Origin of the sequence: Streptomyces sp. NPDC046716 (assembly GCF_040645755.1) — a bacterium.
Lineage (GTDB): Bacteria > Actinomycetota > Actinomycetes > Streptomycetales > Streptomycetaceae > Streptomyces.
This window is the reverse complement of sequence record NZ_JBEYYU010000056.1, coordinates 1-56,382: the sequence shown is the minus strand read 5'-3', so window position 1 is coordinate 56,382 and position 56,382 is coordinate 1. Positions and strand designations below refer to the sequence as shown.

Genomic DNA, 56,382 nt, shown 5'->3' with positions numbered 1-56,382 from the left:
GGGTGGCGTGCTCGCCGTGTCGGCGGCGGCTCCCGCCAGTGCGAACAGCGGTGGCGGGGACGTCGTCTGGGGCACGGTGGTCTCGTCCACGGACCTCAACCTCCGGTCCGGGCCCAGCACTTCGTCGTCCGTCGTCTACCGGATGGCGCCGGGCAGCCAGGACCGCATCGAGTGCGTGACCCACGGTTCGTCCGTGCACGGCACCTCGGACTGGTACTGGTTCACCGGAGCCCACGGCTGGGCGAGTGCCGCCTACGTGTCCATCAGCGCGAACCCGCCGGACTGCTCGGGGACGTCGGTGCCCTGCCCGCCCGACCACCAGAAGCACGACAACAGCCCGAGCACCTTCTACTTCCGCTCGGACTACACCGTGGAGTTCGGGGTCACCAACTACTAGGAGGACGACGAGCGAGAGGGAGCGGGGAGGCCGGCCGGCCTCCCCGCCCTCTCATGTCACACCGGGTCGCCCGCCGTGTAGTAGCGGTAGTACGTCATCACCGTGGTGGCCGCCGCGACGATCAGGCCGAGCACGATCGGCCAGAGCACCATGCCGGAGCCGAGGGAGCGCAGGAAGCCCACGGCGATGCCCGCGAAGGCTCCCCAGGTGACCGCCCGCAGCCCGAGATGACGTCCGGCCTGCTGCCGGGACCACTGGTGGATGCCGAAGGAGAGGGCGGCGACGAGGATGCCGGTGACGAAGCCGAGCGCGACGTTGCCGCCGGTCACGCCCTGCCCGAAGCGCTCGATGTTCGCCGCCCAGAAGCCGTAGAGGATGCCGGCGCTGACCGGCAGCGCCACGGCCGCGCTGCTGAGGGAGAGGCCGGAAGCGGCGCGCCTGGGCGCCGGGGCCGCATGCTGAGCCATGAGGGGCTCCTTTCCGCGGATACCCGGGGGAGCCCGGGGCGTCCGCGCTCGCCTGCGAGGGGTTCCCCCGATCTCCATTGACCTCTGATGGCGTACGTTCCGCAACATGCGCACCACCGGGCGTCGTGCTTCGCTGTGATCATGTCCCTCAACATCGTGCTGTTCGGAGCCACCGGCATGGTCGGCAGCCGCATCGCCGCCGAGGCCGTGGAGCGCGGCCACCGGGTCACGGCCGTCAGCCGCTCCGGCGGCTCCCCCGTGTCGGGGGTGACGGCGGCCGCGGCGGATCTGTCCGACCTGGAGCGGGTGGCGGAGGAGGTGGCGGGGCACGACGTGGTGGCCTCCGCGGTGGCGCCGCCGCGCGACGGCAGCGACCCGAGGGCGCCCTTCCTCCACCTGAACGAGACGCTGGTCGCCGGGGCCCGCAGGGCGGGCGTGGGGCGCCTCGTGGTGGTCGGCGGCGCGGGCAGCCTGGAGGTGGCTCCGGGGCACGCCCTGGCGGACCAGCCGGGCTTCCCCGACGCCTTCATCGGTGAGGCGCTGGCCCACCGGGACGTCCTGGCGTTCCTGCGCACCGTCGAGGACCTGGACTGGACGTACATCTCACCGGCGGCGGAGATCGCCCCGGGAGAGCGCACGGGCGAGTTCCGGATCGGCGGCGACCGGCTGATGGCGGACGCCGACGGCAACAGCCGGATCAGCGCCGAGGACTACGCGATCGCCTTCGTCGACGAGGTCGAGCGGGACGGGCACGCGCGCTCGCGCATGTCGGTCGCGTACTGAGACCCCTCGGGGGACTCCTCGCGGGCGGGCTCGTACAGCGCGGCGTCCGCGTCCGCCGCGTACGGCGGTACGTGCCCGGCCGTCCGCCGGATGACCGTGATGGCGGTGTCGTCGCTGGGCGGCCCGTGCCGGTGTCCGTGCAGGTCGAGGACGAGCCCGCGCAGCAGTTCGCCGGGCGGCGCGTCCGCGGGCAGCCGTTCGGCGAGGCCGGGCAGCCGGTCCCGTACGGGATAGAAGGCGCCGTCGTCGTCCCGGCACTCGGTGACGCCGTCGGTGAACAGCACGAGCGTGTCGCCGACCCCGAACGGCAGCCGCACGGGACCGGGCAGCTCCGCGCCGATCGCGCCCATGCCGAGCGGGACGCCCGGCGGCACCTCGGGGGTGTGCACGCGGCCGTCGGCGCCGACGACGAGCGGCGGCTCGTGGCCGAAGTTCACGATGTCCACGGCGTCGAGGCCGGGCGGGAAGTGCAGCAGCAGCGCCGTGGAGAACGCGTCCGGCAGCTCCTCCTCGCCCATCACCCGGGCCCACGCGCTGTAGCGCTGCATGGCGATCTCCAGGCGGCGGGCCACCTCGCGGACATCGGCCTCGTGGTACCCGGACTCGCGGAACGCGCCGAGCAGGGAAGCCGACGCGGACACCGCGGGCAGGCCCTTGCCGCTGACGTCGCCGAGGACGGCGCGCACGCCGTGCGGGGAGGGCTGGAAGTCGTACCAGTCGCCGCCGACCCGGGCCGCGCGGGCGGCCGGCTGGTAGAAGTCGGCGATGTGCAGATCGCCGACGTGGTCGGGCAGGGCGCGCATCACGGCCCGCTGGGTCGCCTCGGCGATGTCGACGACGGCCTGGATGCGGGCCTGCTGCTCCTCGCGGCGGCGGGCGATCAGCACGCCGAGCAGTCCGCCGGTGCCGATGAGCAGCGGGCCGACCACCGCCCAGCCGCCGGACGGGGTGGGGTCGATGATCTGGAGCGCGATGTAGAGGGCGAGCAGGCTTCCGGTGACGACGGCGGTCGTCATGACGGAGGTCAGGACCGCCACGGCGATCGGCACCAGGCCGAGCAGCGCCCGGACCCGGAAGTCGGCCGGGGTGGCGAGGCCGAGCGAGATGATGCTGACGACCGACACCAGCGAGACCAGCAGCGCGGCACGCCAGCGGCCCGTGGGGCGCACGGTCGTCCGTGCCACACGGGTGGGCGAGGTGAAGCTGCTGGAGCCGGAGAAAGGCATGACGTGTAAAGGGTCCGGGGACTTGGTCGGCCCGGGGTAGGGCCGAAGGTCCGTCCGCTCCTGAGACCCGCGTCTCAGCGCGTCAGAGGTGCGGGACGGTCACGAACCGTGAGGTGACCCGCAGTTCCGCCTCGATCCGGGCGGCTGTCGCGCGAAGCGCCGCCGCCCACGCGACGGCCTCGCCGCGGCCCCGGTGGGCGGTGACGTCGAGGGCGGAGACGATGCGGCCGTCCCGTCCGCGCAGCGGTACGGCGACCGACCACAGCCCGTCCTCGGGCCCGTCGGCCACGGCCTCTTCGCTCTCCCCGGACAGCACCCGGCCGGCGGCGGTCGCCGCGGCCGGCAGGCGGGTGCCGACGCCGATGTCGACGCTCATCACCCGGCGCGGCGCGATCCGCGCGGTGCAGCGCACCGATTCCCCGTCGGCCACCGAGAGGCCCACCGATTCGCCGAGCGTGTCGGACAGCGCGGCGAGATGGGGTTCCGCGATCCGCGGCAGCGTCGTCCGGGACAGGGGCGCGCAGCCCAGGCCGAGCACGCGCGGGGTGAGCCGGTGGACGCGGCCGTCCTGGCGTACGTAGCCCAGGTGCGCGTAGGTGATGAGGGCGCGGCGGGCGGTGGCGCGGGAGAGGCCGGTGGCCTCGGCGATCTCGGTGAGCGTCAGCGCGGGGCGCTCCGCGCCGAACACGGTGAGCAGGGAGAGACCGCGGGCCAGCGCTTGAACGGGGGCGTTCTCGGCCCCTCCGGCCTTGAGGGAAGCGCGGGCATTCTCGGCCTCTCCGGCGTTGAGGGAAACGCGGGCATTCTCGGCCTCTCCGGCGTTGAGGGAAACGCGGGCATTCTCAGTCCCTCCGGCGTTGAGGGAAGCGCGGGCATTCTCAGCCCCTCCGGCGTTTGAGGAGCGGGGTCCGGGGCGGAGCCCCGAGGCGCCCGCGGCATCGCGGAGCACGTCCTCCATCTCCCGCACGCACGCCGACAGCGCCCCCCGTACGGCCTGCGCCAGCCCTTCCGCGGAGTGCCGACTGGTGTGGCTGACCACGCTCACCGCGCACACGGTCTCCCCGGAGGGCCCCCGTACCGGCATCGCCACCGCGATGAGCCCCGGCTCGACGAGCTGGTCGTCGACGGCCGGGGCGGCGCCCCGCCGGAAGACCAGCCCCGGCGCCGAGCCGTCCCCGGGCAGCGGATCGCCCACCCGGAAACTGATCGACAGGGCGCGCCGGCGCAGCACCTGGTGGACGAAGCGGATGTCGTCGCCGTCCGGCACGGCGATCGACACGGACTCGTCGAGCGCGTCGGCGAGCCGGTCGGCGAGCGGGCCGAGCAGCTCCGGCACCCGCAGCGCGTCGAGGCAGGCGTTGGCGACGGCCATGAGCGGCGGGGCGAGGGAGGCGTCCCGTCCGTCGAGGCGGAGGTACCCGAGGTGGGCGAGGGTCGCGCAGATCCGGTCGACCGTGGAGCGGGCGAGTCCGGTGGCCCGGGCCAGTTCGGCGAGGGCGAGGGTGCCGTCCGCGTCCGTGAGGCGCCGCAGGACGTCGAGGCCGCGCAGCAGCGGGGCGACGGCCTCGGCGGGCGGCGGCGCGTGGGTCACGGACGGGGACGGCACTTCGAGCACGGGGCAACGGTAAGGGACTACCGGCTCAGCAGCTCCAGTACGCGGTCCAGCGCGGCCGGGGCGAGATGGCGGCGCAGGGCCTCCACGATCTCGTCCGGCGTCGAGCGGCTGTCGAGCTCGATTACGCCGTAATCGTTCTTCCGGCGCTCCCGCTTCTCCTGGCGGGCCGCGGGGACGGTCGCCCCGGTGACCGGTCCGGGCAGTTCCTGCTCGTCGCGGGGGAGCCGGGCGATGCGCCGGGCGTCCTCGACGGACACCCGGCCGTCGGCCAGCGCCTCCTGGAGGTCCTCGCGCAGCTTCATCAGGGACAGCCGCTGCGAGATGAACCCCTGGGTCTTGCCGATGCGGGCGGCGACCTGCCGCTGCGAGTAGCCGTACGCGGTGATCAGGCCCTGGATCGCCTGGGCCTGCTCCAGCTCGGTGAGGTCGTCGCGCTGGACGTTCTCGATGAGCGCGTCCTCGTCGGAGCGGGTGGCGTCGTCGCGGACCAGGACGGGCACCTCGTCCAGGCCCGCCAGCCGGGCGGCGGCGAGCCGGCGGTGGCCGTGCAGGACCACGTACGGGGAGGTGCCGACGGCCTCCTTGTGGTGCGGGTGGGCGGTGAGGAAGACGGCGGCCGGGACGACGCCCAGGGCCTGGAGGACGCCGCGCTCGCGGACCGTCTCGGCGAGTCCCTCCAGGTCGCGCAGTTCGTGGCGCGGGTTGTCGGGGTTCTCGGCGAGCTCGCCCACCGAGACGGTCAGCGGCTTGGTGTCGGGGCGCCCCCGCACCGCCGTCGCCATGGCCGGCTCGCCGTCCTTGGCCGCCGCCAGCAGGGAGGACAGATCGGTTCTGCGTCCCATCAGGCGGTCACCTTCTTCTTCGCGCGGGTGGTCTTCTTGCGCCGGGCGGGCTTCGGGATGGCGGCGAGGCCGACTTCCAGGGCGAGGCGGAAGAAGTCCTCGCGGGCCTGGAGGGCGACCTTGTTGGCGCCGTACTGGGTGACGACGAGGCCGTCCGCGCTGGCCCGGGTGTGCAGCTTGTAGTGGCGTACGACGGTGCGGGCGAGCGGCCAGCCCTGGCCCTCGACGAAGGCGCGGGTCTGCTCCAGGTCGGCCTTGCCGTCGCGCGGGTCCCAGTTGTTGATGACGACGCGGAACGGCAGCCCGCGCGGCTTCACGACCTTCTCGACCGTGCGCTGGGTCGGCTGGAAGCCGAGCGGCTCGGGCTCGATGGGGACGATGACGTCGGTGGCGTTGGAGAGCACCGCGCGCAGCGCGTCGGCGGCCGCGCCCTTGCCGAGGGGGTCGGCGCCCTCGCCCTCGGCGAGGTCGAGCCAGCCCGGGGTGTCGACGAAGACGTGCTGCGCGGACGGGATGCGGGACAGGGCGGCCAGGCCCGCGAGGTCGTCGTGGGCCTGCACGAAGTCGAAGGGCAGGCCGTCGCCGACGCGCTCGGACCACCACACGGCGGAGCCCTGCGGGTCGATGGAGACGGCGACGACGGGCGGCTGTCCGTCGCCGCCGGAGAGGGGGCCTCCGAGGACGTCGGCCGTCACGGCGGCGAGGTTCACGGCGAGCGTGGACTTACCGACGCCGCCCTTCTGGTTGAGGATCACGTGTACGTGTGCCACGAAAGCTCCCGGATCGGTACGTCACCGATGAAGTGGGGTATAGGGGGTCATTCGTGGTCACTGTGGCAGCGCGGCCGCCGCGAGCCGGGGTGTACACGCCGTCAGGCGCGGGCGGAGATGCCCCAGATGTCCGGCGGGACGACGCGCTCGCGGTGTCCCTCGGGGCCGAGCACATGGGCGCCCAGCTTGTGCGCGCGCAGCGAGACCTCGGTGTCGGCGATGCGCAGTCCGGTGGCGGTGCGCGCCAGTTTCTCGGTGTAGCCGGGCAGTTCCTCGACGCGGTTCAGCCAGGCGCAGACGAAGAGGTTGTGCGGCCCGGTCACGGCGGTGACGGTGCGGGTGCCGCGCAGCCTGGCCACCGCGGCGGCCACCGGGACGAGCTGGTCCGGGGGGACGTCGGCGCAGATCAGGGCCCAGACGGGGCGGCCGGAGTGGCGCGGGGCCACCTCGGTTCTGAACAGCACGGCGTCGGTCGCCGCCAGCCGGGCGAGGCGGCGCCGCGCGGTCGATTCGCTGGCGCCGATCCGCTGGGCGAGGGTGGCGACGCCGGTCCTTGCGTCCTCGGCGAGCGCGAGCAGCAGCCGCTGGTCGACCGGGTCGGGGGTGTCGAGGGGTGCGGCACGCGCGGTGCGGGCCGGGCGGCCGCCGAGGTCCCGCACCGCGCGCGCCTGACGGGGCGTGAGCTGGTCCAGGCGGGTGGGCGCCGCCGGGCTGTACAGGGCGGTGACGACATGGGTGCGGGTGGCGCGGACGCCGGGCAGCCGGTGCAGCCGCTCCACGACGTAGGCGTCGAGGGCGGCCGGGTCGGGCGTGGCGACGTACGCGACGAGGTCGGCGACGCCGGTGACGTGCTGCACGGTCAGGGTGCCGGGGTCCTCGGTGAGGGCGGCCGCGGTGGCCGGCACGGTGCCCGCCGCGCACTCGATCCTGATCCAGGCGGTGGTCACGGCGGGGCTGCCCGCCGTCAGCGCGCCCGGCAGCACCCCCGACCAGGCGTGGCCGCGCTGGGTGAGCCGGGCCCAGCGCCGGGCCAGGGTGTCGGCGGCGGGGCCGAGCACCCCGGCGAGCTGGGCCCAGGTGGCGCGCGGGGCGAGCTGCAGTGCGTGGATCAGGGTGAGATCGGCCTCCGAGACGGCGGATTCCCGTGTGCGCACTGCCCCTCCTCGGTGGTTGTCCCGGTCGGCCCGTCGTGGCGCCGCACGCCGTACGAACATGGACCCCAGGCATATGCATTAAATAGGGCATGCAGGTCCCTCGGAGACTGAACGGGCCTTTGTGGCCGGAACCGGGGGATCGGGCACGATGACGCCGCACCACGCCGAGGACGCGCCGGACACCGCCCAACTGGTGGGCCGGGCCCGTGATCTGGCGGCCCTGCTGTCCCGGCTCGCCACCGCCCGCCTGGTCTCCCTGACGGGGCTGCCCGGGGTGGGCCGCACCCGGCTCGCCCTGGAAGCCGCGGGTCAGCTGGTGCGGCGCGAGGTGGTGTGGGAGTCGGGCGCCGGGTACGAGCCGGAGATGCTCCCCGGGGTCGGGGCGCGGCTGCGGCACCGGTTCGCCGGGGTGCGCGGCCCGCTTCTGGTGCTCGACGACTGGGACCATCTCGGCGGCGCGGGCACCGCCCTCGTGGCGTCGCTGCTCCTGGACGTGCCGGAGCTGACGGTGCTGGTCGTCGCGGAGCGCCCCTGCCATCTGCGCGGCGAGACCGTCATGGTGCTGCGCCCGCTGGCCACTTCGGACGGCGAGAACGGCGAGGAGGGTGCGGACGGCGCGGTCCGGCCGTCCGCGGCGCTGGAGCTGCTGCGGGCCGTGCTCGGCGACGCGGCCGTGGCCCGGGACCCGCGGGGCGCGGCCCGGCTGTGCCGGAGGTTCGGCGGGGTGCCGGGGCCGCTCCTCGAAGCGGCCCGTGCCTGGGCGGCGGCCGGTGGCGATCCGGACGGCATCGGCCCCGGGGAACGGCAGTTGGCGGCCGCCGCGCGGTCCTACGCCCGCTGCTCCCGCGTCGAACGGCTGCTGTGGCGCAGGCTCGCCGTCTTCGAGGACGGTTTCGAGCGGGAGGCGGCGCCCGAGGTGTGCGGGGGCGGTCCGCTGCCCGCCGCCGAGGTGCCGGCCGTCCTCGACCGCATCGCCCCGCACACCCTGCTCCAGGACCCGCACACCGGCCGCTATCACCTGCCGCCGGCCCAACGTGCCGTAGCCATAGGTGAGTTGGAGCTGGCCGGTGAACGCTGGGCGGCCGTCCTCGCGCACCGCCGCTGGGCGCTCGGCGTCGCCCGGCAGGCCGCCGAGTGGTGGACCGCGGGCCGCCAGGACGAGGCCGTGGCGCTCGCCCGGCGCGAACTGCCCGGGCTGCGCGCGGCGATGGACCCGTCGACCTCACCGCTGTCCCCGCACGCCGAGGCGGCCACCGCCGTGGACGTCGTGGTGCACCTGTGGTTCCTGTGGACGGCGTGCGGGCACACCGCCGAGGGCCGCGCCCTGCTGCGCCACGCCCTCGCCCTGCACCAGGACCCGCCGCCCGCGCGGGCGCTGTGGCTCGCGGCCCGCCTCGCACTGGACCTGGGCGGGCCCGAGGCCGCCGACCCACTGCTCACGGCGGGCTGGGCGGCGGCGGTGCGCGAGGGCGACGACCACTGTCTGGGCCTGCTCGCCCACCTGCGCGGCGTCGTGGCGCTCTGGCAGGGCCGCGCCGAGGCGGCTGCCGCGGAGTTCCGTGCGGCGCTCGAACTCATCGGTGACGGACCGGACTTCGGCCCGGGACCGGCCCAGTGCCGGGCCGCGCTGGCCCTGGCTCTGGTCCGCACCGACCCGGAGGCCGCCCTGGAGGCCGCGCAGCCGGGCCCCGCGCACCCCGGAGCGGTGCGCGACGGGTGGGCGGAGGCGTGGACGCGGTATGTGCGGGCGGAGGTGCTGCGCTGGTCCGGGGACGCCGACTCCGCGCGGTGCCTGGCCCGGGCGGCGCTGCGGACGTTCCTCGCGTACGGCTCGCCGGGCGGCGTCCACTGCGCCGGGGAACTCCTCGCCGACGCGACGGCCCTCTCCGGCGACGGCCCGGCCGCGGCCCGGCTGCTCGGCGCCGTCGACGCCCTGCACGGCGCCCGGGCGCCGCACTCCCCCTACCTGGCTCCGGTGCGCCGCCGCGCGGAGGCCCTGCTCGACGGCCTGCTGCCGCCGGGGCGCCGGGCCGAGGAGTACGCGCGCGGGGCGCGGACCGGGCTCACGGGGCTGCTGGCCGACGACGACGGGGAGGACGCGGCGGACGCGGCGGACGGGGGTCCCGCGACGGTGCCACGGGCGGCCTGACGGTCGCTCAGGGGGTGCCCGCCTGGGCCGGGGCCGGTTCGTACGTCACCGCGTTCCCGCCCCCGCCCACCAGGCCCAGCAGGAGGAAAGCGCCGACGAGGACCTGTCCTGCCGTGCCCACCATCAGCGGCCGGGTCGCCGAGGGGCCGCGCACGATCCCGATGACGGCGTCCGCCGACCTCTGGTCGCCGAACAGCCGCTTCGGATAGGCGGAGGTCAGCAGCAGCACGTACGCGGTCACCCGCATCCGGTACCGCAGCACGGCCGCCGTCGCCTCGAACAGGGGCAGCGGCATCCGCCCGAGCACCAGCACCACGATCCAGGACACCACCGAGACCGCCCACCATCCGGCCACCGCGAGGGAGGCCAGGACGGCGGCCGGGATGACGAGCAGCAGCCGGAAGAAGACCGCGAGGCGGTTCAGGGCGGTGGAGCGCAGCCGCACCTGGACCGGGTAGCCGCCGGGCTCCCCGAGCACCTGGAACGGCGGGTAGCGGTCCGTCAGCAGCATCGCCGACGCGTCGAACCGGGTCGCGTAGCCGACGTACCCCGCGAGCCACTGCTCCAGCGAGTCCGGCACCCGCCCGAGGATCAGCGTGGCCACCCACGCCACGACCGCCACGCAGAACGTCACGACGCCGAGGACGGCGAGCAGCACGGCGTGCGGCAGCAGGAGCAGCAGCCGCAGCAGCACGGTCAGCCGATGCTGCCGACCGGGCGGCGGCACATCGAGTTCGGGCAGGGGCTCGGCACCGGGAACCAGGGGGACGGCGCCGTACGAGGAGGAGGGGGCGGCCATGCGGCAACTCTGTACAGGGTCGCGGGGACCGGCATCCGGGGGCGCCTGATCGGGTGGCGCCGGGGGCCACGGCCCGTCGGGATCAGGTTCCGGAGCTCTCCGCACGCGGCGTTCCCTGCGGCAGCGGGTCGCGGGGAGCTGTAGGGAGCAGGGCCGGGGTGAAGAGGAGCAGCACTCCGGCCACCGCGAGGGCCGGGCGGGTGCCGATGAGGGAGGCCAGGGCGCCCCAGGCCAGCGTCAGGGTGGCCGTCACCGCCCGGCCGGTGACCGTCCAGGCCGACAGGACCCGGGCGAGGCGGTCCGTATCGGTGTGCTGGAGGCGTTCCTTCGCCAGGACCGGGCTGTAGACGCCGATGCAGGTGATCAGGCCCAGCTCGACGGCCATCACCGTCAGCAGCCCGCCCGTACCGGTGCCGGTGAAGGCCAGGCCCACCGGCCAGCACACGCGCGCGGTGCCGCTCCAGCGCAGGACGCGCCGTTCCCCGTACCGGCGCACGAGGCGTGACGACAGGCGCGAGCCGATCAGGCCGCCGACGCACGGGATGCCGTAGGCGAGGCCGTACTCCCAGGCGGGGAAGCCGAGTTCGCGCAGCATCAGGACCGCCATCAGCGGGGCGCCGACCATGATCAGGCCGTTGACGAGGGTCGAGTTCAGGAACAGGGCGCGCAGGTGCGGGGTGCGCCAGAGGTGACGCCAGCCCTCCAGGATGTCCGCGCGGGTCAGCCGGTTCGAGGCGGCGACGGGCGGCGCGGGCTCGGGGCGGCGGATGCGGTGGACGCCGAGCGCCGACAGCAGATAGCTGGCCGCGTCCCCGGCGACGGTGGTCAGCGGGCCGAAGAGGCCGATCGCGGCGCCGCCGAGCGGCGGGCCGAGCGCCGTCGTCGTCCACGTCGTCGACTCGAACCGGGCGGAGGCCACCATCAGCCCCTCCTGCGGGACCAGCGCCTTCAGATGGGCGCCGCTCGCGGCCCGGAAGACGATGTCGGCCGTGGCCACGACCACGGACACCAGCACCAACTGCGCATAGCCGAGGGTGTGCAGGGCGTAGGCGAGCGGCAGGGTGAGCAGGGCGGCGCAGCGCACCAGATCCGCCGCGATCATCACCGGCCGCTTGCGGCGGAACTCCACCCACGGCCCCAGCGGCACCGCGAACAGCGCGCCCGCCGCGATCCCGGCCGCCGACAGGAACGACACCCGCGCGGGGCTGCTGTGCAGCACCGTCACCGCGATCAGCGCGAACGCGTCGAAGGCCAGCATCGTGCCCGCCGAACTGACCGCGAACGCCGCCCACAGCCACCCGAAATCCCGCCCGAGCCGCCCCGGCCGCCCCACCCGTACCTCGCTCATGACCTGCGATCCAAGCCGCCGGCCCCGCCCCCGATCAAACAACCGGCACGCCATCCCGGTACAACCCGTGGTTGTATGGCGGAGTGGATCCGGAAGCCGTACGCACCTTCGTCGCCGTCGCCGAGGAGGGGCAGATCCAGCTCGCCGCCGTCGATCTCGGCATCACCCAGCAGGCCGCCTCGAAGCGCATCGCCGCCCTGGAGCGGCAGCTCGGCACACGGCTGCTGCTGCGCACCCCGCGCGGGGCGCGGCTCACCCTCGACGGACAGGCGTTCCTGCCGCACGCGCGGTCCGTCCTCGCGGCCGTCGCGGCGGCGGAGGCGGCGGTGCGGCCCGGCGCGCGGCCGCTGCGCGTGGACGTGCTCGGTACGCGCGTGAGCACGGCCGGGCTGCTCCAGGACTTCCACCGCGCCCACCCGGACGCGGCGCTCGACGTGGTGGTGGTCCGGGCGGCGGGCCGGGCCGCGCTCGAAGCGGTCAGGGACGGGGGCGTGGACGCCGCGTTCTGGGCGCACAGCCTGCCCGCCGGACGGCTGCCCGCGCCGGTGCGCACCGCCCGCGTCCTCGACGAGCCGGTGGTCCTGGCGGTCGGCCCCGCGCACCCGCTGGCCGGTGCGGAGACCGTCTCGCCCGCCGGCCTCGCCGGGCTGCGGATCTGGATGCCGGGGCTCGACACGACGGCCGAATGGGGCGTGTACTACGCGGCGTTCGCGGCCGCGTTCGGCATCCGCCTGGACGCGTCGGGGCCCGCGTTCGGCATGGAGCACATGGCGCGGACGATCACCGCCTCCGACGACCTGGGCACGTTCATCGGCACCCGCACCCCGCTCACCCGCCCCACCGGCCTCGGCCTGCACTTCCTGACCGTCACCCGGCCCACGCCCGTCTACCCGCACTGGCTGCTGTGGCGCGACGACAACCCGCACCCGGCGCTGCGCTCCCTGCGCGCGTACCTGACCGGCCGCTACGGAGACGAGCCGGTCCCCGACGACGAGCTGTGGGTGCCGGACTGGCCCGCGAACCGGGCCTGAGGCGCGGGTCACCCACACGGCCCGCCCCCACATGCCCGAGCGCGGCCCCGGCCGCAGGCTCGGACCATGCGCACGCGAACCCCTCTCGCCTTCTGCCTCGCAGCCGTTCTGCTGCTGACCGCCACCGCCTGCGGGGACGACGACAGCAAGCCCGATCCCATGCGGGACGACCAATGGGCCCTCGACGCGCTCCATCTGCCGGACGCCTGGGACACCTCGAAGGGCGACGACACCGTCATCGCGGTCGTCGACACCGGCGTCGACGAGGACCATCCGGATCTCAAGGGCCGCCTCGTCGACGGCCACGACTTCGTCGACAACGACGACGACCCCAAGGACCTGAACGGCCACGGCACCCACGTCTCCGGCATCGCCGCCGCCCACACCGACAACGGCGTCGGCATCGCGGGCGGCGCCCCCGGCGCGAAGATCATGCCGGTGCGGGTGCTCGGCGCCGACGGCTCGGGCTCCAACGAGAACATCATCAAGGGCATCAAGTGGGCGTCCGACCACGGCGCCGACGTCATCAACCTCTCGCTCGGCGAGTCCGGCCTGATGGCCAAGCTGCTGCGCGGCGGCACCCTCAACGCGGCCATCAAGTACGCCTACGGCAAGGGCGTCACGGTCGTCGCGGCGGCCGGCAACGACGGCGACGACGTCCAGACGTACAAGGTGGGCACCCCGGTCCTCGTCGTCGGCGCCAGCGACACGTCCGGCGCCCCCGCGTCGTTCTCCAACTTCGGTGTGGACGACGCCGTCTCGGCGCCCGGCGTCGACATCCTCTCCACCCTCCCCACGTACCGGACGAAGGAGACCCTGAAGGACACCTCCGGCTACGGGAAGCTCTCCGGCACCTCGATGGCGTCGCCGTACGTGGCCGCCGTCGCCGCCCTCCTGCACCACCAGGGCCTGAAACCCGACGCGATCATGTCGGCGATCCGGTCCACGGCGAAGAACCCGAAGAACCTCACCAAGCTGGGCCTGGGCGTCGTCGACGCCGAGGCGGCCGTCAAGAAGAAGAGTTCATAGCGCGGGTCACGACCTGGTTCGCGGCCAGCTTCTGGAGCATCCCGTACGCGAGGACCGGCAGCAGCACGTGCGGCCGGTCCGGCAGCGCGGCGGAGACCAGGACCGCGCTCGCGCTGCTGTTGTTCATCCCGCAGGCCAGCGTGACCGACGCCCCGGCCGGCCGGTCGAGCCGCAGTACGCGCGCGGTGAGCCGCCCCAGCGCGAACGACAGCGCGCACACGGCCGCCGCCACCCCCAGCGAGGCGCCGAGCAGCAGGAACCGGGGGTGGGCGAGGAACGGGCCGATGGCGCCGCCCGCGTTCGCGTACGTCAGCACCAGCGAGCCGGCCAGCGCGGCCGGCGGCACCACGCCCCGCACCCGTGTCAACGGCCGCTCGGGCAGCAGCAGTCGCACCGCGACGCCCGCCGCGCACGGCAGCAGCACCCCGGTCAGGGCGAGCCCGGATCCGGTGTCGTGGGCGACGGCGGTGAGCGTGCCCGCGTAGGCGTCGCTGAGCAGGGGCGCGAGCGCCGCCACGGTCAGCGGGACCGTCAGCGGGCTCAGCAGCGTCGACAGCAGGACGAGGCCGACCATGGTGGGCTGATCGCCGTTGCCCCGGCCCGTCCACACCGTGGCGCCCGCCGCGACCGGCATCGCGACGGTGAGGAGCACGGCGGCCGTCACCCCGCTGCCCCCGTCCGCGTCCGACGACCGGTGCAGCGCCCAGGCGACGGCCGGGACGATCAGCAGCGGCGCGGTGAGATGGACGGCGAGCCCGGCGGCCAACGCCCGTGGCGCGCGCAGCAGACGGGCCAGTTCGCGCACCGGCACCTGGAGACCCGCGCTGAACATGATCAGGGCGAGCAGGTACGGCAGGAACGGGGCGGCGACGGCGTGGGGGAGCGGGGCGAGCACGGCCGCGGCGTAGGCCACGGCGACGTACCGGCTGAGGTGGCGGCGCACGGCGGGAGCGTAGGGCGCGCGGGTAAGAGCGGGCCGTGACATTTGTACGTGTCGAGTGAGGACGGCTCGCTCTGCCGGGGAACCCCTCCGCTCCGCGAAGCTCGGTGGTGTCGGAAACGGACGGCCACACAGGGGGACACGGACATGAGCACGGCAGCGACGACACAGGCAGCGACGACGCGGGCGCCGAGTACGACGGCGGACTTCACGGGGCTGCCCCTCTGGTACTTCCCGATCGCGGGCTGCTTCGCCGGGATCTTCGACGCCGCCCGCGCCTACCCGGTCGCGTACGCCGTGCTCCCGCTCCTGATCGTCCTCAACCTGGCGCTCTCCCTCACCGTCCTCAGGACGCGGATGCGCCTGATGAAGGCCCTGTGGAAGAACAGGCGCACCCGGCTGATCGCCGTCGGCCTGGTCGCCCTCCGCTTCGCCGTGCACGCGCTGCTCGGCGCGGCCGGGTTCGCGGTCGGCACGGCCGTCGGCGGGGTGACCGTCGGCATCCTGACGGCCGTGCTCGGCACCGCGATGGCGTGGGGCGACCAGTGGCTGATCCTGCGCACCCTGCGCGCTCAGTCCTGACCGTCGGGGGCGTGCGTGTCCTGCGGGGCCTGCTCCCGCGCCCGGCGCCTGCGCACGTTCCGCATCCGGAACGCCGCCGCCAGCACGATCAGCGCGACCCCGGCGCCGACCACGGTGATCGCGCCCGTCGGCACCGAGGCGACGTCCACCTCGAAGGTCATCGGATCGCCCCACGGCCGGCCGTCGCTGGTCGTGTAGAGCCGGGCCGTGAGCTGCGCCTTGCCGTTGGCCTTCGCGGTGACGGAGACCTGGTTGGTGTGGCTGGCCGAACCGGCGGCCTCCACCGCCAGCGTCCCGTCGTTGATCCTCAGCCGCTCCGCGTCGCTGGAGGTGACCCGCAGTTCGAGGCCGGCGACCGGCTGCTGGAGACCGTTGTCGACGGTCACCGGGATCGTCGCGTCGCCCGAGGTCACCGTGACCGTCGACTTCGGCACCATCCGCAGCGACTCCACGGACGTGCTGAGGAACGCGCTCGTGCGCCGCTGGAACGTCTCCTGCCCGGCGTCGTCCTGCGCCCGCCAGGCCGTCGACAGGGCGCGGGCCATCGCCGCGTGCACGGAGGCCGTGGTGACCTTCGGGTCGGCGAGCACCTTCGAGAGGGTGGCCAGACCGTCCAGGTCGGCCGCCGCGGCCTGGAGCTGAGTGGACGTCAGCTCGCTCGCGCGCAGCTTCGACGGGTACGCCGACGACGCGCCCGCCTGCCCGTCGACCGGGTCGTTGTCGGCGGTGCGGATGCCCTCCGGCTCCAGCCAGCCGTCGTCGGTCCCGGAGTCGATCGCGGCGGCCAGCGCGTTCGCCGCGGTGCCGGACAGCTCGCGGGGCGGGACGACGACGGGCCGGGTGTTCGCCTTCAGGAGCGCGGTGACGCGGTCGACGGTCTCGGGATCGGGGGTGTCGGGCTCCTCCGACGCGGAGGCGGAGGGCGACGGGGAGCCGGACGGGGACGCGGTGCCGCCGGCGGACGCCGTGGGCGAGGCGCCGGAGGGCGTACCGGACGCGGACGGGCTCGGTGACGCGCCGGGGCTCGCCGACGAGTCGCCGGGCACCTCCGCGTCCTCGATGCGGGCCAGCGCCGTCGTCACGTCCGTGTCGTACGGCAGCGCCGTGATCGCGTCGTCGCCGTCGCCGAGGGTCACCGGGTCGGCGCCGGCCGGGGTGAGGCCCTGGCCCGAGGCGAGCATCCACGTCAGGCCCAGCTTGCCCGCGACCCCGGTGATCCGGGTGTCGAGGGCGCCGTCCGCGGGCCAGCCCAGGCCGGTCCTGGTCCCGGTGCCGAGGATCGAGTCGACGTCCTTCTTGGCGTCCTCCGCGAGGTTCGCGACGACCTCCGTCAGATCGTCGGTGTCGGCGGACGGATGGTGGGCGAGGGAGGCGAGGTCGGTGTCCGCGTACGGCAGCAGCCACACGTCCCGGCCGCGCACCGCGCTCTTCAGATCGGCCAGCCACGCGCGGGCGGCGCTCTGCCCGGTGCCCTGCGTGCTGTCCTGCGGGTTGGAGGAGTCGGCGCTGTCCGCGACGCGGTAGCCGCGCGCCATGGCCTGCGCGGCGAGCACCAGATCGGGGTCGAGCACCCAGTTCACCTCGCGGCCCCGGCCCGCCTCGACGACCTCGTGCAGCCGCCCGCCGTCCGCGAACAGGGCGGCCAGCTCGTCGGAGTCGAAGACCGCCCGCGCGTCGTCGCCCGCGCCGAGCGCCGCCGCCGTCATGTGCGGGGTCGCCGTCACCGGCCACACCACGGCGGCGTGCCCGGTGTCCGCGCCGTCCCCGTCGGCGGCGTGCGCCGACATCCCCGTCGTCGATGCCCCCAGCACCATGGCGGACACGACCCAGGCCCGCGCCGCCCCGTACCTGGCCATGTGCGTCTCGTTTCCTCCCGCTCGGTGTCCCGGAGGTTCGAGGTAACACCGTGGAAGGGGCGGTTCCGCGGACCGTGACGCCGGGCGGCGCGTCGGTCGGCCCCGGGAACGGCCCCCGCGACGGCCACCGGATCAGCCCTCGGTGGCCTCCAGGACGGAACCGACGCGCAGCAGATTCCCGTCCGGGTCGACGAGCGCGAACTCCCGCATCCCGTACACCGTGTCGTCCGGCTCGACGAGCCGCGGCGTCGCGTACGGGTCGGTGCTCAGCCCGGTCGCGCGCCACTCGTCGAACAGCGCGTCGGCGACGTGCGCCCCGCCGTCGAGCCGCAGGTACGCCCCGTGCGCCGTGGTCAGGGGGTCGGTGCGGGGCGCGTGGAAGAAGTGCAGTTCGGCCTCGTCGCGTACGACGATCAGATAGCCGTCGTCGGGCAGGTGGGTGGTGGCGGCGAAGCCCAGGGCGGCGTAGAAGTCGAGGGTCAGCGGCAGGGCGCGGCTCGGCATGATGGGCGCGGTGCGGCCGGTGAGGGGGGTGCGGGACAAGGGGGGTCTCCCTGGGGCGCTCGGCGGGGGAGCCGATGTCGCCCGATAGAGTGCGGCTCCCGACCTCGACGTTCTTGACGGCGTCGATGTTTTTCGAGCATGACGCACCCGGCACGAGGTACCTGGCAGTGACTCCCGCGCATCCGACACCCGTGACGGTCGTAGGGATCGGCGCCGACGGCTGGCCGGGCCTGCCGGCCGTCTCCCGGGCCGCGCTCACCGACGCCGAGGTGATCGTCGGCGGCCCGCGCCAGCTGGCCCTGCTCCCGGCCGACTGCGCCGGGGAGCGCGTCGCCTGGCCGTCCCCGCTGCGCCCCGCCGTGCCCGCCCTCCTCGACCGCCACCGGGGCTCCCGCCTCGCGGTCCTGGCCAGCGGCGACCCCATGTTCTACGGCATCGGCCGCACCCTCACCGAGATCGCGGGCGCCGACGCCCTCCGCGTCCTCCCGCACCCCTCCTCCGTCTCCTACGCCTGCGCCCGCGTCGGCTGGCCGCTGGAGGGCACCGAGACGGTGTCCTTGGTCGGCCGCCCGGCGGACCGGCTCGCGGCCGTCCTGCACGACGGGCGACGGGTCCTCGTCCTGTCGGCGGGCGCGGACACCCCGGCGACGGTCGCCGCGCTGCTGACCGACCGGGGCTTCGGCCCCAGCCGGATGACGGTCCTGGAGCAGCTCGGCGCGGAGTCCGAGGCGGCGTACGCGGGCGTGGCCGAGGACTGGACGCACCCGCCCGGCGACGCCCTGAACGTCATCGCCGTCGACTGCCTGCGCGCCCCGGACGCCCTCCGCCTGGGCGCGGTGCCGGGGCTGCCCGACGCCGCGTACGAGCACGACGGGCAGCTCACGAAGCGCCATGTCCGGGCCGCGACCCTGGCGGCGCTCGCGCCCGCCCCCGGCGAACTCCTCTGGGACGTGGGCGGCGGCTCCGGCTCGATCGCCGTGGAGTGGATGCGCACGCACCCCTCCTGCCGCGCGTACACGGTGGAGCGCTCGCCCGAGCGGGCCGGGCGGATCACCCGCAACGCGGCCCGGCTCGGCGTCCCCGGCCTGCACGTGGTGACGGGCGCCGCCCCGGCCGCGCTCGCCGAACTCCCGCCGCCCGACGCGGTGTTCATCGGCGGCGGCCTGACCGCGCCGGGCCTGCTCGACGCGTGCTGGGAGGCGCTGGGCGAGGGCGGGCGGCTGGTCGCGAACACGGTGACGCTGGAGTCGGAGGCGCTGCTCGCCGACCGGTACCGGCGCCACGGCGGCGATCTCACCCGCCTCTCCGTCGCGCACGCCGTGCCGGTCGGCGGTTTCACGGGCTGGCGTCAGGCGATGCCGGTCACCCAATGGTCAGCAACGAAAACAGCGGGGGTCGGTCGCTCATGACGGTTCACTTCATCGGAGCGGGCCCCGGGGCCGCCGACCTGATCACCCTGCGCGGCGCGCGCACCCTCGCCGCGTGCCAGGTGTGCCTGTACGCGGGTTCACTGGTCCCGGACGAACTCCTCGCGGAGTGCCCGCCGGACGCGAAGCTCATCGACACGGCCGACCTCGACCTCGACGCCATCGAGCGGGAGTTCGTCGCCGCTCACGAGGCCGGGCTCGACGTGGCCCGCCTGCACTCCGGCGACCCGTCGGTCTTCTCGGCGGTGGCGGAACAGATGCGCCGCCTGGACGCGCACGGCATCCCGTACGAGGTCGTGCCCGGGGTGCCCGCGTTCGCGGCGGCGGCAGCGGCCCTCAAGCGCGAACTGACCGTCCCCACGGTCGGCCAGACGGTGATCCTGACCCGCGTCGCGCAGCAGGCGACGCCCATGCCGCCCGGCGAGGACCTGGCGACGCTGGGCGCGTCCGGCGCCCTCCTGGTCCTGCACCTGGGCGCCCGCTACGCCGACCGCATCGTCGCGGAGCTGCTGCCGCACTACGGCGCCGACTGCCCCGCCGCGGTCGTCGCCTACGCCAGCCGCGACAACGAACTCGTCCTGCGCGGCACCCTCGGCGACATCGCGGACCGGCTGAAGGCGTCCGGCGTCCAGCGCACCGCGGTCATCCTGGTGGGCCGCACCCTCGGCGCCGCCCAGTTCCGCGACAGCCACCTGTACTCGGCCGAGCGCGACCGGCACGTCTGCTGAACCCGAAAACAGGTGGGGGCCCCGCCCGCCCGGGGCCTACCATCGCGCCATGCCACGCCCCTACGGCTTCACCTACGACCAGCGCCCCGACGGCACCGTGACGATCACCCATCAGGGCCGCGCCGCCGGTACGTTGCGCGGTGCGCGGGCCGGGAAGTTCCTCGCGGAGGTCGAGGCGGGGGACGCCCAGCTGGTGATGGCCCGCTGGACCGGCGCGTACAAGCACGGCAACGAGCGCGCGGCGCGCAACCACCCCCGCAACCGCTGAGAGGCCGCCTCCATGGACGAGTTCGACGGGGTGGAGGTCCGCGCGTTCCCGGACGCGGCGGCCTTCGAGGAGTGGCTGGCCGGGCAGCACACGCGGGCCGAGGGCGTGTGGGTGAAGGTCGCGAAGAAGGCGTCGGGGATCGCGTCGGTCACCGACGACGAGCTGGTCGACGTGGGCCTGTGCTGGGGCTGGATCTCCGGTCAGCGGCGCCGCCTCGACGACCACTACTACCTCCAGCGGTACGTGCCGCGGCGCGCGCGGAGCCTGTGGTCGCGGGTGAACGTGGAGAAGGTCGCGGCGCTGGCCGCCGCCGGACGGATGCGCGAGCCCGGCCTCGCCGAGGTGCGCCGCGCCCAGGACGACGGCCGCTGGGACCGCGCCTACCCGTCCCAGGCGACGGCCGCCGTCCCCGACGACCTCACGGCGGCCCTCGACGCGAACCCGGCGGCCCGCGCGACGTTCGACACCCTCGACCGGACCGCCCGCTATCTGGTGCTGCTGCCCCTGCTCCAGTCGACACCGGAGAACCGGCGGACACGCCTGGAACGGGCGGTCAGGGAGCTGGGCGGGGCCGGGCCGACATCGACGGGGGAGCTTTCGTGAGTCTGTCGGGCCAGATCATTCCCTTGGCGGGCGTGGCGCTCGGCGCCGTCACCTCGTATCTGGCGGGCAGCCTGAACGAGCGGGCGCGGTGGCGGCGCGAGCAGTCGGTGCGGTGGGACGCGCGCCGCCTGGACGCCTACGCCGAGTACATGCACACCGTGAAGGAACTGGCGGCACGGTACCGGCGCCTGGCCGCCGGGCGCGGTCTGACGACGGGCCCGGAGCCGCTGGAGCCCACCGCGGACGTGCTGGCCGAACTGGCGGCGCTGGAGGCCCGGCGCTCCGCGCTGTCGGAGACCTGCGCCCTGCTGGGCGACACGGAGACGAACACCGCGGCCAAGGCGCTGGACCACTCCCTGTGGCGTCTGGAACTCCTGGCCCGCGACGTGCCCACCGAGGCCGCACAGAACTGGGAGCAGGCGTCCGTGCAGTTCAGGCAGGCGCAGCAGTCCTACATCGAGCGGGCGCGCACCGGCCTGGGGGTGCCCGGCCCGGCCAGGCGGGACGTCACCTGGCCCGCGGACTGGCGCCCTGCACGCCGGGAACCCTGAGAAGCCGGCCGGGCGGACCCGTGGGCCGGTGTGTTTGAGTGGGCGGGTCCCCTTCGTCCTTTCCCGCTCATGGAGTTCCCCTTGCCGCACGTACTCATCCTCGGCGGGACGACCGAGGGCCGGGAGCTGGCCGGGGTGTTGGGCGGGCGGGTGCGGGTCACCAGTTCGCTGGCCGGGCGGGTCGCCGCGCCTCGGCTGCCCGTGGGGGAGGTGCGGGTCGGGGGGTTCGGCGGGGCCGAGGGGATGGCCGCGTGGGTGCGGGAGCACGAGGTGGATGTCGTGGTCGACGCCACCCATCCGTTCGCGGAGCGGATCAGCTTCAACGCCGCCGGGGCCGCCGCCGCGACCGGGGTTCCGCTGCTTGCGCTGCGGCGGCCGGGATGGGCCGCAGGCGCCGGGGACGACTGGCGGGAGGCCGGGTCGCTTGCGGAGGCGGCGGAGGCCGTCGCCGGGTTCGAGCGGGTCTTCCTCACCACCGGGCGGCAGGGGCTCGCCGCGTTCGCGCACGTCGGGGGCGCCCACTTCCTCGTACGGGCCGTGGACGCGCCCGAGCCGCCGTTCCCGCCGCGCATGGACGTGCTGCTGGAGCGCGGGCCGTTCACGCTGGACGGGGAGCGGGAGATCATCGCGCGGCACCGGATCGACGTGGTCGTGACCAAGGACAGCGGGGGCGCCGCCACCGCGCCCAAGCTGACCGCCGCCCGCGAGGCCGGGATCCCGGTCGTCGTCGTGCGGCGCCCTCCGGTGCCGGAGGGCGTGGAGGCGGCGGCCACCGTGGAGGAGGCCGCCGCCTGGGTTCAGCGGGTCGCGGGAGTCTCCGGGTAGCGGCGGGGCGTCCACGCGAGAGGGGCGCCGGTGCCGCGGGCCGTCGCCCGCGTCTGCGACGAGCCGACGATCAGCAGCGTACGCATGTCGACCTCGGACGGGTCCAGGTCGGTCAGCCGCACCACGCGCACCGACTCCTCCGGGCCGCCGACGTCCCGGGCCACCACGACCGGAGTGTCCGGCGCCCGGTGTTCGAGGAACAGCTCGCGGGCCTTCGCCACCTGCCAGGTGCGGCTCTTCGAACCGGGGTTGTACAGCGCCACCACCAGATCCGCGGCGGCCGCCGCGTGCAGCCGCTCCGCGATCACCTCCCACGGCTTCAGCCGGTCGGACAGGGAGATCGTCGCGTAGTCGTGGCCGAGCGGAGCGCCCGCCTTCGCCGCCGCCGCGTTGGCGGCCGTGACACCCGGCAGGACGCGGACGGGGATGTCCGCGTACCGCTTCTCGCAGGCCACCTCCAGGACCGCCGTCGCCATCGCGAAGACGCCCGGGTCACCGCCCGACACGACCGCCACCCGGCGCCCGCGCCGGGCCAGGTCCAGGGCGAACTCGGCGCGCTCCGACTCCACCTTGTTGTCCGAACCGTGCCGCCGCTGCCAGGGCCGGGCCGGCACCCGGTCGAGGTAGGTGGTGTAGCCGACCAGGTCGTCGCAGTTGGCGAGGGCGCCGCGCGACTCCGGGGTCAGCCAGGGGGCGCCCGCCGGGCCGGTGCCGACGACCACGACCTCACCGTGCTCCGGCTCCGCGGCCGGTTCGGTCTCGACCCGGGACGGCAGCACCGCCACCGAGAAGTACGGGACCGTGTCCGGGTCGATGTCGGCGAGGCGGCCGGTGCGCTCGCCCGCCATGAACGCCCGCTCCACATACCGCGCGTCGTCGAGGCGGCCCGAACTCTCCAGCGCCGTACGGACCTTGGTGAAGGTGCGGCCCAGCTTCATCACGACCGCCGAGTCCGCCGCCGCGAGCCGCGCCGCCAGCTCGTCCTCGTCCAGCGTGCCCGGGACGACGGTCAGCGTCTCCTTGTCCTCGCAGAGCGGTTCCCCGAGCCGGGCCGCCGCCGCGCTGATCGAGGTGACACCGGGGATGACCGTCGTGTCGTAGCGGTCCGCGAGCCGCTTGTGCATGTGCTGGTACGAGCCGTAGAAGAACGGGTCGCCCTCCGCCAGGACCGCGACCGTGCGGCCCGCGTCCAGGTGCGCGGCGAGGGTGGCCGCCGCCTCGGCGTAGAAGTCGTCGAGCGCGCCGCGGTAGCCGCCCGGGTGGTCCGTCGTCTCCACGGTGAGCGGATACATCAGCCGCTCCTCGATCTGGCCCTCGCGGATGTGCTCCGCGGCGATCGAGCGGGCTATGGAGCGGCCGTGGCGGGCGCAGTGGTACGCGATGACGTCGGCCTCGGAGATGGCCTTCACGGCGGCCACCGTCATCAGGTTCGGGTCGCCCGGGCCGAGCCCGACGCCGTACAGCTTCCCGCTCATGCCCGGTCCTCCAGGATCTCCGCCTCGGTGGCGATCGCGTTCAGTGCCGCCGCCGTGATCGCGCTGCCGCCGCGGCGGCCCCGGACGATCAGGTACTCCAGGCCAAGCCCCGACGCGGCCAGCGCGTCCTTCGACTCGGCCGCGCCGACGAAGCCGACCGGGATGCCGAGGATCGCCGCCGGGCGCGGGGCGCCCTTCGCGATCATCTCCAGGAGGTGGAAGAGGGCGGTCGGGGCGTTGCCGATGGCGACGACGGAGCCTTCGAGGCGGTCGCGCCACAGCTCCAGCGCGGCGGCGCTCCGCGTGGTGCCCAACTCGGCCGCGAGGGCCGGCACTTCGGGCTCGTTGAGGGTGCAGATCACGTCGTTGTCGGCGGGCAGCCGCTTGCGCGTGACGCCGCTGGCGACCATCCGGGCGTCGCACAGGATCGGCGCGCCGGAGCGCAGCGCGGCGCGGGCCTTCGCCACCACCGCGGGGGAGTGGGCGATGTCCGGTACGAGATCCACCTGGCCGCAGGCGTGGATCATGCGGACCGCGACCTGGGCGACGTCGGCGGGCAGCGCGGACAGGCCGGCCGCGGCCTCGGCGCGGATGGTGGCGAAGGACTCGCGGTAGATCGCCGCGCCGTCCTTCTCGTAGTCGTACAGGGACATGGGGTTCGGCTCTCTCAACGGGGTTGTGGGGTCGTGCGGGTGGTCGTGTCGTAGCCGCCGTCCGGGCGGGCCGTGATGTCGATGTACGTCGTCCCCGCCGGGTGGCCGCAGCGACGGTCGCAGCCGGACCAGTAGGTGGGCAGGGTCGGATGGGCCTCGGCCAGGTGGGCGGTGGCGTCGGCGCGTACGTCGGTGTGGGACTTGGCGCAGCCCGGGCTGCCGATGCAGGCGCCTACGCGGGTCCAGGGGGTTTCGGGGTGCTGTTCCTCGTCGGTGGCGCCGGGGATGACGATGCGGCGCCAGGGGGTGAGCCGGATCTCCTGCGCGGGGAGTTCTGCCGCCCGGGCGGTCAGCGCGGCCCACTGATCGGGGCTCGCGGTACCGAAGGGGAGGGCGATGCCGGTCGCCGCCGGGTGCGAGCCCGTCGTGGCTGGCCGCGCAGTTCCCCGCGCCCCTGCGGGGCGCTCTTCGTCGTGCGTCGGCTGATCGCCGGTGGCCGCTTCTCGCGCAGTTCCCCGCGCCCCTGGCGGGGCTGAATCAGCCCCTCCGGCGTTTGAGGAGCGGGGTCCGGGGCGGAGCCCCGTGTCCGTTGCCGGGTGCGCGTTCGTCGTGGCTGGTCGCGCAGTTCCCCGCGCCCCTGCGGGGCGCAGCCCCAGGCGGTGGGACAGACGTGCCGTCAACTCGGCTGCGGGCAAGCCCAGTTCGGCCACCCGCCACACTCGGCGGCCGGAAACCTCGCGTGCCGCCTCCACGAAGACCTCCGCTGCGATCACGGCAGCCCGCGCAGCATCCCCGTACGGCAACGAAAACTCGGCGCCCCCGACGGAGAGGAGCCCGTCACCCCCGGGCAGCCCCCGGACCAGCACATCCGCCCCGAGCCCGGCGACATCCCCGCGCCCGTCGTCCAGCGCGAAAAGGAAACGGCCGGACAACTCCGGCGTGACGGAACTCGCACAGAGCGCCGCGTCGAGCCCGCGCAGCCACCCGCGTACGTCGACGTGTCCGGCCCCGTCGAGCCCCGACATCGGCGAGGCGACCACATTGCGCACCCGCTCGTGGGCGGGCGACGGCAGCAGCCCGGCCGCGCTCAGAGCGTCCGCCAACTCCCCGCCGCACCCGTCCCGCAGCCCGCGCAGCTGAACGTTTCCGCGCGACGTGAGATGGAGCGCCCCGTCCCCGAGCCGCCCCGCGAGAGCGCCGAGCGCCCGCGCCTGCGCCACCGTCAGCACCCCGCCGGGAATCCGCACCCGGGCGAGGAAACCGTCGTCCGCCGAGTGCAGCCGCAGCGCGCCCGGGCAGGCGTCGCCCCGTGCGGGATCAGCGGATATGTGAGTGGGGGACATGCCGGGGAGCATACCCATGGGCCTGTGACGAGCGCCCCGTACCGGGGTGGGCACCCGCCCCGTACGATGGCCGGACAAGACCACACATCGCCAGCGACGGCGACAGGGGAGGAAGCCGGTGCGAATCCGGCGCGGTCCCGCCACTGTGAGTCCCGTGCCCCAGCACGGGACGAGCCAGGAACTCCTGCCGTCCAAAGACCACCCGGGGCGCGGACACCCCGAGGAAGGCCAGCCGACGCATGCCCCAGCAGCTGCTGCTCCTGTCGACCTCCGACACCGACCTGCTCAGCGCCCGAGCGGCGAACACCGCCGCCGCCGATGAAGCCCCGGTCGAGTACCGCTTCGCGAACCCCTCCCGGATCAGCGTCGAGCACGATCTCGACGCGCTCCTCGACGGCGCGGGACTGGTCGTCGTACGGCTCCTGGGCGGGGTCCGCGCCTGGCAGGACGGCATCGACCGGCTGACCGCCGCCGGGGTGCCGCTGGTCGTCCTCACCGGTGAACAGGCCCCCGACGCCCAGCTGATGGCGGCCTCCACGGTGCCCGTCGGCATCGCGGCCGAGGCCCACAAGTACCTGGCGCACGGCGGCCCGGCGAACCTGACGCAGCTCGCCCGCTTCCTCTCCGACACCGTGCTGCTCACCGGCCACGGCTTCGAGCCGCCGCAGCCCGCGCCCTCCTGGGGCCCGCTGGAGCGCCCGGCCTCCGAGGCCGGCGGGCCCACGGTCGCCGTGCTCTACTACCGCGCCCACCACATGAGCGGCAACACCGCCTTCGTGCACACCCTGTGCGACGCGATCGAGGCGTCCGGCGCCCGCCCGCTGCCGCTGTACGTGGCGTCGCTGCGCACCCCCGAGCCCGAGCTGATCGAGGCGCTGACCGGCGCCGACGCCATCGTCACGACCGTCCTCGCCGCGGGCGGCACCCGTCCCGCCGAGGCGAGCGCGGGCGGCGACGACGAGGCCTGGGACGCGGGCGCGCTCACCGGCCTCGACGTGCCGATCCTGCAAGCCCTGTGCCTGACCTCGTCGCGCGCGGACTGGGAGGAGAACGACGAGGGCGTCTCCCCGCTGGACGCGGCCACCCAGATCGCGGTGCCGGAGTTCGACGGCCGCCTGATCACCGTCCCGTTCTCCTTCAAGGAGATCGACGAGGACGGCCTGCCCGCCTACATCGGCGACGCCGAGCGCGCCGCCCGCGTCGCCGGAATCGCCGTGCGGCACGCGCGCCTGCGGCACATCCCCGCCCGCGACAAGAAGCTGGCGCTGGTCCTCTCCGCGTACCCGACGAAGCACTCCCGGATCGGCAACGCGGTGGGTCTGGACACCCCCGCCTCCGCGATCGTGCTGCTCAAGCGGCTGCTCGACGAGGGCTACGACTTCGGGGACCCGGCCGCGATACCGGGCCTCGCCTCCGGCGACGGCGACGAGCTGATCCGCGCGCTCATCGACGCCGGCGGCCACGACCAGGAGTGGCTGACCGAGGAGCAGCTCGCGAAGAACCCCGTCCGCATCCCGGCCGCCGACTACAAGCGCTGGTACGTGACGCTGCCGCAGGAGCTGCGGGACTCCGTCGAGCGGCACTGGGGCCCGCCGCCCGGCGAGATGTTCCTCGACCGCTCCCGCAATCCCGAGGGCGACATCGTGCTCGCGGCCCTGCGCCGCGGCAATCTCCTCATCCTCATCCAGCCGCCGCGCGGCTTCGGCGAGAACCCGATCGCGATCTACCACGACCCCGATCTCCCGCCGTCCCACCACTACTTGGCGGCCTACCGCTGGATCGCGGCCTCCGCCGACGACGGCGGCTTCGGCGCCGACGCGATGATCCACCTCGGCAAGCACGGCAACCTGGAGTGGCTGCCCGGCAAGAACGCGGGCCTGTCCGCCGCCTGTGCGCCCGACGCGGCGCTCGGGGATCTGCCGCTGGTGTACCCGTTCCTCGTGAACGACCCGGGCGAGGGCACCCAGGCCAAGCGCCGGGTGCACGCCACGCTCATCGACCACCTGGTGCCGCCGATGGCGCGCGCCGACTCCTACGGTGACATCGCTCGCCTGGAGCAACTCCTCGACGAGTACGCGCAGATCAGCTCGATGGACCCGGCGAAGCTGCCCGCGATCCGGGCGCAGATCTGGACGCTGATCCAGGCCGCCAAGCTCGACCACGACCTGGGACTCGAAGCCCGGCCCGACGACGACGGGTTCGACGACTTCCTGCTGCACGTCGACGGCTGGCTCTGCGAGGTCAAGGACGCGCAGATCCGTGACGGGCTGCACGTCCTCGGGCAGGCGCCGGGCGGTGCCGACCGGGTCAATCTCGTGCTGGCCATTCTGCGGGCGCGGCAGATCTGGGGCGGGAGTTCGGCGCTTCCCGGGTTGCGTGAGGCGCTGGGGCTCGATGAGTCGAAGGCGACCCGGACCGATGCCGATGCCGCCGAGGCGACGGCCCGCGCTCTTGTCGAGGCCATGGAGGCCGGGGGCTGGGACCCCGAGGGCGTTCCTGCTGCGATGGAGCTGGCGTCACGGGGCTCCGCCCCGGACCCCGCTCCTCAATCGCCGGAGGGGCTGGATCTGGTTGCTGACATCCTGACCTTCGCCGCCCGCGAAGTCGTGCCCCGGCTCGACGGCACCACCGCCGAACTCGACCACTCCGTACGGGCGTTGGAGGGGCGCTTCGTGCCCGCCGGGCCCTCCGGGTCGCCGCTGCGCGGGCTGGTCAACGTGTTGCCCACCGGGCGGAACTTCTACTCCGTCGACCCGAAGGCCGTCCCGTCCCGGCTCGCCTGGGAGACCGGGCAGGCCCTTGCGGAGTCGCTGGTGGACCGCTACCGGCAGGACAACGACGGGCAGTACCCGACCTCCGTCGGCCTCTCCCTGTGGGGCACGAGCGCCATGCGCACGGCGGGCGACGACATCGCCGAGGCGTTCGCGCTGCTCGGCATCCGCCCGGTCTGGGACGACGCCTCGCGCCGCGTCACCGGCCTGGAGGCGATCCCGTACGAGGAACTGGGCCGCCCCCGCATCGACGTCACCCTGCGCATCTCGGGCTTCTTCCGCGACGCGTTCCCGCACACGATCGGCCTGCTGGACGACGCGGTGCGCCTCGCGGCGTCCCTCGACGAGCCCGCCGAGCACAACCACGTCCGCGCCCACGCCCAGGCCGACCTCGCCGAGCACGGCGACGAGCGCCGCGCCACCACCCGGATCTTCGGCTCACGCCCGGGAACGTACGGCGCCGGTCTGCTCCAGCTGATCGACTCCAAGGACTGGCGCACCGACGCCGACCTCGCCGAGGTCTACACGGTGTGGGGCGGCTACGCGTACGGGCGCGGCCTCGACGGGAAGGCCGCCCGCGGCGAGATGGAGACCGCGTACAAGCGGATCGCCGTCGCCGCCAAGAACACGGACACCCGCGAGCACGACATCGCCGACTCCGACGACTACTTCCAGTACCACGGCGGCATGGTCGCCACCGTGCGCGCGCTGCGCGGCACCGCGCCCGAGGCGTACATCGGCGACTCGACGCGCCCCGAGACGGTCAAGACCCGCACGCTCGTCGAGGAGACGAGCCGCGTCTTCCGGGCCCGCGTCGTGAACCCCAAGTGGATCGAGGCGATGCGCCGCCACGGCTACAAGGGCGCCTTCGAGCTCGCCGCCACCGTGGACTACCTGTTCGGCTACGACGCCACGACCGGTGTCATCGCCGACTGGATGTACGACAAGCTCACGGAGACGTACGTCCTCGACGAGACGAACCGCCAGTTCCTGGCCGAGGCCAACCCGTGGGCCCTGCACGGCATCGCCGAACGCCTGCTGGAGGCCGAGTCCCGCGGCATGTGGGAGAAGCCGGACCCGCAGGTCCTGGAGGCGCTGCGCCAGGTGTACCTGGAGACCGAGGGCGACCTGGAGGCGGACGAGTAGGTTGACCAGGGTCTGAGCCGCCGCACACAGGCCCTACCGCAGCGTCACCGTGAAGCTCCGCCCGTAGGCGTGGTGCGTGTGCACGTCGAGCCGGGTCCCGCCGGGGGCCCGGCTCACGCGTATCGCGGCGTCGCCGGAGACGCGGTGCAGGGGGCGGCCGGGCAGCACCACGGTGACCGTGTCGCGGGCCGTCGTCGGGTCCGAGACCGCGACGGTGACGGTGTTCTTGTCACGGCGCACCAGCACCGACGCCGGGCCCGCCACCGTGAGGCCCGCCGTGCGGTGGGTGCCGGGGGTGAAGGTGTTGGCGGCGGTCAGGTCCAGCGCGGGGTGGTGGACCGCCTGGAGGCGCGGGGTGTTGGACAGGAGGCGGACCGGCGGGCGCGGCCGCTCGGGGGAGGCGTTCGGGAGCAACGCGTAGGCGAAGGCGGCCGGTCGGGCGTCCGGGGGCTGTTCCACCGTCAGGGAGAAGACCTGTTTGGTCACCGCCGTGTCCGGGTTCGTGGTGCGGACCGCGCGGCGGCTGCGGGTCACCGTGGTGAGGTGGGGGGCCGCCGCCGGGCCCGCGAGGCGGAGGTAGCCGACGGAGGCGTCCCGGGTGGTGTTCGCCCAGTGGGTCCAGCCGTCGCGCCCGGTGACCGCGACCCGGTCGCCCGCGGCGGCGATCCGCGCGTCGACCGTCGTCGTCACGGCCCGGCCGCCGCCCGGCGCGTCGCCGACGCCCGCCGACACCACCACGATCTCGTCGTCGAAGAGGAACCAGGAGCGGGTGGCCCGCGCGTTGCGGTACGCGACGAAGTCGTCGGGGAGGATCCCGGCCCGTCGGTCGCGCCACGGCACGTCGTCGGACTGCACCCACCCGGCCGCGCCGTACCGGCCGTCGAGGACCGCGCCGCCCGAGTACGCCTGGGTGGCCGTCGGGAAGTACACGTAGGTGTTCTGCGACTCCGAGGACGCCGTGAAGTTCAGCGGGTGCGACGGGTTGTCGTAGAAGAGCTTTCCGCCGTACGACTCCGGGACCGTGCGCCGGAGTTCGGCCGGCGCGGTCACGCCCGCCAGGCCGTAGGGCGAGACCGTCGTGAAGTGGTCGACGCCGAAGGCCTGCGTCTGGTCCTGGCCCGCCAGATACAGGTAGTGCGCGCCGGCGCCCTGGAACCAGGGCATCAGGTTCTCGCCGCTCATGTACTCGTACATGCTGATCCGCGCCGAACTGCGGGCCAGCGCGAACGCGTAGCCCGGTCTGCGGTGCACCGTGCGGTCCATGGCGTTGAAGGCGACGGAGCGGGCCGGCGGGTTGAGGTCGGCGGCCGGTACCGAGGCGTCGGCGAGGACCGCGGTGTAGCGGACGACGCTCAGCGGGGACACGAACGACGCCGGGTCGAGCGCGGCGCGGGACGTGGACCGCACGTGCTTCACGTACCCCTGGAGGGCGGTCGCGGTGGCGCCGGCGGCGAGGGACGCCAGGTCGACGGCCGCCTCGACGACGGCGGCGACGTCCTCGTAGCCGGTGCCGGTGCGCGCCACGGACCGGCCCTTCACGGCCTCCGTCATCCAGCCCTCGAAGATCAGCGGCGCGAACCCGTCGCGCACCCAGCCGTACACCGTCGGGATCAGCTCGTCGCCGTGCGCGAACCCGGTCCCGTCGAGGATCTTCAGCGTCTGCACGACCCGCGTGAGCAGGCCCTTTCCGTACGAGCCCGTGTACGCGACCGAAGCGTGCTGGATGAAGGACCCGTCCGCGTAATAACCGTCCGTCACACCGTGCCGGAGCGCGTACGGGTCGATGGTCGCGAAGACGGTCAGCTGGTCGGTGAGCGCCTTGCGGATGCGGTCCTCGTCGGCGGTGAGGGCGCCCTGGAGGATGCGGTTCGTCGTGATGTCGGCGAGGTTGGCGCCGGTGTGGAACCGCGAGTCGAGGTCGACGTCGCCGTCCTTGCCGTTGCGCAGGTACGCGTCCATGGAGGCGAGGTAGGCGGCGGTCAGTCCGGCGCAGGCGCCGTCGGTTCCGGCGAGCAGGACGAGGGTGCGGCTGACGTACTGGGAGATGCCGATCTCCCACGTGAACCAGTTGCCGTAGTAGCCGCGCGACTGATCCCCGTAATAGTGGGCGTGCAGCCAGGCCAGACCGTCCACCACCCGCTGCCGGACCGCCGAACTCCCGTACAGGTCGGGGGAGACGCCGGGCGTGCGGGTCGCCAGGGCCACCTCGTACAGGCGCTGGTAGGTGGTGGAGAGGTTCGGGTCGCTGGTGCCGAGGGGGACTCCGGCGAAGAGTTCGGTGTCGCCGCTCGCCGCGTCCATCGACGCCAGGTTCGCCCGCGCCGTCCGCTCGATCGCCGCGACCTTGGCGGCCGTCTCCGGACGGGAGTTGGACTCCTCGGTCCCCGCGAAGATCCCCACCGTGTTGGCGAGCAGCCGCTCCGCTCCGGCCGCGAGACCGGCGGCGCTCGCCCGCCCGGCGGGGACGGCGGCCAGGACACCGCTCGCCGCCAGCGCGCCGAGCAGTCGTCTGCGGGTGATCTCCATCGGCTTCCTCCACGACGTGAGGTGACGGGACGGTGCAGGTGAGCGGCGGCCGGAGTCAAGCAGACGGGCCGGGGGAGAACAAGGGTGCGGGTTAGGATCCGGGCCATGGCCGTGACCGTGTGCGACGTGGACCGCTTCGAGGCCGCCAGGCCGCGCCTGGAAGCCATCGCCTACCGCCTGCTCGGCTCGGCGAGCGAGGCCGAGGACGCCGCGCAGGAGACGTATCTGCGCTGGCAGGCCGCCGACACCGGGCGGATCGAGGTGCCCGAGGCCTGGCTGACCAAGGTGCTCACCAACTACTGCCTCAACCAGCTGGCGTCGGCCCGCGCCCGCCGCGAGACGTACGTGGGCGCCTGGCTGCCGGAGCCGCTGCTCGCCGGTGACCCGATGCTCGGCCCGGCCGGCACCGCCGAGCAGCGCGACTCGGTCTCGTACGCGGTCCTCGTGCTCCTGGAACGGCTGAGCCCGAACGAGCGGGCGGTGTACGTGCTGAAGGAGGCGTTCGCCTACTCCCACCGGGAGATCGCCGAGATCCTCGACATCGGCGAGGCCGCCAGCCAGCAGATCTTCCACCGCGCCAAGAAGCACGTCGCGGACGGCAAGGCCCGTACCGAGATCGACGAGGACGCCGCCCGGCGGGTCGTGGAGGAGTTCCTGGCGGCCGCGACCAGCGGCCGGACCGAGCCGCTGGTCGCGCTGCTCACCCAGGACGCCACCGCGATCGGCGACGGCGGCGGGAAGGTGCCCGCGCGGGCCAGCGCGTTCGTCGGCGCGAAGGCGGTCGCCACCTTCATGCGCGGCCTGTTCAAGCCCGCCAAGGCCAAGCAGAACCTCATCGGCGGCTCGCCGGACGTCTACGTGTCGACGGTCAACGGCACGGCCGCGGTCGTCGTGGTCCTCGACGGCCGGGTCGTCGGCGTCATGTGCCCGGAGTTCGGGGACGGCGGCGTCGCCGCGCTCCGCAGCCAGGTCAACCCCGACAAGCTGGAGCGCGCCACGCGGCAGTGGGCGGCCGTGGACCACGGGGAGCCGGTGCTGCGGGCCGCCTTCTGACGGGCCCCACAGCCGTGTGACACAGGTCACACCGAGGGGTGTCAGGAAACGTCGGGCTGTCCGGTTCAAGAGGCGAGCCCGCCCGGAACGGGGCGGCCAGAGCCTGTAGGAGCCCGCCATGCAGCAGCACCGCATCCTCGTCCTCGGCGCCGGCTACACCGGAGCCACCGCCGCCGGCCGGCTCGCCCGCCGCCTGCACCGGGACGACGTCCGCATCACCCTCGTCAACGCGGAGCCGGACTTCGTCGAGCGCGTCCGCATGCACCAGCTCGCCACCGGCCAGGACCTCGCCCGCCGCCCGCTGCGCGACATGTTCGCCGGTACGGGCGTGGAGGTGCGGCTCGCGCAGGTCACCGCCGTCGACGCCGAGCGCAAGGAGGTGACGGTGACGACCGGGGAGGGCGAGGAGGCGCTGCCCTACGACACCCTCGTGTACGCCCTCGGCAGCGGCTGGGACGACCACGGCGTCCCCGGTGTCGCCGCCCACGCCCACGAGATCGCGAGCCGCCCCGGCGCCCTGGTGCTCCGCGAGCGGCTGGCCGAACTCGCCCCGGGACAGACCGTGACGGTGGTCGGCGGCGGCCTGACCGGAGTGGAGGCCGCGACCGAGATCGCCGAGGCCCGCCCCGACCTGGACGTCGCCCTCGCCGCCCGCGGCGCCCTCGGCGACTGGCTCTCCGACAAGGGCCGCGCCCATCTGCGCAAGGTCGTGGACCGGCTCGGCATCACGGTCCACGAGCACACCGCCGTGACGGCCGTCGAGGCCGACCGGGTCGCCACCGCGGACGGGGCGTCGCTGCCCGCCGCCGTGACCGTGTGGACCACCGGGTTCGCCGTCCACCCGATCGCCAAGGCCACCACCCTGGAGGTCTCGGAGACCGGGCAGATCGTCGTCGACCGCACCCTGCGCGCCGTCTCCCACCCGGACGTCTACGCCGTCGGCGACGCGGCCCTGGTGGAGGGTCCCGGCGGCAGGCCGCTGCGGATGTCGTGCGCCTCGGGCGTCCCCTCGGCCTGGCAGGCCGCCGACGCGATCGCGGCCCGCCTCACGGGCGGCAAGGTGCCGACGGTCCCGATCCGCTACTTCAACCAGTGCGTCTCGCTGGGCCGCAAGGAGGGCCTGATCCAGTTCGTCACCGCCGACGACCGGGCCAAGAAGTCGGCCCTGACCGGCCGCACGGCCGCCGTCTACAAGGAAATCGTCTGCAAGGGAGCCGCCTGGGGCGTCGCCCACCCCACCGTCGGCCTGCCCGGCGGCCACCGCCGTCTGGTGGAGCAGCCGGTCCGCACGGCGGCCTGAACGCTCAGGCGGGCAGCCGGTCGAGGAGCGCCGCGAAGTCCGTCCCCGGCGGCAGCGTGCCGAACGCCAGGCCCTGGTCGCCGCCGAGCCGCGACGCGCAGAACGCGTCCGCGACGGCGGCCGGGGCGTGGCGTACGAGGAGCGCGCCCTGGAGGACGAGGGCGGCCCGCTCGATGACCCGGCGGGCGCGCAGCGGGGCGTCCTCGGTGAGCACCAGCTGCTCCCTCAACTCCCGCCAGGCGACGTCCAGTCGGCGGTCCGCGCCGGACGCCGCCTCGATCTCCGTACGGAACGCCTCCAGGGACTCGGGCTCCCGGGTCAGGGCGCGCAGCATGTCGAGCGCGTTGACGTTGCCCGAGCCCTCCCAGATGCCGTTCAGCGGCGCCTCGCGGTACAGCCGGGGCATGCCTGACGCCTCGTCATAACCATTGCCTCCGAGGCATTCCAGGGCCTCCGCGACGAACTGCGGCTGCCGCTTGCACACCCAGTACTTGGCGACGGCGGTGGCGAGGCGCAGGAACGCGCGCTCGCCGGTGTCGCCGCGCTGGGCCCGGTCGGCGGCCCCGGCCAGGCGCAGGCCGAGGGTGGTCGCGGCCTCGGACTCCAGACCCAGATCGCCCAGGACGTTGCGCATCAGCGGCTGGTCGATCAGCTTGGCGCCGAACACCGAGCGGTACCGGGTGTGGTGCGCGGCCTGGGCCAGCGCCTCGCGGATGTGCCCCGCCGAGCCGAGGACGCAGTCGAGCCGGGTCATCGTCACCATGTCGATGATGGTCCGCACGCCCTTGCCCTCGTCGCCGACCGGCCAGGCCACGGTGTCGTCGAACTCCGGCTCGCTGGAGGCGTTCGAGCGGTTGCCCAGCTTGTCCTTCAGGCGCTGGATCCGGAAGGTGTTGCGGCTGCCGTCGGGGAGCACGCGCGGCACCAGGAAGCACGAGAGACCGCCGGGCGCCTGCGCGAGGACCAGGAACAGATCGTTCATGGGGGCGCTGGTGAACCACTTGTGGCCGCGCAACCGCCAGCTCCCGTCGGCCTGTTCGACCGCCGTGGTGGTGTTGGCCCGCACATCGGTGCCGCCCTGCTTCTCCGTCATGCCCATCCCGGCGAGCAGCCCGCGCTTGGCGGCGGGGGTGCGCAGGCCCGGGTCGTAGACGGTGGAGGTGAGCAGCGGCTCGTAGGTCTTGGCGAGGTCGGGGGCGCGGCGCAGGGCGGGGATCACCGCGTACGTCATGGAGACCGGGCACATGTGGCCCTGCTCCATCATGGTGGCGACCATGAACGTCGCGGCGCGGGCGACATGGGCGCCGGGCCGCTCGTCCGCCCAGGCCGAACCGGCGGCTCCCGCGCCGACGGTGGCGGTCATCAGGGAGTGGTAGGCGGGGTGGAAGTCGACCTCGTCGATCCGGTTCCCGTAGCGGTCGTGGGTGCGCAGTTCAGGCTCGAAGCGGTTGGCCTGCTCGGCCCAGGTACGGGCCTCCTCGCCGCCCGCGATCCGGCCGAAGCGGTGCAGGTCGTCGAGGTGCCAGGCGGCGCCCTCGCGCTCGACGCCGGCCAGCAGGACCGGGTCGTCGGCGGCGTCGTGACCGGTGAGCGGCGGTGCCTGGTTGGTGACCTCGTGGGTGACGGCGGTCGGGCGGCTGGTCACGGTCATGGGGACTCCTGCGGGTCGGGTGGGCCGGCTGCGGGGGCGGCGCCCGCGCAGCGCAGCACGGTGGCGGTGAGGTCCGTCAGCAAGTCGTCCGTGTCGACGCCCTCCGGGGCGCCCAGCGGGTACGCGAGGACCTCGCCGACGGCGCCGGTGAGCGCGGCGGCGGTGATCTCGGCCTGCTGCGGCGGGAGTTGACCGGCCGCGATGCCCTCGCGGACCACGTCGGCGAAGAGCGCGCGGTAGCGGCGGCGGTGGTCGAGGCGCTCGGCGCCGACCGCGGGTTCGGCGGGGGCGGCGAGCAGCGCGTAGGCCAGGCCGTGGTTCTCCAGGGCGCGGCGGGTGAACACGCCGACCCCGGCGGCCAGCCGTGCGACGGGGTCGCCGGGGCCGTGCAGCACGGCCTCGAGGACCTCCACCTCGTGGCCCGCGGCCCGCCGGAAGACCTCGACGGCGAGCGCCGACTTGGACGGGAAGTGCTGGTAGACGGAGCCGGCCGCGATGCCCGCCGAGTCCGCGACGGCCGTCACCGACGCCTGGGACCAGCCGACTTCGGCGACGACGGCGGTGGCGCAGGCGATCAGGTGCTCGCGGGCGGCGTCGAGGCGGCGCAGTTCGGCGGGGGTCTTGCGGTAGGCCATGCAAGCAGTGAACCACCATTCAGAACATCACGCCATGGTCTGCGGCAGCCCGCCCGGCACACGGCGACGGCCCCGGGCGAGCGGTGCTCACCCGGGGCCGTCGCCGCCGTGTCAGTGTCGGGCGCCGCGCACCCTGCGGAGCGCGAACCCGCCCGCGAGGGTCAGGGCCGTGCAGAGCAGTCCGATCAGCACCCAGTCACGGGTACCGGTGTCGGCCAGCTCGCCCTTGCCGTGGTGGCCGTGGTCCTTGCCGCCGTGGTCCGGCGGCGTCTCGTCGAAGGTGTTGGTGACGTCGACGGACGTGGCGCCGTCGACCTCGACCTCGCCGTCGTCGCCGCCCTCCGAGGTGCGGTAGGTGACCGTGTCACCGCCCGGCACATCGGTCTCGGTGACGGTGCAGGTCGCGCCCTTCGGCACGGTGACCGTGCGGCTCTCGCCGTCCTTCAGCTCGAAGGCCCGGTCGTCGGCGGCCAGCGGCACCTCGCCCTGGTCCGTGGTGCAGGCCAGCTCGAAGGCGTACGGTCCGGCCCCGCCGTTCACCACGTGCTTGGTGACGGTGAGTTCGGCCGCCGGGAAGGTGTTGGTGACCGTGATGACCGCGCCGTCACCGGTGCCGCCCGCCGTGCCGCCCGCCGTGACGACCGCCGGGTCGTCGGGCGTGCCGTGGTCGACGACGGCCTGCTCGGCGCCGCCGGTGTCGACCTCCTCGGCCCAGCACCGGGTGTTCACCGGCAGCGGGCCGATGGTCACCGGCTCGTCGGCGCCGACCTCGTACGTCTTGTGGAGCACGAGATCACTGGCCGCCCCGGAGGCGTTCGGCAGGGCGCACGAGACCCGGACCTCGAAGGTCCGGCCGGCCGCGTACTGCGCGCCGTCGCCGTCCACGGCCTTGGCCAGGCGCAGCGAGCCGAACTCGAAGTCGTTGTCGATCCGGGCGGTCTGCACCGTCGTCTCGCCGAGGCCCGGCTCGATGGTGACCTTCAGCGGGTTGTCGGCGGTGTGGCTGGCGCTGCCGCCGCGCGCCGACGTCTCCCACACGGAGCACTCGGCGCCGCCGGGCAGTCCCTCCACGGTGACGGGCTTGTCCTCGGAGACCTTGTAGTCCTTGTCGAGCACGGTGCGGTCGGCGCCGCCCTGCGGGTGGATGACGCAGGTGACGTGGTAGGTGAACGGCACCCGGCCGAGCACCCCGTCCAGCTGCTCCGGGTGCTTCCCGATCCGCTTGACCAGCTTCAGGTCGCCGTAGGCGAGGGCGACGCCCACCTGGATCGGCTCGTTGGGCTGGAGGACGCGGGGCGAACCGGCGCGGTCGGTGGTCTCGTTGTGGGCGTACGAGTTCCAGGCGATGGTCGGATCGCCGTTCTTGGTGACGTCGAGCGGGGTGTCCATCGCGTAGGTGATGGCGACCGTGCCGCCCGGCGCGAGCGGCGTCGGGAACTCCAGCTCGAAGCGGGCGCCCACGGCCCGTGCGCTGTAGGGGTCGTTCCAGGTGTTCGTGTCGCAGCGGTCGGCGCTGGATCCGGCGCCGCCCATGTTCAGGTCGTCGGTGCACAGCGGCTCGGTGTTCTCGTACGCCGTCGTCATCGTGCCGGGCCCGTCGAGCTTCGGCTCGGAGGCGAGGGTGGGCCGCTGGTCCCAGGCGGTGTTGCGCGCCTGGTCGAGGAGGACGCCCTTGTCGCCCTGGACCGGGAACCGGTCGACGATGCGCATCGCGGTGCCGGCCTCGGTGCCCGCGTTCTGGATCCGCATCAGGTAGTGGTACTGGTCGCCCGGGTTGACCAGCGCGATGCACGGGCTGGTGGTGTACCGGCGGCCGTCGGCGTCCGTGGTGGACAGGCAGGAGGAGTCGCCGGCCGGGAGCTTCTCCTTGGTGAGCACGTTGTACCAGCCCAGGCTGTCGTTGCCGGAGACCCACTTGCGGGCCTGGAACGCGGCCCCGGACTTGGCGGTCAGCGTCGCGTCGGCGGTGCAGTACAGGCCGTCGCCGAAGTCGCCGTCGCGCTGCGAGGTGCCGTCGCAGGCGAGGTCGGGGTCGGAGGAGGTGGCGCCCATGGTGTTGGTGACGACGTCCCCGGCGTCGATCCCGGCCTCCAGGCGGACGTGGATCTCGATGGTGAAGGTGGCGCCCGGCGCGAAGTTCCACGCCTTGCCGTCGTCGTCCTTCGAGAAGTCCCAGGTCAGACCGGAGACGCGGCCGTCGCCGGTGGTCTGGTTGAAGACCGGCGTGGGCACGGCCGGCGTTCCGTCCGGCACCTCGTCGTTGATGATCTTGAAGGGGAGGCCGTCGTCGCCCTTGAAGGAGTCGACGAACGCGATGCCCGGCGGCAGGGCGTCCTTGACCACGAGGTTCGGGACGTTCGCGGTGCCGGTGTTGGTGACCTTCAGATAGAAGGGCGCGTCCTCGCCGGGCGCGAGCACCGTGTTCGGGGTCTTGCTGACGTCGATCACCGGGTCGCCCTTGACCAGGTCGAGGGTGGCGTCGACGGGGTCGATGTCCTTCGGCTTGTCCTCGTCCTCGACCTTGGTCAGGAACTGCCCGCTGACCTCGTCGACGAGGTGGCTGGGCACAGGACCGCCGTCGGAGCGCAGCGTGGCGCGCGGGCTGACCTGGAAGACGAGGATGCCGTCGCAGGCGGACTGCGTGCACGGGGTGATCGTGTAGCCGTCGTTCGCGGTGCTGGTGGAGGAGTAGGTGACCCGGATCCCGGTGACGTCACCCGCGCTCACTCCGGAGGGCAGCGCGGCGGACGTGGCCGGAGTCCCGTTCACCCAGGCGCCGTTCACGTACGCGTCGATCTGTACGCGGTTGGCGCCGGCGGGCAGCTGGTTGGACTTGATGGAGACGAAGTCGACGGCGTCGAAGAAGTCCTCGTCGCGGTCGGTCATCTTCAGGTACTTGGCGGACATGTTGCCGGTGTTGCGGACGGTCAGCGTGGCGTTGGCGTACTGCCGCGGCAGGCCGGGCACGTGCTCGGGCAGTTCCCCGGGGCTGATCGACTTGTTGAGGGAGGCGGAGTCCTCGGCCGGGCCGGTGTTCAGCGACGGCGAGCAGATGTTCGCGCCGGGCGTGTAGTCGCCGCCCGCCGAGATCGAGTAGCAGTTGTCGAACGTGACCCCGTTCTCCACTCCTTCGCGCCGCTCGGTGACGAGGTTCACGGTGAAGCTGGACTGCGGCGGCATGTTCCCGTCGTAGGAGGCGCGCACGCCGGTGGACCGGTGCAGCAGCGCGGTGTCGTCGGCGTCGTACGCGACCCAGGCGCCGTCGCCGCCGTCCGCCGTCGGGTCCCACAGCTCGATCGTCACGGGGGCGTCCGACGGGCTCACGCTGACGGAGTCGATCTGGAGCACGTCGAAGGGGCTGTCGCCGGTGGGCTTTCCGTCGGGCCCGGCGGGCGGGTCGGTGAGCACCGGGTCGATCAGCGGCTTGTTGCCGTTGTTCGCCAGCTTCAGGTGCATCGGGATGGGCTGGCCCGGCGGCACATCGGTCTGGTCGACGGTCTTGGTGCCCTCGCCGGAGGTGTTCGGCGCCTCGACCGGCAGGTTCTTGCAGGCCGTGCCCGACGCCGTACCGGAGCCGTCGGTGCGTCCCGCGTCGCCCTTGAAACCGGCGCAGTTGTCGATGCCGGGGCTGCCGCCCGAGGGCAGGTCCTCGTTGTCCACGGCGTCGGTGAGGGTGCCGTGGATGTCGAGGCCGGCGCTCGCGCCCTCCTTGATGGTGGGGTTCCCGTCGGCGTCGACGCCCGTGTAGGTGACGGAGACCTGGGTGACGGTGGTGCCGTCCTTGGCGACGTCGACGGTCGTGCCCTCGGTGTAGGTCTTCACCTCGGTGCTGCCGTCGGCGTAGGTGACGGTCATCGTGGCCTCGGTGGCCCCGTCGGGGAAGCGCAGCCGCACCTTCTCGACGTCGATCTTGTCGAACTCGCTGTCCGCGTCGGCGTCCGGCTCGGTGATGGTGATCGACTTCACCGGGAACGGCGAGTTGTTGGTGACGTCGACCATGCCGGTGACCGGCGAGTTCTCCCCGACGACGGCGTGCTCCCCGGTGTCCTGGCTGAAGTTGCCGTTCGTGTCGGGGAAGAACTTCTTGGTCCCGTTGAGCACGAGGATGTCCGGCAGGATGTCGTACGGGGCGCAGGCCTCGTCCCCGTCGACGTCGCCGTCCGTCGCCTCGTGCGCCGACGGGGTCGCGCAGTTGTTCACGGTGATCTTGTCGGTGGGCCGCAGCGGCGACCCGTCCGAGCGTTGGGTGTCGCGCAGCTTCAGGCCGACCTCGACGGTGCCGCCGTTCGGGTCCTGGGGCAGCGGGTCGCCGGAGCTGCTGGTGAACACCACCTCGAAACCGGTGACGTCCGCCGGGTCCACGCCCGCGGGCAGCGGGAGTTCGCCGGGCGCGGAGATGTCCGGGCCGGTGTGGGTGGTGCCGTCGGCGGTGGTGACGACGATGTGCGCCCGGTCGGCGCCGGCCGGGAACGTCGTCACGCTCGCGGAGGTGAAGTCGAAGTACTCGAAGGTGTCGCCGCCGTCCGACACGGACAGCTCGTCCACCTCGGCCGACGACGAGGAGTTGTTGCGCACCCCGAGCGTGAGCGTGGACTCCTCGCCGCTGCCCGCGACCGCCGAGCCGTCCTTCCAGCTCTTGGTCGCCACCGGCTTGACCACGCGCGGGACGGTGATGGTGACGTCGGTGTCGTCGGTGACCGGGTCGGCGTTGTCCGCGGTCACCTCCGCCGAGTTGTTGATCACCGTGCCCTCGGTGAGATCGGTGTCGGCGGGCACCCGCATGCCGATCTCGACGGTGCCGGCCTGCCCGGCCCGCAGCCCCGTCTTGCCCGCGGGGTTCTGCAGCGCCTGCTTGTAGACGATCGTCAGGGTGCGCGTCGACTCGTCGTACGTGACGTCGCGCGTCGACGTCGACTGCGGCAGGCTCGTCACCTCGAGGCCCTCGGGCAGTACGTCGGTGACGGTGAAGTCCACACAGTCGACGGTCAGCCCCGAGCACTGCCCGTCGAGGGTGTAGATGAACTCGTCGCCCGGCTTCAGCGGCTCACCGCCGGTGTCGTTGGTCTTGACGAGACCGACCGAGCTCCTGGGATCGTCGGCCGCCGCTGCGCCGGGGACGGCCACGGCCTGCGACGCGAACAGCAGCGCCAGGACCGCCGCCATCCCCACCGGCAGGCGACACAGAGTGCGCAGACGCCCGTACATGGACCAGCCCTTCATCCGCACCGAGCCGACGATCGACCCAATTGGTGACAGACGGTAGGCAGGACCCCGGACGGCTCACGTGAAGCCACGCGGTATTACTGATGATCAGTCAGCTTATTGATCCGGACGGTCCAACGTCTCGCCCCGGATCACCTGGGGCGGCCGCGCCGGGCCGCCGGGTCCGTCGGCTTCCTGCTCCTTCATCGCCCGCGCCTCGGCCTTGAGGATGCGGGCCGACTTGCCCGCGCTGCGGACCAGGTCGGGCAGCTTCTTCGCGCCGATCACGACGATCGCGATGATCAGGACGATGGCGATCTCGCTGATACCGAACATGTCAGTCCTCACCGTCCGTGTCGCCGTCGTCGTCGCCCTCGAAGAAGTCCCCGACCTCGTCCACCACTTCGGCGGCCACGAGCCCGCCGACCACGCCGACGGCGAGCCCGGCCGCACCGGCCGCGACGGCCGTCCCGACACCGGGCCCGGAACGGTGCCCGTGGTCGTCGCCGTACCCGTGGTGGTGGCCCGCGTCGTACGAGGCGTGGGTGCCGTACGCGTCGTGGTGCTCCATCAGCTGCCGGACCCAGCCGTCCACCAGCGCGGTCCAGTCGTGGTGGTGGATGCCGTCGTGGGCGACGGTGAAGCGGGTGAGCGCGTCGTGCCCGCCGCCGAACGGGCCGCCGCGCTTGTCGGCCTCCAGGATCACCTCCATGCCGCCGGGAGTGGCGAGGAAGGTCACCTCGATCTCGTTCACCGCGTGCGCGTACTGCGGTGCCGGGGTCAGCTCGATCTCCTGGTAGAAGGGGAGCTGCTGGCCGGTGCCGCCGATCCGCCCGTACTCCAGGTCGGCCGAGCGGAAGCCGAAGCCGAGCTGCCCGAACGCCTCCAGGATCGCCTCCTGCACCGGGAGCGGGCCGACGGCGAGCGGGTCGAGGTCGCCCTTGTCCTTGGCGCCGGCCACCGACAGCTCGGTGCGCACCCCCAGGACGATGCCGAGCCCCTGCCCGTACAGCTCGGTGACCGGGGTCTCCCAGGGGAGCGTCACGGAGAACGGCACCGTGTGCTCGGCGCCCGCGGTCAGCCGGAAGCCGCCGCCGACCGTGAACCGGTCGAAGGCGACCGCGCCCACTTCTTCGTGTTCGTCGCGTTCGGCCTCGACCCGGGCGACCAGCTCCAGGGTGATGTGCTCGATGTCGAAGTCGCCGCTGCCGCCGGTGAGCCGGACCTGTCCGGACAGGGTGCCGCCGGGAGCGGCGGCCCCGGGCGCGAGGACGGTGTCGACGGTGGGGCCGCCCACGCCGAGTGAGCCGAGCAGTCGTTTGAACACCATCGAGGCGTTCACTCCCTTATGTGCGTACGAGGGTGCGGACGCGGGGCCGTGGGAACTCCACGGAACGCGGCCACGTTCTACAGGCGCGTAGAAGAATAGGCGGGGGTGGCGCCCTCGTGGTGGCTGTGGGGTGCCGTGCGGGCGGGAAAGTCTGAAAGACGCTGTCACCGGCGTCCTTTCAGCCGCTTGACGAGCGGATTTTGCTGTGCTTTTACCTCACTGCACCCCGGCCGACGACCCTCCGTGACGACCGTCCGGGATCACCCGATCCCCTGAATGCGAAGGAGCCAGGCCCGCGATGGGTGAGCCTCCGAGTTGTCGGCGCAGCCGACCGCCGATCACCGCCGACATACCGGGGCGGGAGGTGGGGCGGTCATGACCGAGCTGCTGCTGCTCGGCCTCGCGCTGCTGCTCACGCTCGCCTGCGCGCTGTTCGTCGCGGCCGAGTTCTCGCTGACCACGGTCGAGCGGGGTGAGCTGGAGCGCGCGGCCGCCGCCGGGGAGCGCGGCGCGGCCGGCGCCCTGAAGGCCGTCCGGCATCTGACGTTCCAGCTCTCCGGGGCCCAACTCGGCATCACCGTCACCTCGCTGGTGATCGGCATGCTCGCCGAGCCCTCGATCTCGGCGCTGCTGCGCGGCCCGCTGGAGGCGGCCGGTCTGGGCGGCGCCGCGTCGTCGGTCTCCTCCGTGCTCGGCGTCGCCCTGTCCACGGTGGTCCTGATGGTCGTCGGCGAACTGGTGCCGAAGAACTGGGCGATCGCCCGTCCCGTCCCCGTGGCCAAGGTCGTCGCGGCGCCGCAGCGCGGATTCACCGCCGCCTTCGGGCCGTTCATCCGCCACCTGAACAACACGGCGAACCGGGTGGTGCGCCGCTTCGGCCTGGAGCCCGCCGAGGAGCTGGCCTCCGCCCGCACCCCGGAGGAACTGGTCGCGCTCGCCCGGCACTCCGCCGCCGAGGGCGCCCTGGAGGCCGACTCGGCCGAACTGTTCGTGCGCACCCTGCACTTGAGCGAGCTGACCGCGGAGAACGTGATGACGCCGCGCGTCGACGTCCACTCCCTGGAGGCGCACGCCACGGCGGCCGACGCCGCCGAGCTGACCCACGCCACCGGCCTGTCCCGCTTCCCGGTCCACCGCGACGGCCTCGACGACGTGATCGGCACCGTCCACATCCGCGACGTGCTGGCCCTGGAGCCGGAGCGGCGGCCGCTCACCCCCGTCACCGAGCTGGCCACCAAGCCCCTCCTGGTCCCCGACAGCCTGCCCGCCGACCGGCTCCTGGAGCGGCTGCGCGAGAGCCGCACGATGGCCGTCGTCATCGACGAGTACGGCGGCACCGCCGGGGTGGCGACCATGGAGGACATCGTCGAGGAGGTCGTCGGCGAGGTGCGCGACGAGCACGACCCGGTCAGCGCCCCCGACCTGCGGCCCGCCGACCCCGGCCCCGACGGCCGGCCCCGCTGGGAGGCCGAGGGCGGCGTCCGCATCGACGAGCTGGCCCGGATCGGGCTGACCGCGCCCGAGGGCCCGTACGAGACCGTGGCCGGACTCGTCGCCACCCGCCTGGCCCGCATCCCGGAGCCCGGCGACACCGTGGAGCTCGGCGGCTGGCGGCTGACCGTGCTCGACGTCGGCCACCACCGCGCGGGCCGCGTCCGCGTCACCGCACCGGCACCTTCCGTACCGCCCCTGCCCGAGGACGCCCGATGACCGCCCTCCAACTCGCCATCGGCGCCCTGACACTGCTGACCAACGCGTTCTTCGTCGGCGCCGAGTTCTCCCTGATCTCCGTACGCCGCGACCAGATCGAGCCGCGCGCCCGCGAGGGCGGCAAGCGCGCGAAGACCGCGCTGTGGGCCATCGAGCACATCAGCGCCATGCTCGCCACGGCCCAACTGGGCATCACCGTCTCGTCGCTGGTGCTCGGCGCGGTCGCCGAGCCGGCCATCGCGCATCTCCTGGAGCCCGCCTTCGAGGCGGTCCACGTGCCGCACGCCCTCGTCCACCCGCTCTCCTTCGTCATCGCGCTGACCGCGGCGACGTACGCGCACATGCTCTTCGGCGAGATGGTCCCGAAGAACATCGCGCTCGCCGCGCCCGTGCGCACGGCGCTCCTGCTCGGCCCGCCGCTGGTCGGCCTCACCCGCGCCCTCGGCCCGGTCGTCTTCGGCATCAACGCCTTCGCCAACGCCCTGCTGCGGCTGCTCGGGGTCGAGCCGAAGGACGAGGTCGAGGCGGTCTTCACCGACGACCAGCTGGCCCGCATCGTGCTCGACTCCAGCGAGGCGGGCCTGCTCTCGCCCGCCGACGGGGAGCGGCTGCGCGACGCCCTGGAGCTGGGTACCCGCCCGGTGGGCGAGATCGTCGTGCCCGCGCGGTCGATGCGCACGGTGCCGGACACCATCACGCCCGCCGGGTTCGAGCGGGCGGCGGCCGGCGCCGGGTTCTCCCGCTTCCCGGTGACCGGGCCGGACGGCACCGCGCTCCTCGGCTATCTGCACATCAAGGACACCCTCGGCGTCGCCGACCGCGACCGCCCCTTCCCGCGCGAGGTCCTGCACCCGCTGACCCGGGTCCGTATCGACACCCCGCTCGACGACACCCTCACGGCGCTGCGCGCGCAGGGCAGCCATCTCGCCGCCGTCACCGGCGACAAGGGCACCGTGATCGGCTTCGTGACGATGGAGGACGTGCTGTCCGAACTGGTGGGCGGGCGGAACTTTCCGGGGCAGTCGCTAGTTTCTACAGAGCTGTAGAAGGAAAAGCCGTAGAAGGCATAGCTGTAGAAGCAGAGTTCAGGACTCTCCAACCGAAGGAACACTCGTGGCCCTGTGGGACCGCATCAAGGAATCCGCGTCGACGATGCAGACGCAGCTGGTGGCGAAGAAGAACGACCTGAAGTCGGGCGCCTTCCGTGACGCCTCGATGGCGATGTGCGCGCTGGTGGCCGCCGCCGACGGCACGATCGACCCGTCGGAGCGGCGCCGCGTCGCCCAACTGATCATGAGCAACGAGGTGTTGCAGAACTTCCCGGCGGACGACCTCCAGCGCCGCTTCGAGGCCAACCTGGACAAGCTGACCGCCGACTTCGACTTCGGCAAGGTGAGCGTGCTCCAGGAGGTCGCCAAGGCCAAGAAGAAGGAGGCCGAGGCGCGCGCCGTGATCCAGATCGGCATCGTCATCGGCGGCGCCGACGGCGACTTCGACGCCACCGAGCGGGCCGTCGTCCGCGAGGCGTGCCAGATGCTGGGCCTGGCCCCGCACGAGTTCGACCTGTAGGCACCGGGCGCCTCTCCCGGGCCGTCGCCGTCCGCGGCCCGGGGGAAGCTGCGCGCAGCGCATGCTTCAGGGGCGCGGGGCTGTGTCCATCAGCGGTTCCGCCGCGGGGCGCGAGAAGCGGCCACCGGCCCGCGCACGACCGACAACCTGTGAAGGGGCGCGGGGAACTGCGCGACCAGCCCCCACCGGGCCGGCACCCGACCGACGACCGCCGTCACCAAGGCGTCGCCGCGTGCAGCGTGACGGCGAGGGTCAGGGCCGAGTTGGCTGAGGACATCGCGGAGGCCGCCGCCCCCGCCCCGGCCGTCCACACGGCGAGCCCCACCGTGGTGAAGGCCGTGACGCGCCCGGCCGCGGGCGGCGCCGGAGCCAGCAGCGCCGCGACCCGGCGCGGCACCGGCCCCGGCGCGGCCAGACCCGCGAAGACCGGTTCGCGCGCGCCACCGCCGGACAGGGCCACCTTGCCGATGGCCCGCGCGACGGCCCGGCGGTCCCCGACCCGGGCGGCGGCCTCCTCGTCCGCCCACCGCTCCGCCGTGTACGCCACGGCCGAACTCAGCGGCCGCAGAAAGGGATTGAGCCGCGCCGCGAGCCGCACCGTGAGCAGATGCCGGTGGTGCCGGGCCGCCAGATGGGCCCGCTCATGGGCGAACACCGCCCGCCGCTCGGCGGGCCGCAGCCCCGCGATCAGCGCCGTGCTGACGACGATCCGGCCACGCCCGCCGCGCCGCCCGGGCAGCGCGTACGCGTAGCTCTCCGCGTCGGGCAGCACCGCGACCTCCGTCGCCGGCAGACCGGCCAGCGCCGCGTGCGCCCGCCGCCGCAGCACCCCGTGCCGCCACAGCGTGCGCGCCCCGGCGGCGACGACCGCGACCAGCGCCGGGATGGCCGCCTTGCCCGCGATCTCGTCCTGCGGCACCGCGGCCCGCACCTCCGGGTCCGACCAGCCGTCGGGGAGCGGATTGCCCGGCAACTGCGCCGTGCCGACCACCATCAGCAGCGCCAGGCACAGCGTGCTGCACGCGGCCATCACCCCGGCCACGGCCGTGAGCAGCCGGGTCGCCGTGCGCGGATGCAGCCGGTGGGCGGCGAGCCGGGCCACCGGCCAGGCCGTCAGCGGCAGCACCAGCGGCAGGAAGACGAAGATGCCCACGGCCTCAGGAGCCGGCTTCCTCGTCGGCCGCCCGCCCGAGCAGGGCCCGCAGCACCTGCTCGTCGCCCTCGGGCAGCGAGGTGACGAAGCTGGCCAGGACCGCCTCCCGGTCCGGCTCCCCGTCGAGCACCTTGCGCATCTTCAGCGCCGCGAGCCCGGCCTCGTCGGACGTCGGCGTCCACACGAACGACCGTCCGTCGCGCTCACGCGTGACCACGTTCTTGGCGTGCAGCCGGGCCAGAATCGTGATCACCGTGGTGTAGGCGAGATCGCCGCCGAGCCGGTCGCGCACCCAGCCCGCGTTCGCCGGACCGTCCGCGGCGCGCAGCGCGGCCAGGACCGCGAGCTCCAGTTCGCCCTGCGCGCGTCGACGGGGCTGTTGACGTGGATCCGGCACGCTGCTCCTCCTGGTGTCGCGGGGGACGGCCCCTTCACGGCATCGGGCCCCCTCCATCATCGCCGCTCGCCCGAGCCGGAGCGGCACCCCGGCCGCCGCCTCTAGACTTGCGGCCGGAACTGACGGACGTGGCGTGGGACGGGAGTGGGTCGGTGAGGTCAGGATCTGGCGGTTCGGGACGGTCCGACGGTCGGTCCGCCGGTGACCCGGCCGGGGGCGATCCGTCCGCCGACGTGCTCGGCCAGGCGGCGGAGGCGTTCGGCCTCCTCGCGTCCCCGGTGCGGCTGCACATGGTGTGGGCGCTCGCCCAGGGCGAGAGCGACGTCACCGGCCTCGCCGAGCGGGTGGGCGGCGCGCTGCCCGCCGTCAGCCAGCATCTGACCAAGCTGAAGCTGGCCGGGCTCGTCCGGTCCCGCCGCGAGGGCCGCCGCCAGGTGTACTACGTCGACGACCCCGACATCGTCACCGTGGTCCGCCTCATGGTCGGCCAGCTGACCGAGCGTGCCGAGCAGACCGGGGCTCCCGTGCGCCGACTGCGTGGCGCCGGAGCCTGAGGGCACCGCCGTGGCCCTGCCCGACTCCGGCCCGGACCCCCGGCCGGCGCCCCCCACGGGCCCCGTCGCCGGCGACCGGACCGTGCTCCAGACCCTGCGCGCCCTGGACACCGGACCGCGCGGCCTGACCGAGGCCGAGGCCGGGCACCGCCTCGCCCGCTGCGGTCCGAACACGCTGCCCACCGCCCGCCACATCTCCCTGCCCCTGCGGTTCTGGCACAGCCTGCGCGACCCCTTCACGGCCGTCCTGTTCTGCCTCGGGCTCGTCTCCGCGGTCGTCTCCGCGTGGGGCACGGCCTGCGTCATCCTCGCCCTGGTGATCGTCAGCTGCGCGCTGCGCGCCCACGGCGAGCACCGCGCCGACCGGGCCGGCGCCGGGCTGCGCGAGCTGGTCGCGGGGACGGCGAGCGTCCGGCGCAGGGACAGCGCCGACGCCGAACCGCAGGCCCGCGAGATCCCGGTCGACGACCTGGTGCCCGGCGACGTGGTCCGGCTCGCGCCGGGCGACCTCGTCCCCGCCGACCTGCGCCTGATCAAGGCCCACGGACTCACCGTCCAACAGGCGGCGCTCACCGGGGAGTCGGCACCGGCCCCCAAGCACCCCGTGGACACCCCGGCCGCCGACGACACCGCCCACCTGTGCTTCCAGGGCAGCAGCGTCGCCTCCGGCAGCGGCACCGGCATCGTCGTGGCGACCGGCGCGGACACCCGGTTCGCCGCGGTGCGCGGCACGGGCCTCGGGCGGGCGGCCGAGCGCGCCCGGGACGGCACGGGACCCGCCCCGCTCAGCGCCTTCGACCGCAGCGTGCACGGCATCTCCTGGACGCTGATCCGCTTCATGCTGATCACGCCGCCGCTGGTCCTCATGGCGAACGCGGCACTGCGCGGCCGAGGCCTGGAGACCCTGCCGTTCGCCGTCGCGGTCGCGGTCGGGCTCACCCCGGAGATGCTGCCGGTCATCGTCACCACCTGCCTGGCCCGCGGCGCCGCCCTGCTCGCCCGCTCCCACGGCGTCATCGTCCGCCGCCTCCCGGCCCTGCACGACCTCGGCGCCGTCGACGTGCTGTGCGTCGACAAGACCGGCACCCTCACCCAGGACCGCCCGGTCGTCGACCCCGACCGCACCGACCCCGACGCCCTGCACTGGGCCGCCGTCTCCGCGTGGTGGACCCTCCAGGCGGCCGAACTCCCGCACCCCGACCCGCTCGACGAGGCCCTGCTCGACGCCGCCGACCTGGACCGCGTGGAGACGTACGACCCCGTCGACGCGCTGCCCTTCGACCCCGTACGCCGCCTCGCCACCGCCGTCGTCCGGGATCCGGGCGCGCTCGGCTCCCATCTGCTCGTCGTGAAGGGCGCCGTGGAGGAGGTCGTCGACCGGTGCGCGTTCGACGATCCGGAGGAGCGGGAGAAACTGCTGGCGCGCGCCGCCGCGTCCGCCGCCGAGGGGGTCCGCCTGCTGGCCGTGGCCACCGCGCGCCGCCCGGCCCGCACCCGCGGCTACACCCCGGCCGACGAGCGCGGCCTGGCCTTCCACGGCTTCGTCGCCTTCCACGACGCGCTCGCCGACACCGCCCACGACGCCGTACGGGCCCTCGCCGACCAGGGCGTCACCGTCAAGGTGCTCACCGGCGACCACCCGGCCACCGCCGCCCGTGCCTGCCGCGACCTGGGCATCGACCCCGGCGAGGTGGCCGTCGGCGCGCAGACCGCGGACCTCGCCGACCCGGACCTCGCCGAACTCGCCGCCCGCACCACCGTGTTCGCCCGCTGCACCCCCGCCGACAAGGCCCGCGTCGTCGCGGCCCTGCGCCGGGGCGGCCACACCGTCGGCTTCCTCGGCGACGGCGTCAACGACCTGCCCGCGCTGCGCGCCGCCGACGTCGGGGTCTGCCCGCGCGACGGCGTCGACGTGGCCCGCGAGGACGCCGACGTGGTCCTCGCCGAGAAGGACCTCACGGCCATCGGCCACGCCGTCGACGCGGGCAGGCACTCCAGCGCCAACATCGCCTCCTACCTGCGCATCACGCTCTCCTCCAACCTGGGCAACGTCATCGCGATGCTCGCGGCGGGCCTGCTGCTGCCGTTCCTGCCGATGCTCCCGGCCCAGGTCCTGGTGCAGAACCTGTGCTTCGACGGCGCCCAGCTGGCCCTCGCCTACGACCGTCCCGACCCGGCCGCGCTGCGCCGGCCCACGGTCCTGCGCCCGCGCGCCTTCCTGCGCTCCCTCACCGGCTTCGGGGTCCTCGGCGCGCTCGCCGACCTCACCACGTTCGGCGTCCTCGCCTGGGTGCTGCCGGGCACCCTGGACCTCGGCGACCAGGAGGGCTTCCACGCCGGCTGGTTCACCGAGAACCTGCTGACCCAGGCCCTCGTCATGCTCCTGCTGCGCAGCGGCCGCCGCACCGCCGAGGGCCGCACCCCGACGCCCGTGCGCCGCTCGGCGACCGCCCTCGCGGCCGTCGGCGTCCTGCTGCCGCTCTCCCCGCTCGGCCCGCTGCTCGGCATGAGGGGCCTGCCGCTCGTCTACTACCCGCTGCTCGCGGCGGTGCTCGCGCTGTACGCGGCGGCGCTGGTGGCCCTGCGCCGCCGGATGCCGCGGCCGCAGGACCACGGGCGGGTTGAGCGGCCTCAGCCGTAGGACAGGTGGGAGCAGATGTCGTCGTCGGCGGAGCGGGCCTCGGCGGCGACGCCGGACGGCACGGCGGTCGGCGCCGGTGACGCCGACGCCGAGGGGCTGTCCCCGGGGGCGTAGTCGGCACCGAGCACGACGCTCAGCGCGTCCCCGGCGACGAGTTCGGCGCCGGGGAAGAGCCGGGCGACGGCCTGCGCGGCGGCCTTCTCGCCGCTGCCGTACGTGACGGTGGTCGTGGCGTGATCCTGGGTGGCTGCGTTGGCGGTGGTGGTGACGGTGAAGCCGTGCCCGTCGAGGAGCGCGGCGGCGTCCCCGGCGAGACCGGAGGTGCGGGTGCCGTTGTAGACGGCGACGGACGCCCCGTCGCCGCGCACGTCCTCGGTGGCGTCGGCCGACGGCGCGGCACTCGACGCGGCGGCCTCGGCCGCCTTCCCGCCGCTGGCGTCCTTGCCGTCGAGAGTGCGGTCGTCCTTGAGGGAGGCCCACAGGGCGTCGGCGTCGGGCTGCACGATCGCGACCCGGTTGCCCTGGTACTTCCAGGGCACGGTGATGAACTTGGTGTTGTGCAGGTCCACGTTCTTCATCGACATGGCGAAGGACAGCAGCTTGTCGGCCGTGCCGAGCCCGCTGTCGACGGTCATCGACTTCGTGGCGGCGTCGGCGAGCGGCAGCAGCCGGGTCGGCGTGAACCCGTCGTCCTTGATCTTCTTGATGAGGCTGGAGACGAACGCCTGCTGCCGCTTGATGCGGCCGATGTCGGAGCCGTCGCCGATGCCGTGCCGGATGCGTACGTAGTCCAGGGCCCGCTGCCCGGACACCGTCTGCACGCCCTTCTTGAAGAGCCGGTCGCCCTGGGCGGCGCGATGGGGATTGAGATCGTTCTCGTAGATGTCGTTCGGCAGACACACCTTGACGCCGCCGACGACCTCGGTGAGCTTGGAGAACCCCTTGAAGTCGACGACGACGGTGTGGTCGACGCGCAGCCCGGTCAGCTTCTCCACGGTGTTCTGGGTGCAGGCCGGATTGCCCTTGGCGGTCTGGCCGGTCGAGTACGCGGCGTTGAACATCACCCCGGTGCGCGTCGCGCTCCACGACCCGTCGGGCAGCTTGCACGGCGGGATCGTGACCAGGGTGTCGCGGGGTATGGAGACGCCGACGGCGTGCCGGTGATCGGCGTAGACGTGCAGCAGGAACGCGGTGTCGGAGCGGCCGATGTCGCTCTTGTCGCCGCCGCCGAGGTCGCTGTTGCCGCCGGTCCGCGCGTCGGTGCCGATGACCAGCACGTTCTCGCCCTTGGAGGCGTCGGCGTCCGGCCGGTTCTTGGAGACGCCGTCGGAGGAGAAGGTGTCGATGTTGCCGTTCAGGCGCAGATAGAGCCAGCCCGCGCCCGCCGTGACCAGCACGAGGAACGACAGCCCGACGACGAGCACCGGCCGCAGCCGCCTCCGCTTCTGCCGCCGCCCGCCCCGGCGCCGGGCGCGCCCGGACCGCGCCTCGGATGTCCGCGTCATCTGTGTGCCCTCGCGCCCTCGTCCGGTGGATCCTCAAGGTTGTACGGTTGCGCAATGTAGCAAGTAACCCTGAAGAAGAGGTGGCCAGATGTTCCGCAACGCCCTTGAGCCGTGGCACCTGCTGATCCTGGGCCTGGTGATCATCCTGCTCTTCGGCTCGAAGAAGCTCCCGGACACCGCCCGCTCCCTGGGCAAGTCGCTGCGCATCCTGAAGAGCGAGACGCAGGCGATGAAGGACGAGGCCGCGCAGCCGGCCAAGCCGGAGGACGCGGGGGAGCCGCGCTGAGATCCCTGACCGGCGCCGGGCGGCCGCTCACGGGCTGGCGCCGTCGAACCCATAGCGCAGCGGTTCGCCGTGGCCGCCCAGGTCGCGGCGGTAGACGTACAGCGCCTCGGCGCGCAGCCCCGTCGCCCCGCTCGCACCCTCCAGTTCGCAGGGGCGGGTGATCTGCACCACCGGCGGCCGGTCCGTGACGTGCACGCGCAGGCCGTGGGCGGGCCCGCCTTCGAGGACGGCGAGTTCCCGGACTGCTGGAGCGAGTGGCTTCATGGTCATTACTTTAAACATTGCGCAACCATAGGAACGATCGCCTCGGCGCACACGTTGACGGGGTGACGGCACACCGGGTCGCCGAGCGCGGCGATGCGGGCAACACGAGCAATGGAGGTAGGAGCAGTGGGAGTTTCCCTGGCCAAGGGTGGCAATGTGTCCCTGAGCAAGGAGGCCCCCGGGCTGACCGCGGTCCTGGTGGGTCTCGGCTGGGACGTCCGCACGACGACGGGCGCCGACTACGACCTCGACGCGAGCGCCCTGCTGTGCGACGCGTCCGGAAAGGTCATCTCGGACCGGCACTTCATCTTCTACAACAACCTCACCAGCCCCGACGGCTCCGTCGAGCACACCGGTGACAACCTCACGGGTGAGGGCGAGGGCGACGACGAGAGCGTGAAGGTGAACCTGGCGGCGGTCCCCGCCGAGGTCGACAAGATCGTCTTCCCGGTCTCGATCCACGACGCGGAGTCGCGCGGCCAGAGCTTCGGCCAGGTCCGCAACGCGTTCATCCGGGTCGTGAACCAGGCGGGCGGCGCCGAGATCGCCCGCTACGACCTCTCCGAGGACGCCTCGTCCGAGACCGCGATGGTCTTCGGCGAGCTGTACCGCCACGGCGGCGACTGGAAGTTCCGCGCGGTCGGCCAGGGCTACGCCTCGGGCCTGCGCGGCATCGCCCTCGACTTCGGGGTCAACGTCTGACGGTCCCCCGGACCGTCCCTCCGGGCCGCCTCCTCGCGCGAGCGGCCCGGAGCAGGGCCACCCGTCGAGCGCGGCCCCTGCCGCCCGCCACGGCAGCCGGCCCGTTCTCCGGGTCGGGATCAGGGTGATCTCGGGGGCGGCCCTCATGGTGCGGTGCCGCTCCGCGCTGAACGATCAGGACATGACCACTCGCGGACGCCGCCTGCTCAGCCGCTCCCTCGCCCCCGCTGTCTGGGGAGCCGTCGCCCTGGCCGTGGGCGCGGCCGTCGGAGCACCGTCGGACACGGACCCCGGGCTGAGCCCGTTCTCACTCACCGTCAGCGACTTCGCCGCGCTCGACCGCGGCGGCCTGATCGAGACCAGCATGGCGATCCTGGGCGTGACCTCCTTCGTACTGCTGGCAGTGGCGAGGAAATGGCTCACGACCGCGCGGGGACTGCCGTCCGTGCTGCTGGCGGCCTGGAGCCTGGGCCTGCTGGTCGCCGCCGCGATCCCGACCGACCCGCTGACCACGCACCTGAGCGGATCGGCGTACGTGCATCGCTACGCCTCCATCACGGCGTTCGTCGCCCTGCCACTGGCCGGACTCGTCCTCGCCCACCGGCTCAGGACCACCCCTGACGCGCACCGAACGGCCCGGCTGCTGCGCCTGCTGTCCTGGGCCGCACTCGCCGGCGCCGCGGTCATGGCCCTGTCCGCGGGACCGGGCGACCGAGAGCTGATCGGCCTGGTGGAACGCCTGTTGCTCGGCTGCGAGGTCGTACTCCTCGGCGTCTTCGGCCGCCATGTGCAGAAGCGGATCGGTGCCGCGCCGGTACTCGCGGGGCGGCCCGGAGACTCGTCCGGAGTGCTCAGCCGGAGGACCTGAGCCTGTTCTCCTGCGGGCCGAAGCAGACGAGCCCCATGGAGTGGGCGAGGGCGGATGCACAAGGGCGGTCGCGACACGCCGGAGGCCGGCCTACGTAGGCCTCCTGCATATCGGCGGCGGCAGCACGCGCACGTGCACACACGGACGCAGCTCGGTGTCAGAAATTCGACAGGCGTGTGGCGCGCGTCGACGTTGTCTGCATGACCGTCACAGCCTGGCGATGCGCGTTGGCCGACGTCTGGTGCGCGTCCGCGATGCGCCGATAGATCTCGGTCAGACGCAGGTGATGCTTCGAGCCGCCGGATTGCGCCGCGGCCGCGTGAGCTTCGGCATTGATCAGGCACTGCCTGGAACGGGCTTCGGCAGCTGAAGCCCGTTGGAAGAGCTGGATCTTCTGGCTTTCCCATTCGTGCGCGGTGGCGGTCACTTTCCGTACGGTACCCCCGACTTCAGAGCACGCCTACCTGTGCCCTGATTCGGTCTCGTTGTCGCAAAGGCCTGCCGCACCGCGGCAGTGGGAGCAAGCTGGTGGCACGGCATGGGGTGGTCAGTGGTGCAGGCAGCCTGGCAGTGAGAGCGGTGCACACGTCATGTCACGAGTCTTTGAGGTCACAGATGTGGATGCTGCACACGCGCTCATGCGTGAGCAATACACCTCAGTGCGATTGAAGATGCATTCCGAGCACCCCTTGCTGCGCATTTTGCAGGAGCCTTTGCGTCAGGCCCGGCTGGAACGGGTGACGTTCCGGCTGCACTACGACTTCACAGCGGACCCGTTGGGAGTTCTGTTCCTCGGCCATATGCGCAGTGGGCGTTGCCGGTTTCGGTCGGGGCGGGACGAAGTGCACGTTCGGCAGGGTGATGCCTTCCTCCTGAGCCAGCCCGACGCCTCGTTTGGAGGGATGGTGGACAGCGCCCTCATTGACTTCGCGGCCGTGGAACCGAGCCTGTTGGGCGACATCGCGCAGAACGCGCCCGGCGTGCGGGGGCCGGTGCGGCTCCTGGAGCGGCAGCCCTTCTCGCCCCTGGCCGGCGCGCAGTGGGCCCACACCGTGGGCCTGATCCACGAGCTGGTCTCCAGCCCTCTGACGGTGAAGAGCCCGCTGGTGACGGCTCAGGCGGAACGGCTGCTGGCCGCGGCCACGCTGGCGGCGTTTCCGAACACGACGCTGACGGATCCGACGATCGAGGACCGGCGCGACGCGCACCCGGCCACGCTGTACCGGGCGGTGACCTACATCGAGGAGCATCCGCGTGAGGACCTGAAGGTCACCGACATCGCCCGTGCGGCGCGGGTCAGCGTTCGCGCGCTGCAGCTGGCATTCCGCCGCCATCTCGACACGACCCCGATGCGCTACCTGCGGGAGGTACGGCTGCATCACGCACACGAGGAACTCCGCGACGCGATACCGGGGCAGGGCGTGACGGTGACGAGCGTGGCCGCGCGCTGGGGGTTTTCGACACCGTCCCGCTTCTCCACCCTCTACCGGCAGACGTTCGGCGTTCCGCCCGTTCAGACCCTGTGGGGAGAACGCCGCGTGCTCCCGCCCAGCGGGCAGACCGTCGGCTGACCTCAGCGCGATGTCGGGCGCCCACGCTCAACTCAACAGCCCAGACAGGCCGTTGTTCAGTGCGGGCGCCTGCTGATAGGACTACGAGTGAGCGAGCTGATGCAGGCAGCTGGCCCTCCACAACGGCCGGAGCCCGCAGCCTCATGCCGACGTAGGCACCGGTCGAGCCCGCCCCGTCGGCCT

48 protein-coding genes, 1 pseudogene and 1 riboswitch (1 of these 50 only partly in view) are annotated in these 56,382 nt (G+C 73.7%); of the genes and pseudogenes, 24 read left to right on the top strand and 25 right to left on the bottom strand.

Going from position 1 to position 56,382, the window contains the following annotated elements:
• Nucleotides 1–397 carry the 3' portion of an SH3 domain-containing protein gene (locus ABZ930_RS32290; RefSeq protein WP_361555755.1) on the top strand. 44 nt of this gene lie to the left of the window's left edge, so 397 of the gene's 441 nt are visible here — the last part of the coding sequence; its start codon lies beyond the left edge, outside the window; it ends in the stop codon at nucleotides 395–397.
• Between the two features lie 56 nt (nucleotides 398–453).
• On the opposite strand, the gene ABZ930_RS32285 is transcribed toward ABZ930_RS32290, so the two are convergent.
• Nucleotides 454–864, bottom strand: coding sequence for a hypothetical protein (locus ABZ930_RS32285; RefSeq protein ID WP_361555752.1), 411 nt, complete (start codon nucleotides 862–864; stop codon nucleotides 454–456).
• Between the two features lie 141 nt (nucleotides 865–1,005).
• Between ABZ930_RS32285 and ABZ930_RS32280 the strand changes: the two genes are divergently transcribed.
• Nucleotides 1,006–1,647 (top strand): NAD(P)H-binding protein, encoded by a 642-nt coding sequence (locus ABZ930_RS32280; RefSeq protein ID WP_361555749.1) that lies wholly within the window; start codon nucleotides 1,006–1,008, stop codon nucleotides 1,645–1,647.
• Here the strand turns inward: ABZ930_RS32280 and ABZ930_RS32275 are convergent.
• The 5 genes from ABZ930_RS32275 to ABZ930_RS32255 form a co-directional block, all read right to left on the bottom strand.
• Nucleotides 1,575–2,873 (bottom strand): PP2C family protein-serine/threonine phosphatase, encoded by a 1,299-nt coding sequence (locus ABZ930_RS32275; protein ID WP_361555746.1) that lies wholly within the window; start codon nucleotides 2,871–2,873, stop codon nucleotides 1,575–1,577. The two genes, ABZ930_RS32280 and ABZ930_RS32275, sit on opposite strands and share 73 nt — an antisense overlap.
• Before the next feature lie 82 nt (nucleotides 2,874–2,955).
• Nucleotides 2,956–4,488, bottom strand: a complete 1,533-nt coding sequence (locus ABZ930_RS32270; RefSeq protein WP_361555743.1) for a helix-turn-helix domain-containing protein — start codon at nucleotides 4,486–4,488, stop codon at nucleotides 2,956–2,958.
• A gap of 17 nt (nucleotides 4,489–4,505) precedes the next feature.
• Entirely contained in the window at nucleotides 4,506–5,330 is an 825-nt protein-coding gene (locus ABZ930_RS32265; protein WP_361555740.1) for a ParB/RepB/Spo0J family partition protein, read from the bottom strand.
• Entirely contained in the window at nucleotides 5,330–6,100 is a 771-nt protein-coding gene (locus ABZ930_RS32260; protein WP_361555737.1) for a ParA family protein, read from the bottom strand. The genes ABZ930_RS32265 and ABZ930_RS32260 overlap by 1 nt, the downstream gene beginning before the upstream one ends.
• 101 nt (nucleotides 6,101–6,201) lie before the next feature.
• Complete coding sequence (locus ABZ930_RS32255; protein ID WP_361555734.1) at nucleotides 6,202–7,254, bottom strand: Lrp/AsnC family transcriptional regulator; 1,053 nt, start codon at nucleotides 7,252–7,254, stop codon at nucleotides 6,202–6,204.
• A gap of 148 nt (nucleotides 7,255–7,402) precedes the next feature.
• Between ABZ930_RS32255 and ABZ930_RS32250 the strand changes: the two genes are divergently transcribed.
• Complete coding sequence (locus ABZ930_RS32250) at nucleotides 7,403–9,403, top strand: hypothetical protein (protein WP_361555731.1); 2,001 nt, start codon at nucleotides 7,403–7,405, stop codon at nucleotides 9,401–9,403.
• A 7-nt stretch (nucleotides 9,404–9,410) separates the two neighbouring features.
• Here the strand turns inward: ABZ930_RS32250 and ABZ930_RS32245 are convergent, their stop codons facing one another.
• Nucleotides 9,411–10,202, bottom strand: coding sequence for a DUF4389 domain-containing protein (locus ABZ930_RS32245; RefSeq protein WP_361555728.1), 792 nt, complete (start codon nucleotides 10,200–10,202; stop codon nucleotides 9,411–9,413).
• An 82-nt stretch (nucleotides 10,203–10,284) separates the two neighbouring features.
• Nucleotides 10,285–11,550 (bottom strand): MFS transporter, encoded by a 1,266-nt coding sequence (locus ABZ930_RS32240; protein ID WP_361555725.1) that lies wholly within the window; start codon nucleotides 11,548–11,550, stop codon nucleotides 10,285–10,287.
• Nucleotides 11,551–11,633: 83 nt separating this feature from the next.
• Here ABZ930_RS32240 and ABZ930_RS32235 point away from each other — a divergent pair, with 83 nt between their 5' ends.
• Complete coding sequence (locus tag ABZ930_RS32235; RefSeq protein ID WP_361555722.1) at nucleotides 11,634–12,581, top strand: LysR family transcriptional regulator; 948 nt, start codon at nucleotides 11,634–11,636, stop codon at nucleotides 12,579–12,581.
• Nucleotides 12,582–12,647: 66 nt separating this feature from the next.
• The gene (locus ABZ930_RS32230; RefSeq protein WP_361555719.1) at nucleotides 12,648–13,610 is read left to right on the top strand and encodes a S8 family peptidase; all 963 of its coding nucleotides are present in this window, start codon (nucleotides 12,648–12,650) and stop codon (nucleotides 13,608–13,610) included.
• Here the strand turns inward: ABZ930_RS32230 and ABZ930_RS32225 are convergent.
• Nucleotides 13,591–14,595, bottom strand: coding sequence for a sodium-dependent transporter (locus ABZ930_RS32225; RefSeq protein WP_361555716.1), 1,005 nt, complete (start codon nucleotides 14,593–14,595; stop codon nucleotides 13,591–13,593). The genes ABZ930_RS32230 and ABZ930_RS32225 overlap by 20 nt on opposite strands.
• A gap of 102 nt (nucleotides 14,596–14,697) precedes the next feature.
• Here ABZ930_RS32225 and ABZ930_RS32220 point away from each other — a divergent pair, with 102 nt between their 5' ends.
• Nucleotides 14,698–15,132 carry a hypothetical protein gene (locus ABZ930_RS32220; protein ID WP_361555713.1) on the top strand — a complete coding sequence of 145 codons (435 nt, stop codon included), beginning with the start codon at nucleotides 14,698–14,700 and terminating at the stop codon, nucleotides 15,130–15,132.
• Here the strand turns inward: ABZ930_RS32220 and ABZ930_RS32215 are convergent.
• Both ABZ930_RS32215 and ABZ930_RS32210 read right to left on the bottom strand, forming a co-directional pair.
• Nucleotides 15,123–16,988 (bottom strand): DUF6049 family protein, encoded by a 1,866-nt coding sequence (locus ABZ930_RS32215; protein WP_361555710.1) that lies wholly within the window; start codon nucleotides 16,986–16,988, stop codon nucleotides 15,123–15,125. The genes ABZ930_RS32220 and ABZ930_RS32215 overlap by 10 nt on opposite strands.
• 132 nt (nucleotides 16,989–17,120) lie before the next feature.
• A complete protein-coding gene (locus ABZ930_RS32210) occupies nucleotides 17,121–17,531 on the bottom strand; it encodes a VOC family protein (RefSeq protein WP_361555707.1) in 411 nt (136 codons plus the stop codon).
• Nucleotides 17,532–17,659: 128 nt separating this feature from the next.
• Between ABZ930_RS32210 and cbiE the strand changes: the two genes are divergently transcribed.
• The 6 genes from cbiE to ABZ930_RS32180 all read left to right on the top strand — a co-directional run bounded on the left by cbiE (nucleotide 17,660) and on the right by ABZ930_RS32180 (nucleotide 21,894).
• Entirely contained in the window at nucleotides 17,660–18,901 is a 1,242-nt protein-coding gene (cbiE, locus tag ABZ930_RS32205; RefSeq protein WP_361555704.1) for a precorrin-6y C5,15-methyltransferase (decarboxylating) subunit CbiE, read from the top strand.
• Nucleotides 18,898–19,647, top strand: a complete 750-nt coding sequence (gene cobM, locus ABZ930_RS32200) for a precorrin-4 C(11)-methyltransferase (protein WP_361555701.1) — start codon at nucleotides 18,898–18,900, stop codon at nucleotides 19,645–19,647. Before cbiE ends, cobM begins: the two co-directional genes overlap by 4 nt.
• A 49-nt stretch (nucleotides 19,648–19,696) precedes the next feature.
• Entirely contained in the window at nucleotides 19,697–19,915 is a 219-nt protein-coding gene (locus ABZ930_RS32195; RefSeq protein WP_361555698.1) for a hypothetical protein, read from the top strand.
• A gap of 12 nt (nucleotides 19,916–19,927) precedes the next feature.
• The gene (locus tag ABZ930_RS32190; RefSeq protein ID WP_361555695.1) at nucleotides 19,928–20,518 is read left to right on the top strand and encodes a YdeI/OmpD-associated family protein; all 591 of its coding nucleotides are present in this window, start codon (nucleotides 19,928–19,930) and stop codon (nucleotides 20,516–20,518) included.
• Nucleotides 20,515–21,069 carry a hypothetical protein gene (locus tag ABZ930_RS32185; protein WP_361555692.1) on the top strand — a complete coding sequence of 185 codons (555 nt, stop codon included), beginning with the start codon at nucleotides 20,515–20,517 and terminating at the stop codon, nucleotides 21,067–21,069. The genes ABZ930_RS32190 and ABZ930_RS32185 overlap by 4 nt, the downstream gene beginning before the upstream one ends.
• Before the next feature lie 81 nt (nucleotides 21,070–21,150).
• A complete protein-coding gene (locus ABZ930_RS32180) occupies nucleotides 21,151–21,894 on the top strand; it encodes a cobalt-precorrin-6A reductase (RefSeq protein ID WP_361555689.1) in 744 nt (247 codons plus the stop codon).
• Here the strand turns inward: ABZ930_RS32180 and ABZ930_RS32175 are convergent.
• The 3 genes from ABZ930_RS32175 to ABZ930_RS32165 are packed head-to-tail and all read right to left on the bottom strand — an operon-like array spanning nucleotide 21,867 to nucleotide 25,365.
• Nucleotides 21,867–23,369, bottom strand: a complete 1,503-nt coding sequence (locus tag ABZ930_RS32175) for a precorrin-2 C(20)-methyltransferase (protein WP_361555686.1) — start codon at nucleotides 23,367–23,369, stop codon at nucleotides 21,867–21,869. The genes ABZ930_RS32180 and ABZ930_RS32175 overlap by 28 nt on opposite strands.
• Complete coding sequence (locus ABZ930_RS32170) at nucleotides 23,366–24,022, bottom strand: precorrin-8X methylmutase (RefSeq protein WP_361555683.1); 657 nt, start codon at nucleotides 24,020–24,022, stop codon at nucleotides 23,366–23,368. The genes ABZ930_RS32175 and ABZ930_RS32170 overlap by 4 nt, the downstream gene beginning before the upstream one ends.
• Before the next feature lie 14 nt (nucleotides 24,023–24,036).
• A complete protein-coding gene (locus ABZ930_RS32165) occupies nucleotides 24,037–25,365 on the bottom strand; it encodes a cobalamin biosynthesis protein CobG (protein WP_361555681.1) in 1,329 nt (442 codons plus the stop codon).
• A gap of 108 nt (nucleotides 25,366–25,473) precedes the next feature.
• Nucleotides 25,474–25,549: riboswitch (cobalamin riboswitch) on the top strand.
• Nucleotides 25,550–25,604: 55 nt separating this feature from the next.
• Between ABZ930_RS32165 and cobN the strand changes: the two genes are divergently transcribed.
• On the top strand, nucleotides 25,605–29,282 hold the full coding sequence (cobN, locus tag ABZ930_RS32160; RefSeq protein WP_361555678.1) for a cobaltochelatase subunit CobN: 3,678 nt from the start codon (nucleotides 25,605–25,607) through the stop codon (nucleotides 29,280–29,282).
• Nucleotides 29,283–29,315: 33 nt separating this feature from the next.
• On the opposite strand, the gene ABZ930_RS32155 is transcribed toward cobN, so the two are convergent.
• Nucleotides 29,316–31,808: a polysaccharide lyase family 8 super-sandwich domain-containing protein gene (locus ABZ930_RS32155; RefSeq protein WP_361555675.1), complete on the bottom strand. Its 2,493-nt coding sequence runs from the start codon at nucleotides 31,806–31,808 to the stop codon at nucleotides 29,316–29,318.
• 105 nt (nucleotides 31,809–31,913) lie between these two features.
• Between ABZ930_RS32155 and sigJ the strand changes: the two genes are divergently transcribed.
• Both sigJ and ABZ930_RS32145 read left to right on the top strand, forming a co-directional pair.
• Nucleotides 31,914–32,861 (top strand): RNA polymerase sigma factor SigJ, encoded by a 948-nt coding sequence (sigJ, locus tag ABZ930_RS32150; RefSeq protein ID WP_361555672.1) that lies wholly within the window; start codon nucleotides 31,914–31,916, stop codon nucleotides 32,859–32,861.
• A 118-nt stretch (nucleotides 32,862–32,979) separates the two neighbouring features.
• On the top strand, nucleotides 32,980–34,161 hold the full coding sequence (locus ABZ930_RS32145; protein ID WP_361555669.1) for an FAD-dependent oxidoreductase: 1,182 nt from the start codon (nucleotides 32,980–32,982) through the stop codon (nucleotides 34,159–34,161).
• Nucleotides 34,162–34,165: 4 nt separating this feature from the next.
• Here ABZ930_RS32145 and ABZ930_RS32140 read toward each other — a convergent pair whose 3' ends face one another.
• The 5 genes from ABZ930_RS32140 to ABZ930_RS32120 form a co-directional block, all read right to left on the bottom strand.
• Nucleotides 34,166–35,812, bottom strand: coding sequence for an acyl-CoA dehydrogenase family protein (locus ABZ930_RS32140; protein WP_361555667.1), 1,647 nt, complete (start codon nucleotides 35,810–35,812; stop codon nucleotides 34,166–34,168).
• Entirely contained in the window at nucleotides 35,809–36,447 is a 639-nt protein-coding gene (locus ABZ930_RS32135; protein WP_361555664.1) for a TetR/AcrR family transcriptional regulator, read from the bottom strand. The genes ABZ930_RS32140 and ABZ930_RS32135 overlap by 4 nt, the downstream gene beginning before the upstream one ends.
• Before the next feature lie 111 nt (nucleotides 36,448–36,558).
• A complete protein-coding gene (locus ABZ930_RS32130) occupies nucleotides 36,559–41,667 on the bottom strand; it encodes a DUF5979 domain-containing protein (protein ID WP_361555766.1) in 5,109 nt (1,702 codons plus the stop codon).
• 99 nt (nucleotides 41,668–41,766) lie between these two features.
• Entirely contained in the window at nucleotides 41,767–41,985 is a 219-nt protein-coding gene (locus tag ABZ930_RS32125) for a twin-arginine translocase TatA/TatE family subunit (protein WP_361555661.1), read from the bottom strand.
• 1 nt (nucleotide 41,986) lies between these two features.
• Nucleotides 41,987–42,979, bottom strand: coding sequence for a sporulation protein (locus ABZ930_RS32120; protein ID WP_361555658.1), 993 nt, complete (start codon nucleotides 42,977–42,979; stop codon nucleotides 41,987–41,989).
• 375 nt (nucleotides 42,980–43,354) lie between these two features.
• Here ABZ930_RS32120 and ABZ930_RS32115 point away from each other — a divergent pair, with 375 nt between their 5' ends.
• From ABZ930_RS32115 to ABZ930_RS32105, 3 genes are all read left to right on the top strand, one after another.
• A complete protein-coding gene (locus ABZ930_RS32115; RefSeq protein WP_361555655.1) occupies nucleotides 43,355–44,689 on the top strand; it encodes a hemolysin family protein in 1,335 nt (444 codons plus the stop codon).
• Nucleotides 44,686–45,735, top strand: a complete 1,050-nt coding sequence (locus tag ABZ930_RS32110; protein WP_361555652.1) for a hemolysin family protein — start codon at nucleotides 44,686–44,688, stop codon at nucleotides 45,733–45,735. The genes ABZ930_RS32115 and ABZ930_RS32110 overlap by 4 nt, the downstream gene beginning before the upstream one ends.
• Before the next feature lie 67 nt (nucleotides 45,736–45,802).
• Nucleotides 45,803–46,258, top strand: coding sequence for a TerB family tellurite resistance protein (locus ABZ930_RS32105; protein WP_111662923.1), 456 nt, complete (start codon nucleotides 45,803–45,805; stop codon nucleotides 46,256–46,258).
• A gap of 214 nt (nucleotides 46,259–46,472) precedes the next feature.
• Here ABZ930_RS32105 and ABZ930_RS32100 read toward each other — a convergent pair whose 3' ends face one another.
• Together ABZ930_RS32100 and ABZ930_RS32095 are read right to left on the bottom strand one after the other, a co-directional pair.
• Complete coding sequence (locus tag ABZ930_RS32100; protein ID WP_361555648.1) at nucleotides 46,473–47,411, bottom strand: M56 family metallopeptidase; 939 nt, start codon at nucleotides 47,409–47,411, stop codon at nucleotides 46,473–46,475.
• A gap of 4 nt (nucleotides 47,412–47,415) precedes the next feature.
• Entirely contained in the window at nucleotides 47,416–47,808 is a 393-nt protein-coding gene (locus ABZ930_RS32095) for a BlaI/MecI/CopY family transcriptional regulator (RefSeq protein WP_361555645.1), read from the bottom strand.
• 233 nt (nucleotides 47,809–48,041) lie between these two features.
• On the opposite strand from ABZ930_RS32095, the gene ABZ930_RS32090 reads away from it, so the two are divergent.
• Together ABZ930_RS32090 and mgtA are read left to right on the top strand one after the other, a co-directional pair.
• A complete protein-coding gene (locus ABZ930_RS32090; protein ID WP_361555763.1) occupies nucleotides 48,042–48,362 on the top strand; it encodes a metalloregulator ArsR/SmtB family transcription factor in 321 nt (106 codons plus the stop codon).
• An 82-nt stretch (nucleotides 48,363–48,444) separates the two neighbouring features.
• Nucleotides 48,445–51,003, top strand: a complete 2,559-nt coding sequence (mgtA, locus tag ABZ930_RS32085; RefSeq protein WP_361555760.1) for a magnesium-translocating P-type ATPase — start codon at nucleotides 48,445–48,447, stop codon at nucleotides 51,001–51,003.
• On the opposite strand, the gene ABZ930_RS32080 is transcribed toward mgtA, so the two are convergent.
• Nucleotides 50,994–52,508 (bottom strand): LCP family protein, encoded by a 1,515-nt coding sequence (locus tag ABZ930_RS32080; protein WP_361555642.1) that lies wholly within the window; start codon nucleotides 52,506–52,508, stop codon nucleotides 50,994–50,996. The genes mgtA and ABZ930_RS32080 overlap by 10 nt on opposite strands.
• Before the next feature lie 88 nt (nucleotides 52,509–52,596).
• On the opposite strand from ABZ930_RS32080, the pseudogene tatA reads away from it, so the two are divergent.
• Nucleotides 52,597–52,767, top strand: a pseudogene (gene tatA, locus ABZ930_RS32075) (Sec-independent protein translocase subunit TatA); the annotation flags it as partial.
• 54 nt (nucleotides 52,768–52,821) lie between these two features.
• On the opposite strand, the gene ABZ930_RS32070 reads toward tatA, so the two are convergent.
• The gene (locus tag ABZ930_RS32070) at nucleotides 52,822–53,058 is read right to left on the bottom strand and encodes a hypothetical protein (RefSeq protein WP_361555639.1); all 237 of its coding nucleotides are present in this window, start codon (nucleotides 53,056–53,058) and stop codon (nucleotides 52,822–52,824) included.
• Between the two features lie 126 nt (nucleotides 53,059–53,184).
• Here ABZ930_RS32070 and ABZ930_RS32065 point away from each other — a divergent pair, with 126 nt between their 5' ends.
• Together ABZ930_RS32065 and ABZ930_RS32060 are read left to right on the top strand one after the other, a co-directional pair.
• Nucleotides 53,185–53,760, top strand: coding sequence for a TerD family protein (locus ABZ930_RS32065; protein WP_361555636.1), 576 nt, complete (start codon nucleotides 53,185–53,187; stop codon nucleotides 53,758–53,760).
• Nucleotides 53,761–53,941: 181 nt separating this feature from the next.
• Nucleotides 53,942–54,628: a DUF998 domain-containing protein gene (locus ABZ930_RS32060; protein ID WP_361555634.1), complete on the top strand. Its 687-nt coding sequence runs from the start codon at nucleotides 53,942–53,944 to the stop codon at nucleotides 54,626–54,628.
• Nucleotides 54,629–54,785: 157 nt separating this feature from the next.
• On the opposite strand, the gene ABZ930_RS32055 is transcribed toward ABZ930_RS32060, so the two are convergent.
• Nucleotides 54,786–55,055 (bottom strand): hypothetical protein, encoded by a 270-nt coding sequence (locus tag ABZ930_RS32055; RefSeq protein WP_361555631.1) that lies wholly within the window; start codon nucleotides 55,053–55,055, stop codon nucleotides 54,786–54,788.
• A 211-nt stretch (nucleotides 55,056–55,266) separates the two neighbouring features.
• Here ABZ930_RS32055 and ABZ930_RS32050 point away from each other — a divergent pair, with 211 nt between their 5' ends.
• Complete coding sequence (locus ABZ930_RS32050; RefSeq protein ID WP_361555628.1) at nucleotides 55,267–56,199, top strand: helix-turn-helix transcriptional regulator; 933 nt, start codon at nucleotides 55,267–55,269, stop codon at nucleotides 56,197–56,199.
• Nucleotides 56,200–56,382: the final 183 nt, after the last annotated feature.

Bases quoted from the DNA above. Each gene is read 5' to 3' on its own strand.
- ABZ930_RS32285 (WP_361555752.1), bottom strand. From the start codon at position 864: ATGGCTCAGCATGCGGCCCCGGCGCCCAGGCGCGCCGCTTCCGGCCTC.
- ABZ930_RS32280 (WP_361555749.1), top strand. From the start codon at position 1,006: ATGTCCCTCAACATCGTGCTGTTCGGAGCCACCGGCATGGTCGGCAGC.
- ABZ930_RS32275 (WP_361555746.1), bottom strand. From the start codon at position 2,873: ATGCCTTTCTCCGGCTCCAGCAGCTTCACCTCGCCCACCCGTGTGGCA.
- ABZ930_RS32265 (WP_361555740.1), bottom strand. From the start codon at position 5,330: ATGGGACGCAGAACCGATCTGTCCTCCCTGCTGGCGGCGGCCAAGGAC.
- ABZ930_RS32250 (WP_361555731.1), top strand. From the start codon at position 7,403: ATGACGCCGCACCACGCCGAGGACGCGCCGGACACCGCCCAACTGGTG.
- ABZ930_RS32245 (WP_361555728.1), bottom strand. From the start codon at position 10,202: ATGGCCGCCCCCTCCTCCTCGTACGGCGCCGTCCCCCTGGTTCCCGGT.
- ABZ930_RS32240 (WP_361555725.1), bottom strand. From the start codon at position 11,550: ATGAGCGAGGTACGGGTGGGGCGGCCGGGGCGGCTCGGGCGGGATTTC.
- ABZ930_RS32230 (WP_361555719.1), top strand. From the start codon at position 12,648: ATGCGCACGCGAACCCCTCTCGCCTTCTGCCTCGCAGCCGTTCTGCTG.
- ABZ930_RS32225 (WP_361555716.1), bottom strand. From the start codon at position 14,595: ATGTCACGGCCCGCTCTTACCCGCGCGCCCTACGCTCCCGCCGTGCGC.
- ABZ930_RS32220 (WP_361555713.1), top strand. From the start codon at position 14,698: ATGAGCACGGCAGCGACGACACAGGCAGCGACGACGCGGGCGCCGAGT.
- ABZ930_RS32215 (WP_361555710.1), bottom strand. From the start codon at position 16,988: ATGGCCAGGTACGGGGCGGCGCGGGCCTGGGTCGTGTCCGCCATGGTG.
- cobM (WP_361555701.1), top strand. From the start codon at position 18,898: ATGACGGTTCACTTCATCGGAGCGGGCCCCGGGGCCGCCGACCTGATC.
- ABZ930_RS32195 (WP_361555698.1), top strand. From the start codon at position 19,697: ATGCCACGCCCCTACGGCTTCACCTACGACCAGCGCCCCGACGGCACC.
- ABZ930_RS32190 (WP_361555695.1), top strand. From the start codon at position 19,928: ATGGACGAGTTCGACGGGGTGGAGGTCCGCGCGTTCCCGGACGCGGCG.
- ABZ930_RS32175 (WP_361555686.1), bottom strand. From the start codon at position 23,369: ATGAGCGGGAAGCTGTACGGCGTCGGGCTCGGCCCGGGCGACCCGAAC.
- ABZ930_RS32170 (WP_361555683.1), bottom strand. From the start codon at position 24,022: ATGTCCCTGTACGACTACGAGAAGGACGGCGCGGCGATCTACCGCGAG.
- ABZ930_RS32165 (WP_361555681.1), bottom strand. From the start codon at position 25,365: ATGTCCCCCACTCACATATCCGCTGATCCCGCACGGGGCGACGCCTGC.
- cobN (WP_361555678.1), top strand. From the start codon at position 25,605: ATGCCCCAGCAGCTGCTGCTCCTGTCGACCTCCGACACCGACCTGCTC.
- ABZ930_RS32155 (WP_361555675.1), bottom strand. From the start codon at position 31,808: ATGGAGATCACCCGCAGACGACTGCTCGGCGCGCTGGCGGCGAGCGGT.
- sigJ (WP_361555672.1), top strand. From the start codon at position 31,914: ATGGCCGTGACCGTGTGCGACGTGGACCGCTTCGAGGCCGCCAGGCCG.
- ABZ930_RS32145 (WP_361555669.1), top strand. From the start codon at position 32,980: ATGCAGCAGCACCGCATCCTCGTCCTCGGCGCCGGCTACACCGGAGCC.
- ABZ930_RS32140 (WP_361555667.1), bottom strand. From the start codon at position 35,812: ATGACCGTGACCAGCCGCCCGACCGCCGTCACCCACGAGGTCACCAAC.
- ABZ930_RS32135 (WP_361555664.1), bottom strand. From the start codon at position 36,447: ATGGCCTACCGCAAGACCCCCGCCGAACTGCGCCGCCTCGACGCCGCC.
- ABZ930_RS32130 (WP_361555766.1), bottom strand. From the start codon at position 41,667: ATGAAGGGCTGGTCCATGTACGGGCGTCTGCGCACTCTGTGTCGCCTG.
- ABZ930_RS32125 (WP_361555661.1), bottom strand. From the start codon at position 41,985: ATGTTCGGTATCAGCGAGATCGCCATCGTCCTGATCATCGCGATCGTC.
- ABZ930_RS32120 (WP_361555658.1), bottom strand. From the start codon at position 42,979: ATGGTGTTCAAACGACTGCTCGGCTCACTCGGCGTGGGCGGCCCCACC.
- ABZ930_RS32115 (WP_361555655.1), top strand. From the start codon at position 43,355: ATGACCGAGCTGCTGCTGCTCGGCCTCGCGCTGCTGCTCACGCTCGCC.
- ABZ930_RS32110 (WP_361555652.1), top strand. From the start codon at position 44,686: ATGACCGCCCTCCAACTCGCCATCGGCGCCCTGACACTGCTGACCAAC.
- ABZ930_RS32080 (WP_361555642.1), bottom strand. From the start codon at position 52,508: ATGACGCGGACATCCGAGGCGCGGTCCGGGCGCGCCCGGCGCCGGGGC.
- ABZ930_RS32070 (WP_361555639.1), bottom strand. From the start codon at position 53,058: ATGAAGCCACTCGCTCCAGCAGTCCGGGAACTCGCCGTCCTCGAAGGC.
- ABZ930_RS32060 (WP_361555634.1), top strand. From the start codon at position 53,942: ATGACCACTCGCGGACGCCGCCTGCTCAGCCGCTCCCTCGCCCCCGCT.
- ABZ930_RS32050 (WP_361555628.1), top strand. From the start codon at position 55,267: ATGCGTGAGCAATACACCTCAGTGCGATTGAAGATGCATTCCGAGCAC.